Source organism: Paenibacillus agaridevorans, assembly GCF_018604145.1.
GTDB classification, from domain to species: domain Bacteria; phylum Bacillota; class Bacilli; order Paenibacillales; family Paenibacillaceae; genus Pristimantibacillus; species Pristimantibacillus agaridevorans.
On the sequence record NZ_CP075889.1, the window covers coordinates 5001445 to 5059115 of the forward strand.

42 protein-coding genes and 2 pseudogenes (2 of these 44 only partly in view) are annotated in these 57671 nt (G+C 52.0%); 14 read left to right on the top strand and 30 right to left on the bottom strand.

Translation table 11 applies throughout. From position 1 onward, the window contains the following. The 11 genes from KJW29_RS20355 to KJW29_RS20405 all read right to left on the bottom strand — a co-directional run. Positions 1 to 353, bottom strand: partial view of an S-layer homology domain-containing protein gene (locus KJW29_RS20355; RefSeq protein ID WP_214625938.1) — the 5' end (the start) only. It extends 4306 nt beyond the left edge of the window; 353 of the gene's 4659 nt are visible here — the first part of the coding sequence; the start codon lies at positions 351 to 353; the stop codon falls past the left edge of the window. Positions 354 to 379: 26 nt separating this feature from the next. Beyond that, positions 380 to 1387 (bottom strand): zinc-dependent alcohol dehydrogenase, encoded by a 1008-nt coding sequence (locus KJW29_RS20360; RefSeq protein WP_214625939.1) that lies wholly within the window; start codon positions 1385 to 1387, stop codon positions 380 to 382. Positions 1388 to 1430: 43 nt separating this feature from the next. Continuing rightward, positions 1431 to 3692 (bottom strand): helix-turn-helix domain-containing protein, encoded by a 2262-nt coding sequence (locus KJW29_RS20365; protein ID WP_214625940.1) that lies wholly within the window; start codon positions 3690 to 3692, stop codon positions 1431 to 1433. A gap of 43 nt (positions 3693 to 3735) precedes the next feature. Next, the gene (locus KJW29_RS20370; RefSeq protein ID WP_214625941.1) at positions 3736 to 4599 is read right to left on the bottom strand and encodes a carbohydrate ABC transporter permease; all 864 of its coding nucleotides are present in this window, start codon (positions 4597 to 4599) and stop codon (positions 3736 to 3738) included. Further along, positions 4593 to 5519, bottom strand: coding sequence for an ABC transporter permease (locus tag KJW29_RS20375; protein ID WP_246608871.1), 927 nt, complete (start codon positions 5517 to 5519; stop codon positions 4593 to 4595). Before KJW29_RS20375 ends, KJW29_RS20370 begins: the two co-directional genes overlap by 7 nt. A gap of 140 nt (positions 5520 to 5659) precedes the next feature. Continuing rightward, complete coding sequence (locus KJW29_RS20380) at positions 5660 to 7291, bottom strand: extracellular solute-binding protein (protein WP_214625943.1); 1632 nt, start codon at positions 7289 to 7291, stop codon at positions 5660 to 5662. A 284-nt stretch (positions 7292 to 7575) separates the two neighbouring features. Further along, entirely contained in the window at positions 7576 to 9378 is a 1803-nt protein-coding gene (locus KJW29_RS20385; RefSeq protein WP_246608304.1) for a family 10 glycosylhydrolase, read from the bottom strand. A 5-nt stretch (positions 9379 to 9383) separates the two neighbouring features. Further along, the gene (locus KJW29_RS20390; protein ID WP_214625944.1) at positions 9384 to 10436 is read right to left on the bottom strand and encodes an S-layer homology domain-containing protein; all 1053 of its coding nucleotides are present in this window, start codon (positions 10434 to 10436) and stop codon (positions 9384 to 9386) included. 268 nt (positions 10437 to 10704) lie between these two features. Beyond that, on the bottom strand, positions 10705 to 16245 hold the full coding sequence (locus tag KJW29_RS20395) for a phosphodiester glycosidase family protein (protein ID WP_214625945.1): 5541 nt from the start codon (positions 16243 to 16245) through the stop codon (positions 10705 to 10707). Positions 16246 to 16592: 347 nt separating this feature from the next. Further along, the gene (locus KJW29_RS20400; RefSeq protein ID WP_214625946.1) at positions 16593 to 17435 is read right to left on the bottom strand and encodes a helix-turn-helix transcriptional regulator; all 843 of its coding nucleotides are present in this window, start codon (positions 17433 to 17435) and stop codon (positions 16593 to 16595) included. Positions 17436 to 17486: 51 nt separating this feature from the next. After that, positions 17487 to 18539 carry an AraC family transcriptional regulator gene (locus tag KJW29_RS20405; RefSeq protein ID WP_214625947.1) on the bottom strand — a complete coding sequence of 351 codons (1053 nt, stop codon included), beginning with the start codon at positions 18537 to 18539 and terminating at the stop codon, positions 17487 to 17489. Between the two features lie 239 nt (positions 18540 to 18778). Between KJW29_RS20405 and KJW29_RS20410 the strand changes: the two genes are divergently transcribed. The 3 genes from KJW29_RS20410 to KJW29_RS20420 all read left to right on the top strand — a co-directional run bounded on the left by KJW29_RS20410 (position 18779) and on the right by KJW29_RS20420 (position 22051). Further along, on the top strand, positions 18779 to 20500 hold the full coding sequence (locus KJW29_RS20410; protein ID WP_214625948.1) for an ABC transporter ATP-binding protein: 1722 nt from the start codon (positions 18779 to 18781) through the stop codon (positions 20498 to 20500). A 361-nt stretch (positions 20501 to 20861) separates the two neighbouring features. Beyond that, positions 20862 to 21194: a transposase gene (locus KJW29_RS20415; protein WP_214625949.1), complete on the top strand. Its 333-nt coding sequence runs from the start codon at positions 20862 to 20864 to the stop codon at positions 21192 to 21194. Then, complete coding sequence (locus KJW29_RS20420; protein ID WP_246608780.1) at positions 21191 to 22051, top strand: IS3 family transposase; 861 nt, start codon at positions 21191 to 21193, stop codon at positions 22049 to 22051. The genes KJW29_RS20415 and KJW29_RS20420 overlap by 4 nt, the downstream gene beginning before the upstream one ends. Positions 22052 to 22563: 512 nt before the next feature. Here the strand turns inward: KJW29_RS20420 and KJW29_RS20425 are convergent. Then, positions 22564 to 24495 carry an FAD-dependent oxidoreductase gene (locus KJW29_RS20425; protein ID WP_214625950.1) on the bottom strand — a complete coding sequence of 644 codons (1932 nt, stop codon included), beginning with the start codon at positions 24493 to 24495 and terminating at the stop codon, positions 22564 to 22566. 107 nt (positions 24496 to 24602) lie between these two features. Here KJW29_RS20425 and KJW29_RS20430 point away from each other — a divergent pair, with 107 nt between their 5' ends. After that, complete coding sequence (locus KJW29_RS20430; protein ID WP_214625951.1) at positions 24603 to 25751, top strand: acyltransferase; 1149 nt, start codon at positions 24603 to 24605, stop codon at positions 25749 to 25751. A 49-nt stretch (positions 25752 to 25800) separates the two neighbouring features. Here KJW29_RS20430 and KJW29_RS20435 read toward each other — a convergent pair whose 3' ends face one another. Next, entirely contained in the window at positions 25801 to 26160 is a 360-nt protein-coding gene (locus KJW29_RS20435; RefSeq protein ID WP_214625952.1) for a Lin0512 family protein, read from the bottom strand. Between the two features lie 136 nt (positions 26161 to 26296). Between KJW29_RS20435 and KJW29_RS20440 the strand changes: the two genes are divergently transcribed. Further along, the gene (locus KJW29_RS20440) at positions 26297 to 27907 is read left to right on the top strand and encodes a copper amine oxidase N-terminal domain-containing protein (RefSeq protein ID WP_214625953.1); all 1611 of its coding nucleotides are present in this window, start codon (positions 26297 to 26299) and stop codon (positions 27905 to 27907) included. Between the two features lie 294 nt (positions 27908 to 28201). Next, a complete protein-coding gene (locus tag KJW29_RS20445) occupies positions 28202 to 28879 on the top strand; it encodes a DUF2306 domain-containing protein (protein ID WP_214625954.1) in 678 nt (225 codons plus the stop codon). A gap of 700 nt (positions 28880 to 29579) precedes the next feature. Here the strand turns inward: KJW29_RS20445 and KJW29_RS20450 are convergent. The 9 genes from KJW29_RS20450 to KJW29_RS20490 form a co-directional block, all read right to left on the bottom strand. After that, positions 29580 to 29933, bottom strand: coding sequence for a hypothetical protein (locus KJW29_RS20450; RefSeq protein WP_246608305.1), 354 nt, complete (start codon positions 29931 to 29933; stop codon positions 29580 to 29582). 126 nt (positions 29934 to 30059) lie between these two features. Beyond that, on the bottom strand, positions 30060 to 31352 hold the full coding sequence (locus tag KJW29_RS20455) for an MFS transporter (RefSeq protein ID WP_214625955.1): 1293 nt from the start codon (positions 31350 to 31352) through the stop codon (positions 30060 to 30062). A gap of 70 nt (positions 31353 to 31422) precedes the next feature. Next, on the bottom strand, positions 31423 to 31866 hold the full coding sequence (locus KJW29_RS20460; RefSeq protein WP_214625956.1) for an SRPBCC family protein: 444 nt from the start codon (positions 31864 to 31866) through the stop codon (positions 31423 to 31425). A 27-nt stretch (positions 31867 to 31893) separates the two neighbouring features. After that, positions 31894 to 32895: an acetylxylan esterase gene (locus KJW29_RS20465; RefSeq protein ID WP_246608306.1), complete on the bottom strand. Its 1002-nt coding sequence runs from the start codon at positions 32893 to 32895 to the stop codon at positions 31894 to 31896. 241 nt (positions 32896 to 33136) lie between these two features. Next, complete coding sequence (locus KJW29_RS20470) at positions 33137 to 34288, bottom strand: Ger(x)C family spore germination protein (RefSeq protein WP_214625957.1); 1152 nt, start codon at positions 34286 to 34288, stop codon at positions 33137 to 33139. Continuing rightward, positions 34288 to 35757: a spore germination protein gene (locus tag KJW29_RS20475; RefSeq protein WP_214625958.1), complete on the bottom strand. Its 1470-nt coding sequence runs from the start codon at positions 35755 to 35757 to the stop codon at positions 34288 to 34290. Before KJW29_RS20475 ends, KJW29_RS20470 begins: the two co-directional genes overlap by 1 nt. Further along, positions 35754 to 36851: a GerAB/ArcD/ProY family transporter gene (locus KJW29_RS20480; protein ID WP_214625959.1), complete on the bottom strand. Its 1098-nt coding sequence runs from the start codon at positions 36849 to 36851 to the stop codon at positions 35754 to 35756. Before KJW29_RS20480 ends, KJW29_RS20475 begins: the two co-directional genes overlap by 4 nt. A gap of 377 nt (positions 36852 to 37228) precedes the next feature. Beyond that, on the bottom strand, positions 37229 to 39115 hold the full coding sequence (locus tag KJW29_RS20485) for an ABC transporter ATP-binding protein (RefSeq protein WP_214625960.1): 1887 nt from the start codon (positions 39113 to 39115) through the stop codon (positions 37229 to 37231). After that, a complete protein-coding gene (locus tag KJW29_RS20490; protein ID WP_214625961.1) occupies positions 39112 to 40878 on the bottom strand; it encodes an ABC transporter ATP-binding protein in 1767 nt (588 codons plus the stop codon). Before KJW29_RS20490 ends, KJW29_RS20485 begins: the two co-directional genes overlap by 4 nt. Positions 40879 to 41192: 314 nt before the next feature. Between KJW29_RS20490 and KJW29_RS20495 the strand changes: the two are divergent. Next, positions 41193 to 41690, top strand: a pseudogene (locus KJW29_RS20495) (transcriptional regulator); the annotation flags it as partial. A 194-nt stretch (positions 41691 to 41884) separates the two neighbouring features. On the opposite strand, the gene KJW29_RS20500 reads toward KJW29_RS20495, so the two are convergent. The 4 genes from KJW29_RS20500 to KJW29_RS20515 all read right to left on the bottom strand — a co-directional run bounded on the left by KJW29_RS20500 (position 41885) and on the right by KJW29_RS20515 (position 44810). Continuing rightward, on the bottom strand, positions 41885 to 42076 hold the full coding sequence (locus KJW29_RS20500; protein WP_214625962.1) for a GNAT family N-acetyltransferase: 192 nt from the start codon (positions 42074 to 42076) through the stop codon (positions 41885 to 41887). Between the two features lie 233 nt (positions 42077 to 42309). Next, positions 42310 to 42507 (bottom strand): twin-arginine translocase TatA/TatE family subunit, encoded by a 198-nt coding sequence (locus KJW29_RS20505; RefSeq protein WP_108995430.1) that lies wholly within the window; start codon positions 42505 to 42507, stop codon positions 42310 to 42312. A gap of 53 nt (positions 42508 to 42560) precedes the next feature. Continuing rightward, positions 42561 to 43118 carry a RidA family protein gene (locus KJW29_RS20510; protein ID WP_087571882.1) on the bottom strand — a complete coding sequence of 186 codons (558 nt, stop codon included), beginning with the start codon at positions 43116 to 43118 and terminating at the stop codon, positions 42561 to 42563. Positions 43119 to 43205: 87 nt separating this feature from the next. Further along, positions 43206 to 44810 carry a flavin monoamine oxidase family protein gene (locus tag KJW29_RS20515; RefSeq protein WP_214625963.1) on the bottom strand — a complete coding sequence of 535 codons (1605 nt, stop codon included), beginning with the start codon at positions 44808 to 44810 and terminating at the stop codon, positions 43206 to 43208. Between the two features lie 345 nt (positions 44811 to 45155). On the opposite strand from KJW29_RS20515, the gene KJW29_RS20520 reads away from it, so the two are divergent. Further along, positions 45156 to 45401, top strand: coding sequence for a MerR family transcriptional regulator (locus KJW29_RS20520; RefSeq protein WP_087571884.1), 246 nt, complete (start codon positions 45156 to 45158; stop codon positions 45399 to 45401). 13 nt (positions 45402 to 45414) lie between these two features. Further along, positions 45415 to 46158, top strand: a complete 744-nt coding sequence (tatC, locus tag KJW29_RS20525) for a twin-arginine translocase subunit TatC (protein WP_214625964.1) — start codon at positions 45415 to 45417, stop codon at positions 46156 to 46158. Between the two features lie 100 nt (positions 46159 to 46258). Here tatC and wsfD read toward each other — a convergent pair whose 3' ends face one another. Both wsfD and KJW29_RS20535 read right to left on the bottom strand, forming a co-directional pair. Continuing rightward, positions 46259 to 47695 (bottom strand): glycan biosynthesis hexose transferase WsfD, encoded by a 1437-nt coding sequence (gene wsfD / locus KJW29_RS20530; RefSeq protein WP_214625965.1) that lies wholly within the window; start codon positions 47693 to 47695, stop codon positions 46259 to 46261. A gap of 151 nt (positions 47696 to 47846) precedes the next feature. Further along, positions 47847 to 49583, bottom strand: a complete 1737-nt coding sequence (locus KJW29_RS20535) for an ABC transporter ATP-binding protein (protein ID WP_214625966.1) — start codon at positions 49581 to 49583, stop codon at positions 47847 to 47849. Between the two features lie 220 nt (positions 49584 to 49803). On the opposite strand from KJW29_RS20535, the gene KJW29_RS20540 reads away from it, so the two are divergent. From KJW29_RS20540 to KJW29_RS20555, 4 genes are all read left to right on the top strand, one after another. Continuing rightward, the gene (locus tag KJW29_RS20540) at positions 49804 to 51249 is read left to right on the top strand and encodes an ABC transporter permease (protein ID WP_214625967.1); all 1446 of its coding nucleotides are present in this window, start codon (positions 49804 to 49806) and stop codon (positions 51247 to 51249) included. 197 nt (positions 51250 to 51446) lie between these two features. Beyond that, the gene (locus tag KJW29_RS20545) at positions 51447 to 52952 is read left to right on the top strand and encodes an ABC transporter permease (protein WP_214625968.1); all 1506 of its coding nucleotides are present in this window, start codon (positions 51447 to 51449) and stop codon (positions 52950 to 52952) included. Between the two features lie 132 nt (positions 52953 to 53084). Then, entirely contained in the window at positions 53085 to 54914 is a 1830-nt protein-coding gene (locus KJW29_RS20550) for an ABC transporter substrate-binding protein (RefSeq protein WP_214625969.1), read from the top strand. A gap of 103 nt (positions 54915 to 55017) precedes the next feature. Then, on the top strand, positions 55018 to 55476 hold the full coding sequence (locus tag KJW29_RS20555; RefSeq protein ID WP_214625970.1) for a hypothetical protein: 459 nt from the start codon (positions 55018 to 55020) through the stop codon (positions 55474 to 55476). 16 nt (positions 55477 to 55492) lie between these two features. Here the strand turns inward: KJW29_RS20555 and modB are convergent, their stop codons facing one another. Further along, entirely contained in the window at positions 55493 to 56152 is a 660-nt protein-coding gene (gene modB / locus KJW29_RS20560; protein ID WP_214625971.1) for a molybdate ABC transporter permease subunit, read from the bottom strand. Positions 56153 to 56163: 11 nt separating this feature from the next. After that, a pseudogene (gene modA / locus KJW29_RS20565) lies at positions 56164 to 56961 on the bottom strand (molybdate ABC transporter substrate-binding protein). Between the two features lie 181 nt (positions 56962 to 57142). On the opposite strand from modA, the gene KJW29_RS20570 reads away from it, so the two are divergent. Further along, positions 57143 to 57671, top strand: the 5' portion of a protein-coding gene (locus tag KJW29_RS20570) for a helix-turn-helix domain-containing protein (protein ID WP_214625972.1). Its footprint extends 1739 nt past the window's final position; the window shows 529 of its 2268 coding nt (coding positions 1–529); the start codon lies at positions 57143 to 57145; its stop codon lies beyond the right edge, outside the window.

The window sequence follows — 57671 nt, forward strand, 5'->3', positions numbered from 1 at the left end:
TCGACAGCCAAACGATAGGTTTGCCCCTGCACCACTGGAAACTTGTCACTTCTCAAATAAACGGCCGAAGTTGTACTTGCGTCGACAAGCTTCATGGCTTTGCCATTATGTCCTGCCGGCAAAGACTCTTCAATTGTAATGCCGCTTGTGCTCCAGATCTGGGACCAGCCAGGTATGACCCCGTTCACAACAGGCTCCTCAAATCCTGCGTTTGCAATGATATTGACTTCATTTGCTTGAGCTGTTGGCTCGTAGTTGGCCTCGACCTCACCAACCGGAAACAAACTTGCACTTATCATGCTAAAGCAAATAAGACCGCATAACCAACTTGTCATCTTGTTTTTAATAACCACGAGAATCACCTCTTTCCACATTATTTTTATAAATTCCCGTGCCTAAACAAAGTGCCGATCGCTCCTGCGTCGATGGAGTAATTCCCATATGCCCGTTCGCAATCGTTAAGCGAATACTCATGCGTAATCATGGCTTGGACCGATATGCGCCGCTCAGCCAGCAGACGAACATATTCCGACGTGTTCCGGCCTTCGGTCCAACGCACATATCCGACGGGATAATCGACATTGTCCCGCTCGTACCGTTCGTCGTAACGTCCCGGCCCTCCAGCCCGCGATATGAGCACCTGCGCTTCCTTTGCGAACATCAAACCCCGGTTGAACTCCGTGCACAAGTCTCCTACCACCACAATTTTGCCGCGATCGCGCAGCCAGCCTAGCGAGGCGTCAATCAACCCCGAGCCCGCTCCGCCGGCGCACAGCAATACGGCATCGGCGCCTACGCCGCCTCCCGTCGCTTCCCAAAGCTTGGCCTCCAGCTTTTCGCGGCTATCATATACCCGGGATAACCCGTATTTGCGCAGCATATCTGCCCGTCCGGCATCCACATCCAGAGCGATCGTCCGGCACGCTGCGGCATGAGCAATCTGAGCAATCAAATTGCCCAAGATGCCAAGCCCTACCACAACGACCGACTCGCCAAAGGCCAACCGGGCGGTTCGCAGCGCATGGATCGCTATCGCTCCCAATCCTGCATACGCGGCTTCCCGGGCATCCACATGCTCCGGCACCACCGCCGCCAGATTGGCCGGCACCGACAGCCATTGCGCATGGCAAGTATAGGGAGCGCCGTAACAGGCGACCCGCTGTCCTTCGCGAAAGCCGCGTACGCCTTCTCCCACTTGCTCTACAATTCCGACCGCGCTGTATCCCAATATGTGTGGATCGTCCAAGCTGCCGCGAATCATCCCAAGCTCGGTGCCCGGACTAATGGCGGAATATTCGGTCCGCACGCCCACATGTCCCGGCAGCAGCTTCGGCTTCTCGACATCGACGACGGCAACGCTGCCCCGTTGCGCGGCAATCGCTTTCAAATTCCGCACTCTCCTTTGTGTCGCCCGATATAAGGGGGTTCTGTTATTCGTTAGACAGTTTTCTGTATTCGCTCGGCGAGGTACCATAATATTTTTTAAAGGTTGTCGTAAAAGTCGACGAATTCATATAGCCGATTCTCTCTCCGATTTCGGCAATCGACAGCTGCGAATCCTTGAGCAGCTCCCTCGCATGGGTCAGTCTGATTTTGTTGAGATATTCGACATAATTGACGCCGAACGTTTTCTTGAAGTAGTTCGAAAAATATTTCGGAGTCGTCCCCGCCACCGCGGCAATTTCATCCAGATATAAATTCCGCATATAATGCAATTCAATATATTGGGCAATAAAGGACGGGTTCAGCTTGCGTCCGTTCTCCTCTTGCTTGGCATAACCCGCCAATTCTCTCGCGGCATCAAGCAGCGCGTTCTCCATTTCGGCATAGTCCGGCGCTTGCTCCAGCCGTTGCATAAATTGCCGCTCCAGTTCGTACAGCTCCTGACCGGTCTTTGCCGAACCTTCCGCGTGCCCGACCATGTAGAAGAACATGCTGTTCGCCAGATGGATCATCTGATGATAATGAATGCGCCGCTCGGCATTTTCCCTGATCGTCTCCCGAATCAATTGCGTCGCTTCCTGCAGCTTGCCGATCATCAAATAATGGGATAGCTTCTCCAGCTTCTCGATCGGATAATAGGCCAGCCGTTTGTAATGGATTTCCGCCACATCCATCACCGGACTGTCATCGTTGACGGCACGGTACAGACTTCCGCCTTGCACGGACAAATAGGCGCGGCGGCAGTTCGACACATTGGAGGTATAGAGAGCGCTAACGCAAGCCCACAATGAAAATCCGGAAAATTCCTCCTTCTGCAGCCGGGTCACGGATGTTCTCAGTTGTTTGATCAGACCGCTGCGCTCCTGCAGCCGTTCGACGCCAAGCATAACGATAAATTGCAGATGTCCGGCGTGAAACGCGTTGGCTGCCAAACCGTCCCGGCCAAGCCCCTGCTCGATCCGTCGCTCCATGTCCTCTATCGTCCAATTCTCCGCCGATTCGTTTGCAAGCCGGCCAACCTGCACAAGCGCCATGACGAAGTGCTTGTGGCGGTAGAAATCGGCATAGTAGGTCTGCATTCGAATATCTTGCTCGGTTTCGCGCGGCAGCCCGTCAAGCGTCTGAAGAAACGTTGATCTGCGCAGCTCCTCATCGGCATACGCCTTTTGCCTCCGATTGTCTTCATTCTCGGACTGCAGCTTGACAATGCCGCTTAATATTTTGCGGAAATCGTTGCCCTTGCTGTTGCCTCCGCCCAGTTGCTTTAAAATTCTTTTGACGGGATTGTTCAAATAGACGCTGAGCAGCAAAGACAGAATGATAGCGCATACACCTGCGGTCAACATAATCTTTAAATTGGCTCCGGCAACGGCATCCACATTGGCGAACTGGTAGGGCAGCCGCTCCATGTAGATAAAGTCGTTATATTCCGACTTCAGAATCCGGTATTCGTAATCCTGGCGCTTGACCGTCACTTCGCCGGCATTGCTGAAATAAGCGTCGCTCAGCGCATCCACCAAATTCCAGTTGTCGTCGGTGCTCATCAGCATGTCGCGATTCTGGTCCAGAATCATCATGGAGCCGCCGGAAAAAATCGGACCCTGGTTCACATGCTTGAGCAATGCTTCCAGATCGATCAACACCAGAACGTTTTTACCGGATGAACGGAGCTTGTTGCCTCCTGTAACAACCAGCAGCTGTTTATTTTTGTGCTGATTCGAGTTCTCGCCGGTATTGACCGTAAACGGCGATGCCGGAAAAACCTTGTACGTTTTTTTGCTCCGCATATAATTTCGCCAGTAATTGGCGTTGTAGGTCTCATGCAAATATTTTTTATCGAAGAAATAGTCGAAGCGATTTGTACCCTTGGTGGTAATGACAATATCAGAATCGTCATAGAACACCGCCACCTCTTCGATAAAGTCGTAAGGAGCCGACAAATTGGCGATATGCTCGATCATCGTGTAGGCAATGGACATATCCGTGCTGTCGTCGATCATCGAGCGCAGGCTGTCCGTTCCGGGCATAATGTGGATGGTATGGATCAAATTGTTGACCACCCTGAAGCTGTTGTCGAAGGCCTGCACCGTCGACTGCATCATCATTGAGTTTTTGTCGGATACTTCTTCATAGATGCCGGATATCGAATTGCGGTACACCATATAAGTCGAGACGAACATAAGGACGATAACCAACATCAAAGCCAAAAATATTTGCATAAGCCCAAGGCTGGTCATTCTACGTCTCATTGCGCACGCCCCTATCGATACGATGTCCCATTATTTTAACACATTAACCTTTCTCTGAGCCGAGCATCACTCCTTTGGCAAAATACTTTTGAGCGAACGGATACACGATCAATACCGGGATCATCGCGAGTACAATCGTCGCATTTTTCATCGCCTGGGGCGCCAGTGCCGCTTTGTCCACCAGACCGGCAGTCGAACCCTCGTTAAAAATAAGCATGCCTCGCAGCACAACCTGCAACGGGTACAACGCCTGATCGTTTAAATAAATCATGGGCAAGAAAAAGCTGTTCCAGTGCCCCATAAAGTAGAAAAGTCCGATTGACGCCATCGCCGGCTTGGACAACGGAATGACGATATTGAACAGAATGCGAAACTCCGAGGCTCCGTCGATCAACGCCGCCTCGCGGATCTGGGAAGACATATTCTCATAGAAGGTCTTTAGAATAATCAACTCGAAGGTCCAGATCGCATTCGGCAGCACGAGCGCCCAGACCGAATCGATCAATCCAAGCTGCTGCACGATCAGGTAATTCGGGATGATGCCCGGGCTCAAGAACATGGTGAGCACAATCATCAGCATCCAGAATTTCCGGAACACCAGATCCCGGTTCGCAAGCGGGTAAGCGGCTATCGCTGTCATGAGCAAATTGACGAATGTCCCGAAAACGGTATAAAATATCGTGTTTAAATAGGCTCGCGGAATTTTATCGTCCTTAAGCACTTCCGCATACGCCTCGAAATTAAGCCCTTTGGGCAGCAGCCATACTTGCCCTTGCGACACGCTGGCCGTATCGCTTAGCGATACTGCGGCAATGTACAAAACGGGGTACAGAGTCGCAATAGCTACGCCAACCAGCATAATCGCATTAATAACGCCAAAAAACGTAAACCTGGCCTGGCCTACCATAATCCGCTCCCTCCCAGCCGCTTGCTGATATAATTGGCTCCCAGCAGCATAACCATGGCAACCAGCGCTTCGAACAGACCTACCGCCGCCGCATAACTGTAATTGGACTCCAGCAATCCTTTACGATATACGAAAGTGGAAAATACATCCGCCACCTCGTAAGTCATCGGATTGTAGAGCAGCAACACCTTCTCGTAACCGATACGAATCATCGATCCCGTCTTCAGGATAAACATGATAATGATCGTCGGCAGAATGCCGGGAAGCGTTACATTCCATATGCTGCGGAACCTGCCGGCGCCGTCCACTCTCGCCGCCTCGTACAAGGTTGGATTAATGCCCGCTACGGCAGCCAGATAGATAATGGCGTCGTAACCGGTGTTGGTCCATATTTCCGATGTAATATACACAGGCCTGAACCAACTCGGATCGACCAGGAAATAATGGCTTTCCAGGCCAAGCGATACCAACAGCCGATTGACGATGCCGTTTGTCGGCGACAGAAAGTCAATGATCATGCTGCTGATAATAACAACCGAAAGAAAGGCCGGCAGATAACTGAATGTCTGTATCGATTTTTTGAACCGGGCGACTCGCACTTCGTTGAGCAGCAACGCAAGAAGGATCGGGAACGGGAATGACACAATCAGATTAAAAAAACCAAGCGTTAACGTATTTCTGAACAGCAGAAAAAAGTCGTCGCTGCCAAAAAGTTTAGAGAAATGCTTCAGTCCCACCCACGGACTGTCAAAAATGCCGGTAAACACGCTGTAGTCCATAAAGGCGATGGCCAATCCGGAAAGCGGTCCATAACGAAATATCAAATAGAAAACGAGACAGGGAATTAATAGAATCAGCAGTTGCCGGTCCCGCTTTATCCGCTTGCGGAGATCGGACCAATAGGACCGGAATACACGCATGCCGCCTTTCCGCAAAGCCGTCGTATTTGATCCCGCCATACATGATCACTCCTATCGATGTTGAGCGGCGATCGGACACCTAAGCATCCGATCACCGTACCGTGCTGTTCGCGGCCTTACATTCGCCGCTGCCCGACAAATCATTTGGAGCTATCGAACCGTTCTTGAGCTGCATTATAGATGCCGATATATTCCGTCACGCCAATCTTGGCCGCATTCTGCACCCAGGCTTCCCATTCGCTGTTGCCGTAGGCCTTGTTCAGAACATACTTGGAATTAAATTCGGCAGCCGCCTTTTCGAGCGAAGTCTGTATTTCCGCAAGTCTTGCGTTTTCTTGATCCGTAAAATTAAGAACGGGATCAAGCGGCTCGAATTTGTTGTCCGACAGCATCATATCCTGGGCTTCCTGCTCTTTTTCCGTGAAATTGTAATAGACGCTTCGTCTGTCGGGAGCCAGGTACATGCCTTCCATCCACATGCCGTAACGATCGTTCAACACATTGATATCCACCGTCGGCAAATCGGAGAGCTCTGGATACGTAGCTTTGCCGCTCTCATCCCATGTAAAGTTGACTCCCTCCGCGCCTATGGTGACCAATTCCGCGCCGGACGGGCTGCTCAAATAATCCAGAAGCTTGAGCGCCGCTTCCTTATTGGCGTTATTGGCCACCGTTATGCCCCACGAGGCGTCGATCTTCGGCAAGGTGCGAATGTTTCCGGTTGGCCCGATCGGGTTGGCATAACGCAGATCAAAGTCCGGATTGACGTCTTTGATCTGGTTATAGAACAAGTCAAGCCGTCCAATCCAATCCCAAGTGACGAACGATTTATCCGTTGTCATCTTCGCCGTCCACGAGTCGGGGGTATCCGTTAGAAACTCGGGATCGATCAATCCTTCATTGTACAGCTTTTTAATAAAATCAAGCAGTTCCTTGTGCTCCGGTTGGATCGAAGCAAACTTCCAAACCTTCGACGCTTCGTCATAGTAGGCTGGATAGCTGTCTCCCGCTATCCCCCATCCGTAAGCCAGATCCTTAAAGATCAGCTCCTTCGTTTTGGATGCGAACGGATAGGAATCCGGGTACGCGGCTTTCATCGCCTTCAATACCCCATAGAATCCGTCCGTATCCTTCCACATTTCAAGACCTAATTCTTTCAAAATATCCATTCGCGCCATCAGCCCGTGGTTGACGTCCCGATTCATATTGTAGATCGGCCAAGCATACATCTTGCCGTTCTCGTCTCCGTAGGATTTGATCACCCATGGGTTCTCCTCTACGTACATCCGGTTGAAGTTGGGGAGAATGTCGAGATAATCGTTAATGGCAACAACGGCTTTCTGCCCGCCAATCTGCTTTAACTCTGCAGGCTTCAATCCGTGGAAAATATCCGGCAGCTTGCCCGAAGCTACGGTTACTCTCAACTTGTCCTGATACGTAGAGTTGGAGAATGCCTGAAAATTAACTTTAATGCCTGTTCTTTTTTCGATTTCCTGAGCGACCAGCTTGCCGTTAGGATCCGACTCTCCACTGAGCATCCAGGTAATGGTTGTTGGTTTATCCACCAATGGAAGCGTCAATCCGCCGGTATCGCCATACGTATTCGGCTGCTCCGTGCCGGCGCCGGAATCGGATGGCGCTGCGGACGGCGATTGCGTAACGTTTGCGGTGCCGTTGTTTTTATTCCCCGCGCCGTTGTTGTTCCCTGCGCATGCAGCCAGCGCGGATATCAGGAATACGCAAGCGAGAATGGCACTTAACCTTCTTTTCATTTCTTGTCCTCCCCATTTTCATCTATTTGATATTGGACGACCGTTTAGCGACCGGTACCGGGTCCCTTCGGTCAACCACATTCTATATTGGGCTTTCTTCTACCGTAAACAAAGCGTTTTCATTCGTCGGCAGTTTAACGCCTCAGAGTTGTTAAATTCATGCTAAAACCCTGCAGTATCAAGGTTTTAAGGGCTGTAGAAAATGCTAAAGCGGTAGAAATTCATAATAAAGTCCGGACTATATTAGTGTAAGATACTCTTACAATAATACAATCCGGACTTCTTTAATTCTCAAGTATTAACCGAGCGACAAGACGAATGTCATCCAAATCAATAGTCCTGTTGCCATCCAGATCTAGATGGGCAATCTCCGCCCAATCGGGATCGGAGTCGTTCTTGTCTTGTAAGGAGGCCATCATGGACAAGTCGCCAATACTAATCGCGCCATCGCCGTTCGCGTCGCCGGCAACGACGTCCGGCGCCTCCATGATCATAGCCGGCGCGCTTGGCACGCTCTCATGATGAAGGCGATTCGCGGCGGTAACGACATAACCGGTTGTCTTCTCGGCATCGGCAGCCGTGTCCAGAAAGCTGTGGGTCGTTCCCCCGTCCGATTTTCGGACGAAAGCCGCAATGGAAGACGGGTCGGCCAGGTCGGGCATCCCCTGCCCATCCATCCGATAAACGACGTAGTATGCGTTCGCATTGCCGCTGTCTTCCCAAGTCACAAGAACGCCTTCCTGTTTCTGTTCCGCGCGGACATCCTCAGGGACTTCGGGCATCGGGCTCGCGCCGCTTGCTTTGGCTGGAATCATGGCTGGATATCGGAAGACCGTTTCCTTCAACTGATTCAGAATATTAAGCGGATTGGCTAACAAAGGTTTGCTTGAGTAGAAAATGCCGCCTTTCACCTCGTCAAACATGCGATTGTAGCGAATTTGCTTAATCAATTCATCCGGCTGCTGCCATTGATTATCGGAATTGTTGGCAATCTTGTAGGCGGCTTGTCCGATATAAAGGTCCACGCCACTATCCTTCACTTCATTGGCCCACCATTCTACCAGCACGTCGTAATCGGCAACAGCCATTTCGGTGCTCCAATAGATTTGAGGCGCGATATAATCAATCCACTTATTCTGAATCCAGGACCGGCTGTCCGCATAGACCGCATCGTACGATTGAAGACCATTCGTCGCCGAACCGGTCGGGTCTGTCGAAGCGTTGCGCCAAATGCCGAACGGGCTAATGCCGAACTGCACCGAAGGTTTCTCCGCTTTAATCTGCATATATAATTGCTCAACGAATGTATTGACGTTGCTTCTGCGCCAGTCGCCCTTATTGCCGAATCCGGTTCCATATGCCTGATAAGCCGCTTCGTCATCAAATTGCTCTTCTCCTACGGGATAAGGATAGAAATAGTCATCGATATGAACGCCGTCGATATCATATTTTTTTACAACCTCGATAATCGTTTCAGTGGCGAATTGACGCACGCCCTCGATACCCGGGTTCAAATACAACCCGCTTCCGTAAGGCACTACCCAACCTTCGGCCATTTCCCTAATCGGATGATCGGCCGTCATTCCATTCATATTGGGACGCGTATTGGCGCGGAACGGATTGAACCAAGCATGAAACTCCATATTTCTTTTATGAGCTTCCTCGATTACGAACTGCAGAGGATCATATCCCGGATCCGTGCCTTGCGTTCCCGTCAACCACTCCGACCAAGGAAGAATGTCGGAGGGATACAAAGCATCCGCGCTCGGCTTTACTTGAAAAACAACGGCATTTATGCCGATCTCCTGCAGCCTGTCGAGCACGCTGACCAGCTCTTGCTTCTGCGTCTCTTGGCTTGTATATCGATTCGACGGCCAATCGATATTGCTCACCGTTGCAATCCATGCCCCGCGGAATTCCGTCTTCGGCGCGGGATCTTGCGAGCCGTCCGCCATGGCCGGATTGGCATTCCCGAACGCCAACAATAACGAAAGAACACCTGCCGCCATTGTCAATATACCGGATCGTTTGAATAGACCGCTCAGCCTATTATGATTAATCGTCATTCCGCTTCTGTCCCCTTTCATGATGCTCACTCCGTCGGAGGATTCATATAGTCCATCATCGAGATAATGACTTGAACCGCTTCCGCCCTTGTCATAAGTCCGTTAGGTTTGAACATGTTGTTGCCTCTTCCTTGCAGCAATTTCTCCTTCGCGACGGCAGCAATAGAAGGCTCCGCCCAGAACTGCATGTCGGAAACGTCGCTAAATGTGGAACGATTAGAGGAATTGACATCCAGCTTTACGATGGATGCCATCATCACCGCCATCTCGCTGCGATTAATGGAGCGATCCGGACGGAACGTGCCGTCATCATAGCCGTTAATAATACCTTCGGCCGCTAATGCCGATATGGCTTCTCTCGCCCAAGACTCTATTAAAGCCTGATCCTTGAATGGCAGCGACGCCGGTGAATTCTCTTTATATTCGAAAGCTTGATAGATCATAACGGCAAATTCATCACGACTTACTTCTCTGTCCGGACGGAAGGTTTCGTCGCCATACCCCTTTATAAAGCCAAGCTCAACCGCGCGCTTAATTTTGTCTTCCGCCCAGTGTCCGGAAATATCCGTAAATGAAATCTCCGAATTTTCCTTGGGCTCTTCAATAAGTCGAATCTGGATCCGTTCATTCACTTCATGCCGGGTCGAAGAAGCTGAACTTGTCGCAAGCTTGACCTTGTTCAGCTTTATCTCAACCTCTTTTCCTTCGCCAATCACCTCGAATATGACCTTACCCAGCATAACCTCTCCACTTGCGCCGCTGACGTTGCCCATTTTCGTACTGACGAGCAGGAACGTCCCATCGTTTGATGTTTCTATCGGATAGATCAGGCTCGATATGCCGCTGCTTGCCTTCTTGAATTGAAGCATGCTTGTATCCATACTCAACTCCATTTCATATCCGTATAAATCTATTATATTTTGGCCTGTTATCGTAACCTCGACTTCATCTCCCTTTTCGGCTTCTTGCGTATTGATTTCTATATCGAATGAAACGGATGCCGCATGCGTGATTTGAACACTACTATGTAGAGTTATAAGAATAGTGATGATTGCCAAAGCGAAGGATTTAAGCTTCATCCGGTTTATCTCCTTTTTGAAAATGCTTATAGTTGAACGAAAGGAAGCACAGTGGCTCCCTTTCGTCCGCATTGATGCCATTAACTTTAAATCGAGTTCAAAAAGTTCGGTTTTCAGCACCGAGAAGTTTGAAAGAAGGTAGAAACTGAGGAGCGGAGCGTAGTGGAAGCTACGTGAGCACCGGAAGTTTCGCCTGAATTCAATATTCGATGTCGAGTAAGCTTCTTGGCATACTTCGTGATCAAAAGCGGACTTTTTGAACTACCGCTTATGCTTTGCCCAGAATGCGGCGTGCTACGTATACAAGGTCTTCCAACCCGATCTCGCCGTCATCGTTGTAATCGAATGCCGCGTACTTCGTTGCCCACTCCGGATGTTTGTCATTCAAGCCATACGCGCCAACGATTGACGACATATCTCCAACCGTGAACTGGCCATCCTCATTAACATCACCTGGCTTCGGAACGTTAACGGATGATCGGAACGCTGCCAATGCAGAGCTCAGTTCCTCTATAGCATCGCTAACTTCTGCTTCTGTCGCGTCACCGTTGATTGCCACCAACTGTGCCGCATCAATTGCCGCTTTCAGAACAGCCTTGGAACCGATAGGGTATTGACCCGCGGCCGCTCCTTCTGTTGCAGCCGTATAGATGCTATTAGCCCCTGCAACCAACTCTAGCAATTCCGTTTTGTCGACTTCGTCCAGCGCCGTAATCATGACGGAATGATCCGCCCCGGCTGCCGATGTTTCCATACCTTCCAAATTGCCGATCTTAACGCTGGCAATGCTGATTGTCGTGCTGGCGGACTCATCTACGCGCAAGGCCTCAAACTGAAGTCTCGCTAATTGCGTGTTCGATGCATCCGCATCATCCGAAATATCGAATGCAATGAATCTGACCGTTCCCGGAACATCCTGGTCATCCGCCAGCAGGATCCAGCCTTCCTTCTCCGATGGCTCGCCAAATCCAACGAAACGAACCTTCTCTTCGTCGAAGGTGACGACAACGTCTTGACCTGCTACCGGACCGTTAATTCCGTTCAATCCATATACAAGCTCGAAGGAAGCACCTTCTGCCACTTCCTCGGCGCCTGTCAACAATGCCGAGATTTCCGGATCTGGAGTCACATCCGGACGAGTAACCGTAATAATCGCTTCCGCGAACACGCCTGCTGCAATCGAGCTAGCCGCTCTTACTGTCGCGGTTCCTTCTTTCAACGCAGTGACCAGACCTGTTGCCGATACGGACACGACGCCTTCTTCCGATGAATCGCTAATGGTCCAATTGATTGCCTGATCTTCAACCTCATCTGGTTTAACGGTTGCAGCAAGCTGCACGGTTTCACCGATTTCAAGTTCAGCCGCTTCCAAGTTAAGCTCTACGCTTTCCGGCTGCGGCGCAGACGATTCGTCTTTCATCAATGTAAAGGTATCAACGGTTCTGCCTGCCACTGTCTTCGTAACTACATTCAGCTCATTGCCGCTCGCTTCGACAGTAGCGTACATTTGCGTTTGCTCTGTATCCGTTACCTTCTGCCATGGGTAAGGGTTCAAGCCATAGAACTTATCGCCCGTAGCGCTAGGAATCAAATAGGTTGTACCTTGCCCGTCGGCAACCGGCTCTCCGTTCTGCATCGCATGTGTCCGCAAGTAAATATGATCATGTCCGTTCAATACGAGATCTACGCCGAACTCGTCGAGCACCGGAACCCAGTGGTTACGGACATTCTCCGTCATATAGGTGCTTCCGTATGGAGATCTGTGGAACACGACGACCGTCCATTTTTTGTCATTCTGCGCGAGATCCGCTCTTAACCATTCCTTCTGCTGCTCAACCTCGTATTCCGTATTCAGCATGACGAAATGAATGTCATTGTAATCGAAGGAATATACGGTTCCCTGCATATCTTCGCTGTCATAGCTGCTGTTCGGATTGTTGAAGTGGGCGAGATAGTCCTGATTCTTTTTGGTTCCCGTCACCTCGTGATTTCCGACTACGGTAGCTATAGTCGTATTCATCAATCGTTCTTGGGCGGTCTCGAACCACCAGTTCCATTGCTGCTCATTATGTCCATGGTCGACAATGTCGCCAAGGTGAATGGCAAAGTCGGCATCGGGATGTTCGGTCGCAGCTACATCAAATGTGTGTCCCCACTTCTCGAAACCAGCCAAGCTTCCGGCTTGCGAGTCCCCGAACACGAAAAACTTCGTATCTGCATTTCCTCCGGCCGCTGTTGTAAATGTACCTTCATCGCCGAAGTTCGCCGCACCGTCGCCGACGCGATACACGTACTCTGTTCCGGCTTCAAGACCGGAAGCGGCCGCCTTATGCACCTGGATCGTTCCATGCGATGTCGTGTTGTAGCTATGATTCGTTCCCGTGAAAGTCGTCACATTAGCCGCGTCGAAGTTTGTAAACTCCGACTTCTTCGCAACCTGTACAACCGTTGTTTGAACCGAAGGATTCGTATTCCAGTTAAAGCGACGCTCGCTAGTCGTATCGGCGCCGAATGCAACGTTGACATTGTAAGGCGTTACCGAACCTGCAAAAGGAGACACAGTAAATTCAACCGGTTTACTATGCTGTTCGCCTTTGACTGCCTGCAGCATAAGCGTCTGTACCGTTGCCGTCAGCTCACTTGTCTGCAGTTGACCTTGTTCATTGGTTACGAGTGCTCCGCCGCCAACTGGAACGCCGCCGGATGTGATGTGGGCTCCGGCTACGGGTTGACCATTCTTATCCGTAACGGTGAAAGTCGTTTGTTGCCCATGAGCGTAGCCTTCATCCCATGCCAGCTCCAATTCATGATCGAATTGAAATTGCAAAGCCGGACCAACGAAACCTTTCGCCGTTTCCGTGCCCGCCTGAACGATGCCGCCCGATACAAACTCAATCTTGCTTCTGTTGCCGAATGCGTCTGCTTTCACTTGATAGCTGATTTGCGCCAGTACGTCCTCGTCCGTCAGTTCCAACGCATCGAGATCATCGAATGTGACACGAACAGCGCCTGTACCCGAATTGGCGGTTCCCGCAGCATGCGCTTCTGTCAGCTTCGCGCCGGGCGTTACGCTCCAGTTCGCGGTTGCGGTCGGATCGAATTTCAGCTCCAGATGTCCGCCCTTCATTTGTTCGATGGCCTGACCTTTGATGTCGACCGTATAAGTATGACCGACCAACAATTCTGCCGGCGTGGCGTACTTGAATTGGGATGATCCCGTGTCTACGATAAAGGACCACTCTCTGATCGTTTCATTGCCCTCGTAATCCCGGACAGCCAGCTTGACATGATGAATGCCGTCATCAAGGGATTCGCTTGGCAAGTAGCTGATTTGTCCGTTTGTAACATATAGATGATGTTCAACAAGTTCGCCATTCAGGTAGAAACGAATCTTTTCCTGATCGATCAATGTATTCGCGGGATTTTGTACCGGATCATATCCCGCGTCTTCGCCATACGCCAAAATGGTAGGCAAATTATTATTAATGATAGCGTCTGGTGCCGGACTCATGTTTTTGATGATTGGCGCCGTACGATCTTCGGTCACATTGCCGTAGATTAATCTGATATCGTCGACGTAGATCGTTCCGCTTCTCTTCTTTGTATTATTCGTTTGCATAATTCGGACAGGCTCATCGATTTTAAGATCCAATGGTCTTCCTGTCAGTATATTGGCTTCGACATACTTCCAGCCTGTCCAGTTAACGCCGGTAGTGGCTGGAGTTAAATCTATCCCCATTACAGCGCCGGTAGCCGAGCTTCCGTCGCGGAACTGCGCCCGCAGCCAATCGCCTGAATTATCGCCGTATACCCACATGCTTATCTTCGTCGGATAACCTGACACTGGAATGTTATTGCTAATGCCATTGGCTTTCAGATATGCTCCAGAAGTACCTGTCTTACCTGTAAAATCATATTCCAGCTTCAAGGAGTTGGTGCCGGAACGAACATAATCCGGATTTGTTTCCAGGCTCACTCTAGAGGTGTTGTACAAAGCTCCTGCCGTTTGAAGATATTTCTGGTAAAATGCCGTATTGTTGGCGTAGCTTTCGAAATCCTCGACGACTACAGGGGCCAACCCAACATTGACGCGCATTTCCGTCGAAATATCGCCATAGCTGACAATGATCTTGCCGCTCACATTGTCCGTGCTTGCGGCAACGAATACGCCCTGCTCATCGATTGTTCCAATCGGACCTTCTACGCTCCAGTTCAACTGATCCGCATCCGCTTTGATCACTTTGCCATCAAGCAGCGCCGTTGCGGGAATAGTAATCGTTTGCCCTGGATTTACCGAGCGTTCTTCGGTAGGAAACTTCAATTCGGTCAACGAGTCGACCACCTCGACCGTCGCGCTTCCAGTCAATGTATCGCCCTCAACGGCAACAGTAGATGATCCCGCTGTATTGGAAGCTTGGAATACATGTTCTGCGAATGAACCGATCTCCGAATTGGCAGCGCTCCATAGAACCTCTTCGTTCAGCGGCGCCGGATGTCCATTCGCGTCAATAGCCGTTACATGATAAGCAAGTTTGGAATTAACGAGCACGCGATCAAAGTTAGGAGTGACGGCAAGTTTAGCGGCTGTACCCGTTTCCGGCGCTTTGCTGACTAGCAGCAATCCATTCGCATTGTTGCGCTCGCCGCCGTCGGAGCCGCTGTTGACCATGCGCACAGCGCTCTCGCCAGGCATTCTGGCAGCTAAAGTAGCTGAACCGCCGCCATCGAGATTCATTGCATTGATGACGCCCATATCTTTTAATATTTGGCCTACTTCACCTGTCGTGACGCCTTCACTGAAGCCGGGCTGACGTCCGTCGATCTCGAACAATACGATGCTGCCATCGGCTTTCGTTCCAATAGCGGAACGCGGATGCACTGCGGTATCGCCGGTTTGAACAACTCCGTCTCTCAAAACCATCGTATTGCCGCCGATTGCTACTACGACATCATTCCAAGGGCTGTTAAATTGGAATTGAGCCGCAATCTCATCATTAACCTCCAAGCTTGCGAGCGCAGCTCTTGCAGTTCCGGAAGCGGACAGCACAATATGCCCATTCGGAATCGGCGTATTGCCTTTTCCATTATGTACGGCCGTCACTTTCAATTGCATCGTATCCCCGCTCTTCACTTCTCCGGACAACACTTCCAATACAACCTCATCGCCATTGCTGTCCGATTGAGTGCTTGTATTGAATTCAGGGGTAAACAATACCAACTGATTATTGTCCCTAAGGCGGTTAATATGCGTAATGCCGTGAGTCGCGCCTTCGATCGTAACCGTCTTCGTCAGTGTCGGCGGCTGGCCGTACACGCTGGTACCGTCCGACGTTAATCCGAAGGCATAATGAGTACTGCTAGAAGGGGTATTCAAGATCTTGCCATCCGTTATAAACAAGCCGAGCGGGATGCCGTTGGAGACCGTATAGAAATCGCCATTGACGCCGGCGATTACCCGATTGCCCGGCGCATCCACATCCTTGGCCATATTGGTCAAGCTTCTGAAGCCCATGACATGGCCATTGCTTGTTCCCGCCTGCAATTCCAAATGCTCGTTTTTCGGATCGAATTCAACGAAATGTATTTTCTCCAAACCACGATCTACCTTCATGTCATACCAGTTATATTCAACACCGGGCACCAGCTCGACAGATCTTGCATCCAACACATCGCCGAATTCCGTTTCCGGAATCGGTGCGGCAGCAGCCGAATTTTGCAAATATGGAGTAGCTACCGTCAGCAACATAACCAACAGACAAATCCATTTCGCACGGCTCAACCTTCTCGTTACTTTCGAGTGATCATTCATTCTTCATTTCCTCCCACATGTTTTATACTAGTTAAGAAATGACTAGCACCTAGGAAGAAACTATAGTATTAGATTATTAAAACAAACGCCTCATTTAGTTAAGAGATTGTCAAAACGCCCGATTTAACAATAACTATATTATGGTTTTATATGTAAGATAACGCTTCTATTTTATAATTGGGTAAAGACTCCCGGCGAATTGCAAAGCTACGGATCGCCTACACTAAAAAAATCCACAACCGCATGTGGTTGTGGATTTTGCTTGCATGGCCCAAACTTTTTTTGGATTCTCTACAATTCACTCTATGTCAGAAGGCACAGTATGGACGAAAATTGAAATAGACTAACTATGGTTGCCTCATTTCGGGCGACATGCCGGCGAACTTCTTGAACTTGCGGCTGAAATAAAACTCGTCGGCAAAGCCGACCTGATGAGCCACCTCCTTCATCCGCAGCCCGGAATGGAGCATCAGTTTTTTCGCACGGTTCATTCGAATGTTCGTCAAGGTGTCGATCGCGCTGACGCCGTACGTCTTTTTGAACGCATCCACATAATATTTCGGACTCAGCTTCGCAATGGAAGCCAGACACTCAATAGATAAGTCTTCATGGAACCGTTCCTCCATGAAAGCCTTCGACCTCTCCAGAGCGGACTCGGTCGACGCCTTGCTGCCAACCCTCTCCGCCGACAGCAGCGAATAGATCAGCTCGTTCATATCAAGCTCCGCCCGCCATCTCTTAAGACCGTCTTCGCTTCGCCAATTCTCATAGATGGAGCGGCATAAGTGGGCGAGTCTCCCTTTCACGGGAACGTTCAGCTCATCCTTGCCTTCGAACAACATTTCGATCAGATGCGCAGCCGGCAGAGCCGCGAGGGGCAGTTGCTCCTTACCGGATTCGATTGTCGCCTCGAAGTGCAAAATGGCCGCTGCCAGCTCGCCGCCCCGATCCGACAGCAGGCCGAATGTGCTGTCCGGACGCACCGGGTAAGCGCGGTCTCGTACCAATCTCAGCGATCCGGCATCCAGTTCCAGCTCGCCCTCGCCGCGAATCGGCACGATGAGCGCGGGAAGCAGCGTTAATTGCCGCTCCATCCTTTCTCCTTCCGCCCCGGCAAACAGTTCAACATCGATCAACCGCACCCGAAGCCGCTCCAGCGGCACGCCCCCGTTCCTTGCTGTTTTCAACATCGCTGCTCCCTCCCCTATGTCATATGGTCATGACTTGTTCTCCCAGTCCGATCATAGATCAAATGATTTGCGGTATTGGCTCGGCGTAATATGATGGATCTTGCGGAATACGGCGGAGAAGCGTCCGGCGCATTCGTACCCGCAGACTCTCGCGATATCCCGGATGCTCATCTCATCCTTGGCCAGCATCCGCATCGCTTGCTGCATCTTGCCCTCTCGGACATATGCGGCGATCGTTACGCCGTATACCAGCTTGAACGAACGGCGCAGCTTGCTCTCGCTCATCGCCGCGAGGGCGGCCAGCCGGGACAGGTCGGGCGGCTCCAACATGTTTCGGTCGATTGCATCTTTAACCTTGAAGATGCGCTGCTTATTGTCCCACGTCACATGGTCGGCGCGCCTCTTGTCGATCAGCTCTGGTTGTTCCTGATTGCGCTTGATCAGCATCAGAATTTCCCCGCATTTAAAATAGTAATAAGGCAGCGGCGTTACAGCCTTCCGTATCGACCATTTCAGCTCATCCATCGCGAGCAGCACATCCGGCGTATTAATCTGGGACTCGGTCCATGACCGGGCTTCGCCTGGTTTAAAGGCGGTGTCCGGGCCGCCGCCCGCAAGCAGTCTGCCATGGATATATTCTTCGAACACGATCATCGCGTCGAAGCATATAAGTTCCTCATCGGAATAATGAATCGTGACCGGCGTTCCCGAGCTCGCCACGACCTGATTCATTGGCTTCAGCTCCCGGTCGCTCCGGCCTTGTCCGGATATTGTTATTCGTCCTTTGCTGACGCTGAACAACCATAGACAGGGCTTGTCCGTGTCGAATGTATAAGACAGACTCGTTTTCGTTGAAAACCATGCACTGACACAAAACAAACCTGGCTCGGGGCTCGTCTGGATGATCCAGCCTTCTCCCCGGCTCTCCGGCATGTCGTAACACCATCCGCTTCCAAAACGGCGCCTTTGCATCCCGAAATGCCGGGCCATTGATTCTAGCCCGTCGACAAACATCTCGTTTTCGCCTTGAATTCGGCTTGTCCTTCTCGACTCCGAACTGCCCACGTCTATCCTCGCATTCGCTCTTCCGATTGACTTCCCCATACCTTCTGCCTCCACGCAATGTGCCAAAGTGATATAATTCTATGCTGATTTTAACTGATTTTGATTATCATTAACAGCTCTGAGTCCAATAAACTGCGGATGTTCCGGGCTTTCGCTTCTCTTTTCCACTTGTCCAGGAGCCTTTCGTCAGCGATTGACTTCCTCGATGACAACAACCTAATATAGCTTTGAATCATTTATTTTTTTGAACTACCTTTAGAAGGAAGGAAGATAAGCGCGTGCAGACTTTACGTCGTTTTTTCTCGTATTACAAGCCCTACAAGTGGCTTTTCACCCTTGCTTTCGGCAGCGCCATCATGGCCGCTCTGCTGGAGCTGACATTCCCGATGGCTATCAATATCATCATCGACGACTTGCTTCCCAAGGGCAACTGGATGTCGATACTGTGGGCCGGACTTATTTTGCTCGGGATCTATTTACTGAGCTCCGTTTTTCATTTTGTCGTCACCTATCATGGACACAAGCTCGGCATCAATATCGAGACGGACATGCGCCGCAATCTGTTCAAGCGGGTGCAGAAGCTGTCGTTCCGTTTCTTCGACAACAACAAAACCGGACATCTCGTCTCCCGCATGACCAACGATGTCATGGATATGGGCGAGGTCGCCCACCATGCTCCCGAGGATCTGTTCATCGCCGTCATGACGCTGCTCGGCGCTCTGGGCATCATGCTCGGCATCAACTGGCAGCTGGCTCTCCTAACGTTTGTCATCGTGCCGCTTATGATCTGGGTATCGCTGCATTTCTCCCGCAAGATGAACGCGGCCTTCAAAAAAATGTTCAGCGACATCGCCGACTATAACGCGCGCGTCGAAAATAACGTCAGCGGCATGCGGGTCGTGCAGGCTTTCGCCAACGAGCCGTTCGAGATCGAAAAGTTCAGCCAGAACAACAATCAGTTCCGCTTGACCAAATTGATTACTTACAAGGTTATGGCTTGGCATTCCTCTATCAGCTTCGTCATGCTGAAGTTCGTCTCCCTGTTCGTCATCGTCTGCGGGGCCTGGTTTGTCATTGAAGGCAGAATGAGCAATGGCGACTTCATGGCGTTTATCCTGCTCTCCAACGTCTTCCTGGGACCGATCCGCACGATCAATTCCCTGATCGAGACGATACCCAAGGGGCTCGCGGGCTTCCGCCGCTACGAGGAATTGATTCATACCGAGCCCGACGTAAAGGAGAAGCCCGACGCCCGCAGCTTCGGCCAACTCCGCGGCGATATCGTGTATCGGAACGTAAGCTTCGGTTATGAGTCGGACAAGTCGATCGTCAGCAATCTGAGCATGGACATTCGCGCCGGCGAAACCATCGCGCTGGTCGGGCCGTCGGGCGGCGGCAAATCCACGCTTTGCAGTCTGCTGCCCCGCTTTTACGACATTGCGGGAGGACAAATTATGATCGATGGCCTGGACATTCGCGATATGCCGCTGCGCAGCCTGCGCGAGCAGATTGGCATTGTGCAGCAGGATGTATTCCTGTTCGACGGAACGATCCGCGAAAATATCGAATATGGCCGGCTCGGCGCAAGCGAGCAGGAGATCCGGCAGGCTGCGAAGCGCGCCCAGCTCGCGGAGATGATTGACTCTATGCCGGACGGACTCGATACGCTGATCGGCGAACGCGGCGTCAAGCTGTCCGGCGGACAGAAGCAGCGGCTGTCCATTGCCCGCATCTTCCTGAAAAATCCGCCAATCCTGATCCTGGACGAAGCAACATCGGCGCTTGATACGGAGACGGAAGCTTCCATCCAGCAAGCTCTGGCCGAGCTGTCCAAGGGACGCACCACGCTGGTCATCGCCCACAGGCTGGGCACCGTCCGCAACGCTGACCGCATCTTCGTCGTGGCCGAGCAAGGCATCGCAGAGAGCGGCACGCATGAAGAGCTGATCGGCCGGGACGGCATCTACCGCCGGCTGCATCAGCAGGGGCTGACGGGCTGAAGGGCCGACAGGCGGCATCTACCGCAGGCCGCAACGGCAGGGACTGACGGACTGAGGGGCCGACAGGCGGCATCTACCGCCGGCTGCAACGGCAGGGGCTGACGGGCTGAAAAGCTGCATCTTCTGCATCTGCTGGGGCTGACGGGCTGAAAAGCTGCATCTTCTGCATCTGCTGGGGCTGACGGGCTGAAGAGCTGCATCTACTATCTTCTGCATCAGCAGGGGCTGACAGATTGACGGGCCGACAGTCTGCTGGGTTGATGGGCTGATGGGCGACATTAAAAGGATAATTGTAAGTAGAATAAATAGTGGACACCTCGTTAAGAGAATTCGATAATGAATGAAATAGGAGGTGTTCACAATGGGTGAACAACGGAATCGATACAATGAAGAGTTTAAGAAACAGACGGTAAAATATCTGCAAGAGCAGACAAAATCGGTGGAGGACATCGCCCTCGAACTAGATATTCCCGCGAAGACGTTGCATGCCTGGAAAGCGAAATATCGAGATTTTAAGAATGAACCCGTTGCCAGTTCGGGACGCCTCTATGAGCTCGAGCAACTCGTTAAAGAGCAAGAACGTGAGCTCCGCGCGAAAGACCAGAGGATTTCCGATGTAGAGGAGGAGCTCGCGATTGTAAAAAAGGCTGTGCACATCTTCAGCAAACCAAGGAACGACGGTTCCAGTTCATAGAAGATCATCGCTCCGAGTTTCGTTTGGAGAAGATGTGCGAAGTCATGGGTGTTTCACGTAGCGGCTACTACAAATGGAAAAATGCAGAGCTGAGCAACCAGGAACTGCGAAAACGGACTTTAATGGAGCGGGTTTCTTACCATTTTCATGATTCTGAGCAGCGCTACGGTGCCCCAAAGATCACGTATCTTCTTCAAGAAGAAGGCCACACAGTAGCAGAGCGGACCATTGGTTTATACATGCAGGAGCTTGGTCTGCGTGCCTGTGTCTCTCGAAAGTACAAGGTGCAGACGACAGACTCGAGCCATGATTTGCCGATCGCACCTAACGTACTCAACCAAAAGTTTAAAACGGAGAAGCCTAATAAGGTCTGGGTGGCAGACATCACCTATATTCCATGCAGAGAGGGTCGTTTATACTTAGCAAGTATTCTTGACCTGTGTACACGTGAGATCGTAGGCTGGCGCCTAGGGAGCCGGATGACGACCGACTTGGTACTTGGTGCGTTGCAAGACGCCTATAAAGCTAAAAAGCCAAAGAAGGGGCTGCTGCATCATTCAGATCGCGGTAGTCAATATGCATCTGATGATTACAGAAAACAACTCAAAGCCTACAAAATGAGAGCCAGCATGAGTCGGAAAGGCAACTGCTACGACAACGCTTGTATCGAGTCATTTCATAGCGTGCTCAAGAAGGAACTCGTTTACTGCAAGCGATTCAAAACGAAGCAACAGGCCTATGAAGAAATCTACAGATATATTGAGTTTTTTTATAACCGTAAACGGATCCACAGTGCACTGGGGTACTTGTCACCAGCCCGGTACGCTGCAAAATTTAATAAGAGAAAAGCGGCATAAATGGTGTCTACTTTCTTGACAGAGGTCCAAATTGCCCCTTATTTGATTTATGAGCTGACGTTTTACGATATTATAGGGAAAACTGCCCTCTAATTAACTGCGAATAAATGCATGTGACGCAAATCTCCAGAAATAAAGGGAGAATTTCCATCTATATACGCTAAAAAGCCATTTCCCTCGAAATTAGATGGACAATTTCCATCTATTCCGTAAATTAGCTGCTGCGGACGCTATGAAAAATGGAGAAGGAATGCCGAAATAATAGTCTTTCCAACAATTGAACATGGGGGCTGTCCTAAAGTCGTAAATGACTTTAGGACAGCCCTCTGCTTCGTAATTGATCGTTAATGCCCGCTAGATTTCATCGGCTCAACATCCGCAAATGCAACTTCACCGTTCAGATTAGCTATACCCACACGCATGTGCCTACCCAACGCCCATGCTCGGTACAACACCAAAAAGCGAATTGCACGAAAACGTACAATCCGCTCGAGATTTTCAATTAAATGAAACTAGCTGTAAACCTTCCCAACGTAAAACTCCATCAGATCCCGAACCAGCGAGAAAACCTCCCCCACCTTAAGCTCTTGGGAATCCTCGATATCCGACAGCGTTGTCTCCGCGAGCCATCCCTTGGAGACGACCTCGTCGAGTGCGGACTCCGGCGTAACGGACAAATCCGTCGTCAACGCGATGGTGTACGCCAGTTGCTCCAACGTAAGCGGCAGCTTGGCCGGTTCTTCGAGGTCGGCGATGGCCACGTACGGATTGCCCAGGAAGTGATCGGCATGAGCGATCTTTACCGTCTGCATGATATTGGCGAATTGACCTGCCGTTGCAATGCCGTCAAGGTTAAAAGTTTCGTTATGATCGCCGCCGAACGTCAGCGCCATGCTTACGGCGGCCAGCAGCCCTTGATAATGTTTATGTTTGGCATATTCCGGCGTCTCGAATTTGACCGGCGCAAGCTCCATGCCCTGTGCCATTAAACGTTTGCGCAGCTCCGCGATATCCGCTTCCGAACGCGACAACTCGCGGAACGACAAGCCAAGCTCCGCCGCCAGCTTCGTCGCGGCGCCTGCCGCCTCGCCGGTTGCCATGCCCAGCGGGATGACGCGGGCGCTTCCGTGCGGAATCGTATCGAAGCTGGCTGCGCGACCGACGACAAGAAGGTTGTCCACCGCAAGCGGCACGATAGCGCGGAACGGCACGCCGTATCGTTCCGGCGCCGCGACGATGGCCCCTTGATCCTGCGCGTTAAGCCGCTGGATATCGATTCTGTAAGAGCCGTAGGCGATGGCATCCTTAAAGTCGCGGTTGTCCACGACGTCGACAGCGGTCAGACGATATTCGCCCTCAAAATGACGAGTCTCCCGCACGTACAATTCCGGTGCCACGCCCGCGAACTCGACGTCCTTAAGCTCTTTGTACGTCTTCTTAAGATAATCCACGATCAGAGGCGCTTCTTTGGCTCCAATCTCAAGCGCTTCCTGCACGGATTCCGGATTCAGCGGATCAATGCCGAAAATATGCATCGCGTTGATCAGTATCGTGTCGTCGTTTTGCCTGCCTACGTTCAATGCCCGAATGCCGACCCGCTCCGGATTCGAAGAGACGTACTCCCTCGACTTTATGAACCCCCATGCGCTCATGCTGTCGATGCCCGTGCCGTCGCCGATGTTCGCGAAGGAATCCCACACCTGCTGGGTCACGCCGCTCATCTTAAAAACAAGCGTGACGGCCTGCTGGTCTTGCGGCCTGCCGATATCCTCGCGCCCCACCGAATACGGAATGCCCGCCGCCGCGGCGATATCTCCGTCCTGCGTCGCATCAATGACCGCTCCAGCACGAACGGCATATTCTACGCCGCCTTCTGTTTCCAGGCGAAGCCCCGTAATCATTTGGCCCGGGCCTTTGTTGCCCGTCTCCATGATAGGATCCAGGAACTTCGTCTTCATGAGGAGATCGATATTCGGCTCCGCCTTCACCAGCTCGTAGAACGCGTTAGCCGCCGTATTGACGTCGAACGAAGTCCCTTCGATCATGTCGTACCATTCCTGAAAGATCCCCTTATTGAGAAAATTATGTTTGCCGGACAGCTTGGACTGCTCCGGAGAATAGTTCAAATCCAGCGAATTCAACCAGCCCAGCGTCATGAGTCCGCCTAGAATTTCGCGATTCCGCCCATCGACCAGCAATACGCGCTGATCGTTTCGCGCCGCGGAAATGGCAGCTACGATGCCCTCGGGATCCGTGCCCGCCACGATGACATCATAGCTGTCTTCGGGCTGAGTGATGGATTCGACTTGCAACAGAGCCTGAGGCTCATGCCGATTCACCGTGTTATTCCGTTCCTTGTACCAGATCCAGCCAGCCGCTGCTGCCGCAATGACGACAATTAATAATATCGCCGTAAGTAGTGCCGTTCTTTTCTTGCGCATCATTGTATAGGTTCCTCCTGCAACTCCCCGCTTGACACGGGACTAATTGTCGATGACAATTGACTTGGCTTAAATGGAAAATATAAGAACTTCACCTGTCGGGGGTATTCATGAATTCCAACATTACAGTTCCGAAGCCGCAATCGCGGATTGCAGAGCTTGATCTGCTGCGAGCATTCGCCATTATTGCCGTCATTGCCATTCACTCCACATCCTTCGCCACCATCGAAATGACTGATTCTTCGCCAGTCGCCTACTTCCTGTACATCGCCGCGAATATCGGAATGAATTTCGCCGTTCCCGTCTTTCTGTTTCTGAGCAGTCTTGTTTTGTTCAAGCGCTATGGCAACATGCCGTTCGCAGGACATACATTTATTTCCTTTTATAGGAAACGGTCGACCCAAATCATTATACCATATACTGTATGTTCGGCAATCTACTATATCGCCGTCGAGGTTACGAGAGCCGGGAGGGATCTCCAAGCCTCCCTACTGCCCGATTTTCTCGAAAAGCTGGCAACGGGGACCGCTTACGCTCATCTTTATTATATTTTTATCATCATTCAGTTCTATGCGCTGTTCCCGTTCGTATTGCGACTGCTCCAGGCATTCCCTCGTCTTGTCTCTTGGGGAATTCCGTTCGGGATTGCCGTACAAGCTGCCTTCTATATCGCGGGCCAATTCGTGGATATTCCGAATGCCGCCAGCTGGTTTCTATCCTACTTCGGTTATTACATGTTGGGCGTATTCGTCGGCCTAAAGTATGACGAGATCCGTTCAGCAATTGTTTCGTTACGCGGAGGTCTCGTTCAACGATTCGGGCTAGCTCTGCTTTGGGGAGGCTGGCTTGCTTCCGGGCTTGCCTACATCGTCTTGTGGTACAAATTTAGAATAAATACGATTACGCCCCCAACGTGGACATTCTACTTCTCGGGGAGCATTTATGCCTATTTGTCTGCTCTGACGTTGACTTACGGAGCCTTAATCCTGGAGACCAGATGGACGCATACGCGCGTTGTACGTTTCCTGAAGAAGCTTAGTCCGTATGCCTTCGGCATCTATTTGCTGCATCCGCTGCTGCTGGCCGCATATCGCGAGCTTCGTCCCTTGCACGCCGAGCCTTACCTCTACCACGCCTGGTACGTAGGCGGCTTTCTGCTGGCTTTATTCGGCACTTGGGCAATCGTCGCATTCGCGCAGCGTTACATCCCGTGGGCATGGATTGTGTTAGGCAGCAGTGAAGTTAAACAAGCGCGCTGAATAATAGCGGCGAGCCGCCGAAGCGACTCGCCGCTCCCATCTTCAAAAGCTAATAGCCAACCTCCACTGATGCGATGACGACATATGCCAGATCATTGACATCATCCTTGTCCGTGAGCAAAATACCGCTGCTTGTCAGCATGCCACCGTCCACAACTTCGAATGTAACTTGTCCGTAAGGCAGCTCTACTCCGACCCTCTCCAGGTCAAGCTTCCCTCTATCCGCAGGCACCGCCAGCCTGACGTTTACCTTCATATTGGCCAGATCGCCGCCAGGAAGCACGGACCGTATACCCGGCATCGAATTATGATGGATGGCGTTCTGCACGGCGCGCACTGCCGCCTTGGTCACGTTTTGCCCATGCAAGTCGATTCCCATTCCGATTTCTACGAACATCATTTTGTCCATTGCCGCCACTTCCCTTCTCAGCTTCAAAAAACACTAACACTATCGTAACTTTGCAGATGGCAGATCGCAACCTTCCTGCAAAAATGACGTCTTAACAATTGGTAATATTTATTTATTGTGGCGGGGAGTGGAATCCTTGGAAACAAGCAAAAGAAATGCCCGGGTCTTGGCGGCGGCTGTATTCGTGACGCTCTTGCTCAGTTCGTACGCAGGCGCTAGCCATGAAGCCGGGGCTTTGGACGTAGACGGCAACACTGAGCAATCAGCCAAAGCTGCCTCGCTTGCAGCGATTGCCGAAGACAAGAGTCCCATCAAGAAGCTGGATACAGAGAGCGCCGCGATTAACCAAGCGATAGCTTTAAAGCTGATACCGCAGCAAGCCGACCATTACAGCGGTAGACTAGTCAACGATATTTGGACAATTCAATACACGATGTTAGATTGGGATCGTGAAGGAACGATCGGTTTAAACGCAGAGACGGGACTTCCGGTGAGTTTGGATGAACGTTTGGGCAGAGTGTCCGTCCACGACGACAACGTACCGATAGAGTTCCTGGGCGAGGAAAAGGTTACTTACGCGGAAGCCGTATCCATTGCGGAAGCATATACCAAAAGCCAGGGCTGGGATCTGGATACGGATTGGACGCTGTGGCGTTATCCGCACAGCTACTATTCCTTGAGGTTCGAAACAAGCGTCTACCATCGCGTAGAGTTTGTTCGTTCCTTTGAAGGCATTCGTTATGATAATAACCGGTTCATCATCTACGTGGATCGGGAATTAGGCAAGGCCGTTGCACATTCTCTGACTTGGTCAGATACTGAATTTATTACTCCAGATGACATGATTTCACTCGAGGAAGCGGCAACAACGTTTTACCGCAAGGTGGAGCCTGTACTTGAACCGGGATTTTGGCCAACGGACGCTGGCGACTATCCACCGCAGTATAAAGCGTATTCCAGCTATACTATACATGCCAACGGAGATTGGGCAGTGGACCATAACTCTAGCACCTCTGCACCGACTAAGGAGATCGTTGCCGCCTACCCCCGGGATATAGCAAAAAAGAGGTTGCTGTCCTTGTTTGATCTGGAGCAGCTTTATTTGGACGACTCGCCTGGTCAGGCCTCGCTTTACTATCAACTACGTGTCAAACCCGAGGTTCCGATCACCCCCTGGGGCGATCATCCTTTCATTTATGCACATACAGGCGAATGGCTGGTCCCTGTCCCAGATGGCTCAGCCGGAGATTTACCGCCAGCAAGCGATTGGCTGATTAATCTCACAGCCCCAGCTAGCGCCATCGATTACAATGCTGCCGTCGTATGGAACAACAAGTTCCTCCCGCTTCGCGATGAACCGGTTATTCGCAACGGTTCCACGCTTTTGCCGTTTCGCGAGCTGCTGGAGAAGCTTGGCGCTTCCGTTCTGTGGGACCCGGCGAAACGCAAAGTAACAGCCCGCAAAGGCGATGTCACAATAGAGCTGACTATCGGATCCGGCTCAGCGCTTGTGAACGGCAAATCGCAGACGCTAGGCGCGCCGGCAACAATCGTGAATGGCCGCACCTATATTCCGGCACGAATGGTCCTGGAAGCATTCGGTGCCCATGTTAGCTGGAACGAACAATCGCGATTAGTGCTGGTGAACACGGGAGAGACGTCAGAAGCTCCTGCCTTGAGCGAGCAGGAGATCGGCCAGCTTCGTTTCACGGCGCAGATTAATTGGGAGGAGAAACATAGTCGGTAGTCTTTTTGCCCTTTAACAGCCGGTGTCGGGTATATCGATACTGATTGATAAAGGGCTTCAGTTGGTTTTGTAACAGTGTCGCTTCCGCAAACGCCAACTTGTGATCGAGCTACTTATGCATGAGCTAATGGGGACATGGACGCACAAATTTCAAAAATTGTGCCTATTTTGTAACATTACGTGAAAATATTCACGTACACTTCATTTATACTAAAAATGTGACCATCTCTGTAAAAATATCGCAAGCGCCACCGATTGCGAATTACTCATTGTGCTTGAGAGGCAGGTCCTTAAATGAAAACTTCACGGCTTTTTGCCTTTTTGCTTGTAACGATATCTCTCTATCTCGTCTACGTTCTGGTGGACAATTACGTCCTGGACCCGCATGCGGAGCAATTCCTCGCGCTCAAAACGGGAATAGACCGCGTTCTCAACCTCCCCGTATGGCTAAACGTCATGTACGTGCATGTGGCGTTCGCGACGATTGCCACTGCAACGGGAGCGATGAATTTCTCCAAATACCTCCGAAATCGGTTCCGGGGGTTTCACCGGGTCAACGGATACGTGTATGTTGTGTCTGTCATGCTCGTTGTCCTTACTTCCGGTTACATGGCTCCCTACTCGACAGGCGGCAAACCCGTCAGCGTCGCTTATAATATGATGAACATCGTATGGCCGGCCTTTACTGTCATTGCTATTATGCGCATTAAAAAGAAGGACCTCGTCGGCCATCTCCGTTCGATGGTTCGCAGTTATGTCTTTTGTTTCACCAATGTGTTCGTCCACATGATGACGTTCCTCGCAGAGCAAGGGTTGCGGCTTCCGCATGAGACAAGCTACACGTTCGGCGTCTTCTCCGCCTTCGCGCTTAACTTGTTAATCGCCGAGCTTATCATCACGATTTTTTACGCGCCGAGCCGAGTTGCCAACACCTCGACTTATAGAAAGGGTGAAATACAGCCTCAAAAGTAGACTAAGGGCGGCGCGCAACCAGCAGGGCTTTGCTCTCCTGAGCCCTCACATCTAATGATATAGGGTACGTTGATTGCAACACTAACTGGGCGCTGTGGTTCCCATAAGTTGTTGCCGGCTGTGAGTGCTATGGCTTCCATTACGTTGTTGCCGACTGTGAGTGCCGTGGCTTCCATTAAGTTGTTGCCGACTGTGAGTGCCGTGGCTTCCATTAAGTTGTTGTCTACTGTGCCGATCCTCAGCCTTCCTCTACAATTGTGCAAATCTACTCAATTTCACAGACGGAATCCCATCTAAAGCAGTAAATTGTACGAATATACACAAATTTTTGCTTCACATCATCGTTTTAGAGCTCTCCGAGCCTAAATTTATGTATATTTGTACAAATTCACTGAAAACAAGCACGCACCTGGTACTATTTGTGTATTTTCGTACAATTGTTATCGCGCACATAGCTGAAGGCAAGTTGAACCCGTACATCCTTCCGTGCCTCCATCCTTAGGCGGCGCAGCGCGTTTCATTTCGAGAAGGATCGATCACGTATGGAGAATGCTAATGTTTTTCTATAATAGCAGCAAAAAGCGCATCCCGCAGGATACGCTTCTGGCGTACTATATCGCACCGGCCATGCGGCAAAACCGCTGCTCTCCGGAGAACCGCTCGTCAAAGTCGACGCCGCACTCTCTACATAAACGTTAGCCTAAATCGGAATCCGGTACTCCGAATTCAGCTCGATAATATGCTCGCCTTCGTTATATACCCAGCTGAAGTGGAACGTGTTTCCCTCGTACTTGGTGCGTTGCCGAATGTCGGGAACGATCGTCGTGTTCATGTGGTCGATGATGATCGACTCCATTTCTTGTAGCCGTCGCAGCGTCTCGCTTGCCAGCTCCTCCGCTCTATCATCGGGCAAAGAAAGGCGGAAGTAATGCTCCGCAACCTTGGAAGCCGGCAAACCTTCTTCCATCTCGTAGCCCGCTCCGCGCAGCACTTCCTTTACCGTCTTGATCCAGTCGGCGGTCAAATCCATCGTAATCTCGTACATTATCGTCATGACTCTCCATCCTCCGGTTCTCTTCTTACGTTACCCTATCATACAGACTTCGGAGGTTGCAAGTGCATGCATTCGAAAGGAGGGGGGCAAGTCGATCCCATTACCCTAAACAACCCTACTCCACCCTCATGCCTGCTCAATGTCTGGCAACGGCTTCAATCGGACGAAAGAAGAAAGCGCCAGCGAGATAACCAGCAAAATAAACGGCACCACGCTGATGAGGACGCGGAACGTCAACTCCGGATTGTCGCCGGGCTTATCGCCGCTCTCGTAGCCTAGCAGCACGCCAACAACGAGGACGGAAAGGACCGAGATCAAGCCGCTTGAGCGCGTAATGAATCCGCTGACCGCCGTATAGACTCCTTCCCTGCGCCTTCCCGTCTCTGCATAATCCAGATCGATAATATGGCTGTTCACGACAGGCGGCGTTACCAGGAATCCAGCGAGGCCGAAGCCGACCAACACGCCCGCCGCGATTCCGGTAAGGAGATTGCTTCCGAACCATAACGGGATGACCGACAGCGCGTAAGCGAGCAGCGACAATCGCCACGCTTTGACGCTATCCATCCGTTTAATGATCCAGAACCAGACGGCAACAAGCGGAATCACGGAAACGAAGATGGAAGCCAGCAGCAAGGAAACTTGCTCCGGAGGCACTTTCAGCACGTATTTGGCGTAGAAGGGAATCATGGAGCTCAGCAACCCGTTCACCGTCTGGGCGAACGAATTGGCAATATTGAAAATCCAGAACGGCTTATTGGTCACCGTGGCCGCGAACGACTCCTTGAGCCCCATGCGGGGCGTCTTGCGAGCTTCTTCGTCCTCCTGCGTAAACCGAAGGAACAGGATCATCAACACGGCAAACATGCCGCCGAATATAAGTGCCATGGGGCCGAAGCCGAGGCCGTCGTAAAGAATCGGTCCCGCGACCGAAGCGATGAGAATCGCGACGATCTGATACCCTTGCTGAATGGCCGAAGCCTTCTTGCGCAGCGTATTCCCTCTATATAACTCCGGGAACAAGGAGCCGTAATTGACCCATATAATCGTCGCCACTGCTTCGAACAACACAAGCGCGACCAGGAACCAGACGAACAAAGCCGTCTCGGACAACCCCTCCGGCACCGCGAACACCAGATAGAACATAAGGAAAAAGAGCGGGATGGAAACGTACAGCCAAGGTTTTCTTCGTCCGAATCTCGTATCCGTCCGATCGGATAAGTATCCCGCCAAAGGCTGGTTGACGGCATCCCAGATCATGAACACCGTTCTCGCGAACGTCACCAGACCGATGGCAAGCCCCAGTGTTTCCATATAATAAAACACATAAAAAGCGCTGAAAGCATGGCTCGGAATCATCATTGCCAGCATCCCGAATGCATACATCCATGGCGAATTGATCGCTCTGTTTCTTGCCATCCTTTTTCCGCCCCCCATGATTTGGCCAGATTATTTTTCCGTTTCCATCATGATGTCGGTTCTCCCGTACTTAATAAGGCAGCTCGCTTCCGCTCAAATACGCATACAGATTCGCAAGCGACATGGTGTAGCCTTCTTCCGTCTGCGCGGCCGCCGCTTCATCCACGTAACCCGTCTCGCGAATCGTTACCGTCGATCCGCCCTTCTCCTCCTTCACCAGGAACGAAGTAACCATGTCCGATAACTCGCCATCGAATTCCCAGCGAACGGAGAACTCCGACCGCTCTTCGATTTTCTCGATAACAGCCTTCAATGAGACGACCTCGGAGCCGTCATGATATTCGTTCGGCGTGTGGTGGAACCACAGCTCGGCCCCTGCCTCCAATTGCGGGATATCCCAAGGCGAGCCGGGAGAATACCACAACGACAATTCTTCATCCTTCGTTACCGCTCTCCAGGCCCGGTCGGGACCGGCTTCCACCCAAACGGAACATTCGACCGTTATGTTCGACATCCGATGCTCTCCTTCTCCACTCATGAATTAAACTTCGAACCAGTCCGGGAAGCGTCGGCGAAGATGCGCCAACTTCACTTCCGCCTGCTTGGAGCCCCCGCCCTCATGGCCATTGAACGGATAGAGAAAGATCTCCTTCTCGCCGACGATCCGATTGTATGTCGCATAATACATTTGGGGAGGACAAGTCTCGTCCTTAAGCGCTACGGATGCAAGCACGGGACACTGAATGCGTTCCGCCATATTCATCGTATCGAAGTAGCTGAGATTGTCCATCACCTGATCCGTCAGCTCGGGATGATGGCGCAGAAACTCCGTGACAGAACCGAACGCGCCGTGGTTTCCTTCGATGCGAGCGACGATATTGCTGTTGCTGGGCACGTCCACCATGGCCAGCTTCGCGCGGTTGTCCAGCGCGGCGATCGCCATGCCGAGTCCTCCTCCTTGGCTGCCTCCGTCGATAACGATGCGGTCCGCGTCGATCTCTTCCTGCGCGCAGGCGAAGTCGATCGCCTTGAGGCAATCCATGTACACATGGCGGAAATAATATTCGTATTTATTATGTACGCCCCGGCAGGCCACGTTCGACGAGTAGCCATGCGAATACTGTGCGCTGTTGCCCGTTTTGCCGCCCTGATCCCTGCAATCGACCGCAAGCACCGCCATACCCATCATAACAAAGTGCATGTAGCCCACAGGATTGCCTCTGCTGCCGTTGAAACCGTGATAATGGACGACACAAGGGTATTTCTCCTTGCTCAGAAAGGCTGGCAAGATCAACCATCCATGGATTCGCGTCTCGTCCATGCCGTTGTACGAAATATCGTATACGCGCACCGACGGAATCGGGTAGTCTAATTCCCTTCTTTCCGGCCGAAGCGGCACCTCTTGCGCCTCCGCAATGGTCTCTTCCCAGAACTCAAAGAAATCCGACCTTCTTGTTAACTCCGGCAAATACTTCTCCAACTCTTTTCGTTTTTGTTCCAAGTAACCCACTACCTTCGCTTCCCCCTCATAGAGGTTGTTCAAAAAGTCCGCTTCCCATTACGAAGTAATCCAAGGAGCTTAGTCGACGTCGAATATTGAATTCAGCCGAACCTTCCGGTGCTCACGTAGCTTCCACTACGCTCCGCTCCTCAGGTTCTAGCTTCATCCAATCTTCTCGGTACTGAGAACCGAACTTTTTGAACATACACTCAAATTAACCATTTCTTGTTATGCCATTTAATTCTCTCCTCTCTGCTCCCAATCCTGCTTGCTTAGAAAAACATTACGGCGGCTTGCCCTGATATTTGCCTGTGTTCGTTAGTCTTACCCTCACTACTACTTCGGCAAGTGATTTGTTCGACAACACAAACCTGTCGCCTGTTGTCTCCTTGCGGAAGCGGCTTGGATAGCTCCGGTACAGCTCCTCCATTAAACCGAAGGGATCCGATTTTTTCTTCACCCCTTCCCGGAAAGTCGTCTCTACCTCCCGGGCGATCGCTTCCTCCGCCAATTTCTCCATCTCCTTGACCGATGCCTGATCCATCATCTCCATAACGAACCCTTTCACTTTCACCTTTACCTTGAATTGGCTCCCATCGTCCTGCGGGATGACCCCAACGCTCGATCTTGGATGCGAGAACATGAGCAACGCAAGCGGTTTTCCTTCACGGCGTATAAGCAGCGGAGTACGCTCCAGATCCTCTTCGATCCACCTGAGACCATATAAGTCCTCCAAGGACATCCAGCTGGACATTCGATTGCTTCGAAAAAAATACATCCCCGTCAATCTAATCATCTTTTTAGGCTTGTCATCCTCCGTCCATTCCCCTCCATCCGTTCCGATTGAAGGTATGGCTGCCGGTTCGCCGGGCTCATTGAGATGGGCAATGACCCGATTGGCCTTAACGGGCAGTATAAACGCTTGTTTGGAGGCGGACTGCGTGCCGGTAAACATCATCGTGTATAACGGAGCCATGTTTATGATCGACTTTTGCATGAGCACGTCGCGTATATTCTGGTTCGTACCATAAACGTAGACGGTATACCGAACCTCGCGATAACGGTTAATCGCGCTGTATATATCCTGCACGCCTTTCTTGAGCGCCTCCTCCGAGATGACGACCACCTTCACATGTCCCCAGAACATGCGAAGCTGCGACGTCTCTCCCACTCTGATAAGCGCCGATGCCACGGTATCTCCTTTCCCCGAGCCAATCCAAACGGGCTTGCCGGGACCGAGATCTACTTGATCGGAGTGCGCGACCGTCGAGAAGTTGATCACCTGCGCGTAGGCGATCCATTCTCCGTTCTTGTAATCGATGCCGATTGCTGTCGCATAAGCTTGGCTTTGGATATCGGGCATAGCCGTACATGCGCCGGTGACCAGCAGCATTATCAGGACGGAGGCTGCCAGAGCTGATCTTTTCAATGTCATTAGCCGTCCCCCCTCTGATTATCCTTGTCAATCGTTTCCAGCACCACAGGCCGATTCTTCATCTTGCTCCAAGGAACGCGCAGGAAGGAAATGACGAGCTGCTTTAAGCTAAGCGGGGACAACGGAGACAGGTACGGCACGCCGAAAGGCTTCAAACTGGCCATATAGCCCAGCAGCAGCACCATGCCGAGAATAACGCCGAACAAGCCCAGGAGCGCGGACAGCAGGAAGAAGAAAAACCGCATTAAGCTTACCTGCGTGCTCAACGTCTGATTGACAAGCGTAACGCCGGATACGGCGGTAATCGCGCCAACAACGACGACGGACGGAGAGACGAGCCCCGCTCGGATCGCAGCATCTCCGATAATCAAGCCGCCGATGGACGTAAGCGTTTGTCCGATTGCGCTCGGAAGGCGGATGCCCGCTTCCCGGAATATTTCCAGGAGCATCAGCAAGAGGAACATCTCCATATGCGAAGACAGCGGGATACCGAGCCTTGTTACGGAGATCGTCGCCATAATGCGGTACGGAATCTGATCGGGATGGAACGACATCAGCCCCACCCAGATCGCAGGCAGGAAGATGGAGAGGAACAGGCTGATTCCCCTAATGATGCGCGCGAACGACACATACGTATAATTGAAGTGGGCGTCCTCCGGCGATTTTAGAATGAGGGATAATCCAGCCGGAGCGATCAGCACCATGGGCAAACCATCCACAACGATGACAATCCTTCCCGACAGAAGACTGCTCATGACGTAATCGGGACGACCTGTGAAATCCATCACCGGCAGCAGCTTAAACTTCGAATCCGACAGGTATTCCTCCAATTGGCTGATGCTGAAGATGGCATCCACGTCGATGCGTTTAAGCCGATCCTTCATCTCAGTCAGAATAGTAGGATTTAGAATGTCGCGAAAATATAGCAGCGCAATCCGGGTCTTCGAACGAGCACCCAAAAGCATATGCTCTACCTGGAATGATGGCGTTCTAAGCCGCTTGCGGATCAACGCGATGTTGACCGTAATATCCTCCACGAAGCCGTCTCGCGGACCTTTGACCGAAATTTCCGTACTGGATTCGAAAGGCGTTCGCGTCGGCTTGTCCGCAATCGCGATAAACCCGACTTCTCCCGTCGCGACGAATAACAGCAAAAGATCCCCTTGGAAGAGCACCTCCGCCAGTTCATCGGGACTCTGATCCGTTTGGACGAGCGGCAGGACGCCAGACAGCTTCTTAAAGGGATCCCCGTCCATCCCTTCCCTGTACATCCGATCCAGCTCCGGCAGGATATAGTCGCCGATATCGCTCGTACGTGCCAATCCTTCCGCATAAGCTAAGACTACCTCCACCTCCGGCTTGTCTCCGAAGCGGCAGGTTTGAAACAAAACATCGTCACTTCCACGGAACAGTTCCCTAAAGCTCTCTTCCGTCCAGCTCTTTTCCTTGCTCCCGATGTTGCTTGTCATGTCGCTTCCTCCTTGCTTTTCTTTCTTTTTGGGAACAAGGCTGCCGCCATCCACAGAAACGATAAGGGCAGCAGAACGGCCAATGAGATCGGCATGTAATACCAGGACATCCACTGGTAGAAGTCATATTCATTAATAGGGTATGTAGCGATCAACGCATAGCTGGCCATGACGGCGATAACGATGATATTTCTAACGTTCTTGCGCTTGAATCGGAACAGCTCGACAAGCAAGAAGGCCGAGAGACTGATGCGAATGCACGCGCCCGACAGCCATTGAAAAATCGACAGGAAGTCGAGGTGCTCTATATATTTGCCGATCTGGACTAGCCGCCATTGTTCGTAGGGAGAGGTCGTCTGATGCATCGCTTCCGCCGGACCGAATTCCGTAACCGCGGCCATGAGCGGTCCCATTGAGATCATCGTAGAAAACGCCACATAAAGCAGCATTTGCCAAAGCCGAGCCTTCTTCTCAAGACGGTGCTGCAGCAGCATAATGACGATAAATTCCACGAAGCCCGCGCCTGTATATACCATGCCGTTTACAACAGGCCGGAAGCCATGCTCCAGCACAGGCCGCAAGAGCGAGTAATCCTTCATCGGCGCGTTAAACGTGCTGACAAAGAAGCCCAGCGCGACGACGATGGGAAGCAGTATGCCGGATACGACCGCAATGACGGGCAGCCCCCAGAGACAGATAGCCGCGCAGAATAAAACCAGGCATCCAATGATCAGCAGCTTCGGCGTCATGGGCAAATAATTCGTAATCGTCCATGTCGAGGTATGGGCGACGGTCAATCCTCCGACCAAATACAAATGAATCGCGACCGGCGCCATAAGCGCAATAGCAGCGGGACGAGTAATTCGAGAGGACAACCAGTCCATCCAAGGCTGTTGACCCGATCGGCGCATCATCCATAAGATCAACGCAACCCACATCATAAACAATGCCCCGGATACGAGCGCCGTTATCCAGGAATCCCGTCCCGACACGTCCAGCACCATGGGGTTGACGATGACATGGCTGGCCAAGCCGTTCATAAGCGAAAACATCATAAACAATTGCACAAAGTTGATTTGTCCCGTACTTTTCATGGGTTCGCCTCCGTATCGCAGCCATCCAGATTTTAGCATCGATTAGTATAACCTCTGCCACTTTTTTCTATGCCGGTGGCCAAGATGAAACACAGAAAAAACAGCCCGCCCTCTAATGAAGGACGAGCTGCTTCGTTCACAATGTCTGTTATAGGGATTGAGCTGTCAAGCTTCCGGCCTCCACCTCTCCGCCCACCGCTCCATCTCGGCAAGAGCCGTCAGGAAGTCCGCGCAGGTGTTGCGGCGAAACAATAAAGTTTGTCCATCTCGTCCCGATAGCGCCGCTGCCTGCAGGGGCCTTCAAACCAATAGTACCCCTGCGCAAGCGCGCGAGGGGTACCTTGTGTTTTGCAGTCGTATGGTAATTAAAGCATTAGTTAACCGGCGGTCGGAATCGATGGGCCCGCCGAGAATTGACTGTTGTACAGATCCGCGTAGAAACCGCCTCGTGCCAACAGTTCCTCGTGAGTGCCTTGTTCGATAACCGTGCCTTCTTTCATGACAAGAATGAGGTCGGCGTCCCGGATTGTCGATAGTCGGTGAGCAATGACAAAGCTCGTTCGACCGGACATCAAGTGATTCATCGCCTGCTGGATTTGAATTTCGGTGCGCGTATCCACGCTGCTCGTCGCTTCGTCCAGAATGAGAATGGACGGATCCGCGAGAATCGCCCTGGCAATCGTCAGAAGCTGCTTCTGGCCTTGCGAGATGTTGGACGCCTCTTCATTAAGCACCGTATTGTAGCCTTCAGGCAGCGTGCGGATGAAATGGTCGGCATGCGCCGCTTGCGCCGCCTCGACAACTTCCTGCTCCGTCGCCCCTAACCGGCCATAAGCGATATTGTCCCTAATCGTGCCGCCGAACAGCCACGTGTCCTGCAATACCATGCCGAACAGGCTCCGAAGCTGCCCGCGCTCGAGCTCGCGGATATCGTGTCCGTCTATCGTTATCGCTCCATCGCCAACCTCGTAGAATCGCATTAACAGATTGACAAGCGTCGTCTTGCCCGCCCCGGTCGGTCCGACAATCGCGACGGTCTGACCGCTCTTGACCGAAATGTTCATGTCCTGGATGAGCGGCTTCTCCGGGTTGTAGCCGAAGCTTACACCCTGGAATTCCACCACTCCATGCGACCTGACCAATGCAGGCTGCTTGCCCTTGGTTTCCGGAGATTCCTCGGCTTCGTCCAGCAGCTCGAACACCCGCTCTGCCGAAGCCAGCGTCGATTGAATGATGTTGGCAATGTTGGCCGTCTGCGTGATCGGCATCGTGAATTGCCGGGCATATTGGATAAACGCCTGAATGTCGCCGACGGTAATCGTCCGCTGCGTCACAAGGACGCCGCCCACGACACAGATGCAGACATATCCGATGTTCCCGATAAGATTCATGACCGGCATGATGATGCCGGAGATAAATTGCGCCCGCCAGCTGGAATCATACAGCTTTTCGTTCATCGCTTCGAATTTGCTAATGGATTCCTTCTCGCGTCCGAAAGCCTTTACGATGGTATGTCCCGTGTACATTTCTTCGACGTGGCCGTTAAGATCGCCAAGCTGAGCCTGCTGGTTTTTGAAATGAACCTGGGACCGCTTCGCGATCATCGCGATCGCAATAAAGCTAAGCGGCAGCGTAAGAACAAGAATCAGCGTGAGCAGCGGACTGATCGTCAACATCATGACGATAACGCCAATCAGCGTCACGATGGATGTTATGAGCTGCGTCAGGCTTTGCTGCAAGGTGTTGCTGATGTTGTCCACGTCGTTGACGACGCGGCTTAAAATATCCCCGTTCGAGCGGGAGTCGTAAAATTTCAGCGGTAGCCTGCCCAGCTTGTCGTTCACTTCGTTTCGCAGCCGGTATACGACCTTCTGCGCGACGCCGGCCATCAGATATTGCTGCACGAAGGCGAACAACGAGCTGATCACGTAAAGTCCGGCGAGCAAGCCGAGAATTTCGACGATGCCCTGGAAGTCGATCTTCGTGCTGGTTACGATGCCCTCAAATAAAATGTCCGTCGCTCTGCCCAGAATCTTCGGGCTGAGAATCGAGAATACCGTGCTTAGAACCGCAGCCAGCAGCACGGCCAGCAAAATGAGACGGAACGGCTTCAAATAGCCGGACAACCGCTTTAGCGAGCCCTTGAAATCCCGGGCCTTCTGCCCGGGAACGCCCATTCCGGGTCCAGGGCCGAAGCCCATGGGTCTGCCGCCGGGAGGGCCCCCTCCGCGAGCGCCAGCTCCTGCATTGTTCTCTTTGCTCATGCGCTCTCCTCCTCTGACAGCTGCGAGGACACGATCTCGCGATACACGCCGCTAGTCTCCATCAGTTCCTTATGCGTGCCAATGCCCGCGATTCGGCCTTCGTCCAACACGATAATGCGATCCGCGTCCATAACGGTGCTGACTCTCTGCGCGACGATTAATACCGCCGCATCCGCCGTCTCCGCCCGCAAAGCGCTTCGTAGCTTCGCGTCCGTCTTGTAATCGAGCGCGGAGAAGCTGTCGTCGAACAGGTACACCTCCGGCTTTCGCACCAGCGCGCGTGCGATGGATAGCCGCTGCTTCTGCCCGCCGGATACGTTCGTCCCGCCCTGCGACAGTACGGAATCGAAGCCATCCGGCATCGCCGACACGAAGTCGAGCGCCTGCGCGATTTCCGCCGCCCTGCGTATCTCTTCGTCGGTCGCATCCTCCTTGCCGTAGCGGATATTCTCCGCGACCGTTCCCGAAAACAACACCGCCTTCTGCGGAACAAGCGCAATTCGTTCGCGGAGCTCTTCTTGCGTCCATTCCCTGACATCCTTGCCACCGACGCGGACGCAACCGCCCGCTACATCAAAAAACCTCGGAATTAAATGGATAAGGGTGGACTTCCCGGAGCCTGTTCCGCCGATGATCGCCGTTATTTCTCCACGGCCAGCTTGGAACGAAATGTCGGATAAAGCCGGCATCTCGGCGCCCGGATAACTGAAGCTGACCTTGATGAATTCCACAACGCCGCCAATCCCGGGCGATGCTTCCTTTGCGTCGCCCACAGAGACTGCCTGGGCTGTTGTCGACACATTGTCTATATCCGTCACCGACGGCTCAAGCTCCAGCACCTCGTTAATACGAGCCGCGGATGCAGCCGCTCTTGGAACCATAACGAACATCATGGAGAACATGAGCAGCGAGAACATGATCTGCATCGCGTATTGAATGAACGCCATAAGGTCGCCTACGCCCATCGCTCCGTTATCGATACGCAGACCGCCGAAGTAAACAATCGCGATCGTGGACAAGTTCATGATCAGCATCATGACCGGCATCATAACCGCCATAATCTGATTCACCTTGATCGATGTCTGCATAAGATCGGCGTTGGCCTCCGTAAATCGCTCGTTCTCGTGTGCCGTGCGGTTGAACGAACGAATGACGCGGATGCCCGTCAGCCCTTCGCGCAGCACAAGGTTCAGCCGGTCCAACTTCTTCTGGATCGCCTTGAAGTACGGCATCCCCTTCGACGTAATGAGCCAGATCGCTCCCGCAAGAACCGGCAACGCCACCAGAAGCACAAGCGTAAGCTCGGCATCCTTGTACAGCGCCATAATGATGCCCCCGATGCACATCATCGGCGCCATGACCATGAGGCGAAGCATCATCATAAGAACTTGCTGCACCTGGTTAATGTCGTTCGTCGTACGGGTGATAAGCGAAGCCGTGCCGATTCGATCGAATTCCTGCAGCGAGAAGTGCTCGGCATGCTGGAATACCTTGCCTCTCACGATCCGTCCGAAGCCGGACGAAATCTTAGAGGCATAAAGACTTGCTAGAATCGAGACTGTGGTCCCCAGCAGCGTAATGAGCAGCATGTAGCCGCCCATCCGCCAAATAAACGGCTTGTCTCCTTCAATGACACCCCTGTTGACGATATCCGCCATCAAGGTCGGCAAGTACAGCTCCGATAACGACTGAATCAGAATAAGCGTCATGACCAGTGCAATCGCGACCCGATACGGCCGTAAAAATCGGAACAATCGCAGCATCCTCCTACACCATCCCCTAAGCTCGGTATGTGCCCGTTCCATGAGAAACGAGGCGACTATCATGCCAATATTTTAGTAGTAAACAAATCTTCTCCTATTATATCGGTTCCGCTCCAAGAAATTCAATGTGTCTGCCGAAACCAACCGTTCGCCCCGTCCGGCCTTATCCCCACGCGCCACCATAACGCATACCTCGGCCGCTAACGGACATACACAACTCTATTTCTCGTAAAATGACTCCATTCGAAATCTTACGGACACAGGAAACACTATTCTAGTCATTCTCGCTATTTCTCCGACTCAAACCTGCCAATGATCATTTGCACGCGGAATGGGAGGTGCGCGATTTCCATAACGGTTACCGCTACATCGATCTGGCCTATATGCCGGGCGATGCCAAGGGGGCTATCGAGATTCAAGGCTACGGTCCGCATGCAAGGGATCTGGACGTGAGGCGGTTCAAGGATTTGTGCTGGCGTCACAGTTTAATGGCACTGGACGGCTGGCCCTTCCTGCCGATCGCTTATCCTTCAATAAAAGAAGAAACGAGCAGGTGTCAGCAGCTGATTCTCTCTTTTATCGGTTTGTTTGTTGCCGCCAACACGACGCCAAATATGGGTTACCTGGAGGCTGAGACCTTGCGTTATGCACGTCGGCTGCTACGACCTTTCACGCCAACCGATCTCGCTTCGCATCTATGCGTCTCCAATCGTCACGCCAATCGGATCCTCAACCACCTCGTGCAGCTAGATGCATTGGACGTTGCCAGCGGAAATCTCAGATACCGCGCGTTTCGCTTACGGACAGATTAAACCTTATTTTGCCGATAACCATCAGCTTGAAAAACTAATGGACACAAACGACGCTATTTCATAAATTCCAGCCCGAAAAAGGCTAAAAGCTATGAAATAGCGTTTCGCTTGTCCGTTACATTTGCCAAATCGCCGAATTGAACAAAATAGCGTCTCTCTTGTCTGTTACATCGCAAAAAAAAGTACTTCCCGGTTCAAATGAACGACAAGTAACATCGTTCCATAATCACATAATCCTTGCCGCTTTTGCTGAAGGCGGAGCCTGTGGCGCGCAATCCGAATTTCTCGTAAAACGCGACCTTGTTGACTCTCGCATTGCAGTAGATCCGCTTAACGCCCGCCCTCTCTGCTTCACCGATCACATAGCTCAAAAGTCGGCTTCCCAATTTCCTTACAACCCTTCGATAAGTTCCGAATCATTCCTTACATTTTTATCACATAGCCGCTCATCCGCTTAATACTCCCAAACCAGTCGAATTCGAGCCAAAAAAAGAGCCGCCCCCCTATGAAAGAGGCGACAGCTCTCCTATGACCTGACTCGGTAAACCACGCGGACGATAGCCCGCCCTCTACGCTCGGCTTTGACGCTTCGCAACGCATTGTCTCAGCGTATCACCGACTACCCTTTGGCAGCCTCCTTAGGCGTCTCGATCACATCGTCCTTCGTGTCGGAGACCAGCTCCTTGGCCGAAGACTTGAACTCATGCAACGTCCGGCCCACTGCGCGCCCCAACTCCGGGAGCTTGGACGGACCGAATATGATGAGCACCACGACCAAAATCATCAACAATCCCGGGAATCCGATATTTTGAAGCATAGGAACATTCCCCTTCCTGATTCTATTTTATTGTTTCCCGCAACCTCGTAGAGCTAGTCCCTATTATGAGGGATGGGATACGCCGCCACCGCTTCGATCTCGATCAGCCAGTCCGAATTGACGAGACCCGCCACGCCGACCGTCGAGCGGGCCGTCTTGATCGGATTCTCCTTTGTGTTGAAAAACTTCGCATACGCGTTGAACCACCCCGTATAGTCGAATTTGCCGTCCAGCGCCGCGTCCGGCGTCACGTACACGCGCAGATAGATGACGTCCTTCAGGGACAAACCTTGGTCGATTAACTGTTTCTCGATATTTTTGAGAATGCCCTCGGCCTGCTTCTCCGTATTGCCGTAGCGCTCATAGACGGTTTTGCCGTCCTTGTTGAGCAGAGGAGGCACCGTGCCGCTTGTAGAGAAAGTCGCCGACCCAGCCGGCAGAGCCACCGCGTTAGAGATGGAAGAGCTGGGGCTGCCGTAGAACTCCGGCTCGTTAATCGGCGTTAGCGGCAATTTGTTCGGCGTAACCGCCGCCGCGTACACGGAAGCCCCGATAAAACACGATAAAATCGCCGTTCCCGCCAATACTTTGACGTTTCGTTTGATCGCCATGTCCAATCATTCCCTCCATTAATAAATGACGAATAAGTTCAGCCCTTTTGCGCGATCGCAATCATTTATGCCGTCATAACGGTAACCTTATTCCTTCATCACGCGTTCCGCGATGTCGGTGACGACGGCCCGCGCAGACTCGATGCCGCCGGCCATCCAGGCCGTTATGTAGCTGATATGCTCGCCCGCCAGGTAAACTCTGCGATCCGGCTTGCACAGCGTCGGATACAACGTTGACCGTTGATCGCCCGAATAAGATACCCAGCCGCCTTCGTTATACTTGATTTTCTTCCAATCGACGGAGAAGGAAGCCTCGAACTCCTTATGGTACTGCGGATGAATCTTCGCGCCTTGAGCCAGCGCGTGCGCTTCCCGCTCCTGATAGGACATCGCGCCAAGCTTGTCCGCGCTGCCGCCGAAAGCATAGTAGCCAAGCAGCAACCCTTTTTTGTCCATATAGCCGGTTGGAGGGTAATAGATGGAGGAGATGTCCATGTTGGTCAACGTGTTGCCGCCGTAGATGCCCTCGTCTTCCTCCCAGAAGCGGCGTTTGAATTGCAGTCCGATTTTGCCCGCGGAGGCATAACCGACGCTGTTTATCGCTTTTTTCATATCCGGCGAGAAGTCCGCCTTAATGCCCTTGAGCACCGATAGCGGGATCGTGCAAATACAGAAGTCGCCCTCCAGCTTCTGAGTAGCGCCCGTGGCCAAGTTCTTATAGGAGACCGTAACGCCTTTGTCGCTTTGCTTGATCTCGGACACCTCGGAGTGAAAGCGGATCTTGCCCTTCAGCCGTTTCTCGAACGCCTGCGGAATGGCGTCCATGCCGCCAACGGGGTGGAACATCATCATCTGCTGGTCGTAACCGTATTCGCTGCTGAGATAGTTCCCGAAGCCTGAATTCAGAATCGCCTTCATGCTGAACGGATCGCGAATGACGCCAGCGTCGAGACGCGCGCCCGGCTCGTCCTTGTAACCGCCCCTCGAAGACCCCTTGTAAAATAAATCCGCATCCAGTCCGCCCTCCGACCGGAGGTACGCCACAAGTTTTTCCTTCTCCTCGGCCGTCAGGGGCATGTCCAGCGCGTTCTGCTTCACGGCTTTCGCCATCAACTCGCTCACGTACCCGCGTACGTCGGCTTTCGCTTCGCGCTTGCGAACCTTCTTGCCCGACAGCTCCCCAACATTCTCGTTGTAGTAGTAGGCGTGGTCGTTGACGTTGCCGAACGGCTCGATGGAAATGCCGAACTTCCGGATGTATTCCATCGTGACATGGAACTGCGGTATGCGCATGGGTCCCGCGTTCAGATACAGACCGTCCGCGAATCTGGCCACTTGCTTCGCCGCGCCGATCTCGGTCACCGTCGTCCCCCTGCGCACGGACCAGATTCGGCCTCCGGATCGAGCCCGCGCTTCCAGAATGGTACAGTCGAATCCGGCTTGGCCTAGCTCGTACGCTGCGGTCATGCCCGCGATACCGGCTCCGAGGATGACGACTTTTTTGCCGCTGCGTCCGCTCAGATTCAGCGCGTTCGCATCGGGCGGCTCGTAATCCGCCGCTTTCAACGTCTCCGGCGACAACAGTCCCAGCGTACCCATGACGCTAAATACCGCGGCCCCGCCACCGATCTTGCCTACCGCGCTAAGAAATTGCCGCCTGGACATTTCATTTGGCGCTTTGGTCGATTCCATTCCGCTCCACTCCCATTCTTCAGCATCGATGTGCTTGGTTTACCACACAACGTCAAGATAACATGCCGGGATTGAGAGACTCTATTTTTATGTCAGAAATACTTACATAAATGTTTTTTAAGATTCTCTTTTGTCTGATAAACTTCGTAAATATAGGCTGTTTCTCCCACGTCAATATCTCTCACTCTTGTATAACGGGTTGGAATAGTTCATCGAGACCATTGTCAAACAGGTTGCCGATTGTTAAAATCTCTCCCAAACGAAATAAATGTTAGTTTATCTAACCCAATTCTGCCACGAAATTCAGCATCCAACATTCTTTGCAATGAACCAGGAGGCGAGAGCATGAGCAAAAAGGTGATAGGGATTGGCATGGTCAGAGAATTGACGGGGCTTACGGAGAGGCAAATCCGGTATTACGAGGATCGACAGCTCATCTTTCCGGAACGAACACCGGGCGGTGCTCGAAAGTTCTCGTTCGAGGATGTGGAGCAATTGAAGGAGATCGACCGGAAGCTGCGAGACGGCTTCCATACGTTCGAGTTACGCAAAACTTTTTTGTCCGGCGCCCCACGCTCGCTGGAAACCTAGAGGAGGCTGTGTAATGTTATCGCCGACAATCATGACTTTCCTGGAGCACTTGGCTCAGCTGCGCAAACAAATTATCGCAATCGCCATTGTATTCGTATTATGCACCGTCGCCGGACTCGTCGTCGCGCCATACATTTTCGACGCTATCAAAAATGCGCCTCCGGCGTCATCGATGGACTGGAACACATTTTCCCCCTTTGACGGCGTTCGCATCTATATGGTTATCGCGATGTCCGTCGCGCTTGTGTTGACGCTGCCCGTTGCGCTATTACTGATTTGGAACTTCGTGAAAAAGGGAATGTATCCGCACGAACGGTCGGCGGCGCTTCGTTATATCCCTTACAGCGTGTTTTGCCTGCTGGTCGGCCTTGCTTTCGGTTATTTCGTCGTTTTGCCCATGAGCTTCTCGTTCGTCACAGGCATCTCGGAGAAGCTGCAGCTAACGGAGACGTATGGGGTCGCTCAATACTTTGGTTTCATGATGAATATCGTGCTGCCCGTTGGCGCGGCCTTCGAGCTCCCGATTGTCGTCATGTTCCTCACCCGTATCGGCCTGTTGTCGCCCGACCGGCTGCGCCGTTCCAGACGGTACGCCTATCTCGTTCTTGTCGTCGTCTCCAATCTGATGACGCCGCCCGACATCGTATCCGACTTTCTGCTCCTCATCCCGCTCATCCTGCTATTCGAGATCAGCGTTTGGCTATCCAAGTCCGTGTACCGAAAACGGGTTGCCGCAACGGAAGCCATGGCTTCTTGATTGGGACAAGCGCTTCTGCCGGCGGTACGCAAACAAGACCCTGCCAGAAACAACCGAACTCGTCCGGTCTGTTTCTGGCAAGGGTCTTGTTAAGGCTTGCTTATTGGCCTGTATGCCCAAATTCTCGTACTTGCTTGCGAATCCGATATATCGCCCAGACAACGGACGACACGACCATGGCATCAAAGCAGACGTTAAACAAAAAAAGATGTTTGCCCATGTCGGCCTGCCCATCGCCCAATATCGGGATAAGGAAAGCGAATATGCCGGTAAGCGCCAGCAGCAGGAACAGCTCTGCCTTGATTCGCGATCCAAGCGCCCGCGCCTTGAACCATTCCAGGCAGGCAACAGCCATATATGCCGCAAAAAAGGCAACGACAAACCATAACTCGTTCGGAACGTATCGATGCTTGAATTCGCTCCACCCGCTAAAGCGAAACGAAAGCGCCCCTCGCTCCTTCCCTTCCGACTTCTCGTAGTTGCCAAGATAATAAGGTCGGATGCTCATGCCGTTCTCTGCCGCATACGCCATCTTCTCTACCAATCGGCCGGGATGGCTCAAATAGAAGCCCAGCACATCGAAATGCGAAATCCGGTCGTAGAAGTCCTCTTTCAAGGAAGGATCGTTCTGCGGAATCGCCGTCCCTGCCTGAAAATAATTCGTGCCCGCCAGTACGGACAATCGCTGCGGCAGCCCCAGCTTGTCCAGATCGCCTTCGACGTCGGGCGAGTTATTCAATATGCCGAAAAACACGGTCTGATAAATATTAATGTCCTTAAAATCTTTGGGAGCCGCGACATACATCGTCACGGACGCCAACACGGTAAACGCGGACAACCCGACTATCCACGTCCGTATTCGTCTCCCTTTGTCGCCAAGTCCGATATATCTAAGCCCCAGCAGGGCAAATCCGATTCCGATCGGCGCATTCTGCGTCTTTGAGCAAGTCAAAAACAGCACCGACGCGTAGAAGAGCAGCAGCAGCGGGACTGTCGGTTGTTCCGATCTTGCCAACTTCAGCCCGAATCCGATCGAGAGTAGCAAGAAAACGAATGAAACAGGTTCCCCGAATAATGAATTGAAATAAGCCAAGTAGCCGACGTCGGCAAAAACAAATACCATCAGCAGAGCAAGCAGCGCCGAAACAATTCGAAACTCCGTACGTACGGCCGTTATCGCAACATACCCTGCAACCAGTAACAGCGCGGTGTAGATGCCTCCCAAAATGCGAATATCGAAGGCTTCGCCGTTCGCAATTCCCCCTATCAATCTCGCAAGGACAACCAATAGAATTTGCGTAGAAGGATAGAATCCCCGAAGAAACCCGTCATAGGCGAATAAGGCATGGGCATAACCAAAAAAACGATCCTCGTAAGACTCTCCCGCATCGTAATAATTTAACCCCGCCGTCCCCATAATTCGCAAAAAATCGCCGTTGTCCGCCACCCCGATAAATGGACCCGCAAACAACAGCACGATTGCAACAATTCCTGCGGCGGCAACGTACAGCCACTCCGCCTTTAACCATTTCCCCATGCGGCACATCCTAATCATTAAAATCATATACCTAAATTTCCCATTCAAGTCTAACACAAAAAAGTCGTTTCTCAAACCCAAAAACGCTATTTCCCCATTGCAGCCCGGATTGCGCTGCCAGTAGAAGAAATAGCGTCCAGCGTCCATCTGTTCAAGCCCTCGCTACCGCTACCCAATGCCCCCTCGACACTTCCACGAACTGCGAGGTGTCCAGTCCATACGGGTCCGCCTTGGATGCTTCCCGATTGACAACAAGCTTCTTCTGCGACTCCACCTTCGGATCCGGCACCGGGATGGCGGCCAGCAGCGTCTTCGTATAATCGTGAAGCGGATTGGTATACAGCTCCTCGCTCTCCGCCAGCTCCACGATCTTGCCCTTGTACATGACGGCGACCCGGTCGCTGATATGCTTCACCATGGACAAGTCATGGGCGATAAACAGATAGGTCAGACCCAGCCGCTGCTGAAGCTCTTCGAGCAGCTTCACGACCTGGGCCTGGATGGATACATCCAGCGCGGATAACGGCTCGTCGCAGACGATGAAGTCCGGCTCGACGGCAAGGGTGCGGGCGATGCCGATCCGCTGCCGCTGGCCGCCCGAGAATTCGTGCGGGTAACGCATGGCATGCGAGGCGTTTAATCCTACCATGTCGAGCAGTTCCTCGATCCGCTTTTGACGGACAGCCTTTCCTTCATGCATGCCGTGCACATCAAGCGCCTCGCCGATAATATCGGCGACGCGGAGCCTTGGGTTCAGCGAAGCATAAGGATCCTGGAAGATCATTCCCATATGACGGCGCATCCTCTTCATCTCTCCGCGATTTAACTGTTGGAGCGGAATGCCGCGATACAGCACCTCGCCGCCCGTCGCTTCGTTGAGCCGCAAAATCGTACGGCCCGTCGTCGATTTGCCGCTGCCCGATTCCCCTACGACGCCAAGCGTCTCCCCCGCGTGAACATCGAAGCTGATGTTGTTGACGGCCTTAAGAACCTGTCCCTTGCCGAGATCGAAGTGCTGGCGCAGCGACTTCACCTGCAGGAGCGGCACATCGTCTTTCTCGCGCTTCACAAGAGGAGCGAGCTTCGGCTTCTTCTTTTCGTCGAGACGCGGCAGCGCGTTGAGCAGTCGAATCGTATAGGGATGCTTCGGATTCGCAAAGAGCTCCTCTGTCGTTGCCGTCTCCACAATCTCGCCGTCCTTCATAACAACGACGCGGTCGCACATGCCGGCGACAACGCCCAGATCATGCGTGATTAATATAATGGACGTGCCGAGCTCCTGCTGCAATTGCTTCATCTGATTCAGAATCTGTGCCTGAATCGTAACATCGAGTGCCGTCGTAGGCTCGTCCGCGATAAGCAGCGAAGGCCGGCAGGCCAGCGCGATGGCGATCATGACACGCTGACGCATCCCGCCGGAGAATTCGTGCGGATATTGCGAATAACGAGTCTCGGCGTTCGGTATCCCTACCTTCCGAAGCATCTCGATCGCTTCATTCCGTGCTGCCGACTTGTTCATTCTGCGGTGCTTGATGAGACTTTCCTCGATCTGCTTGCCGATTCGCATCGTCGGATTGAGGGACGACATCGGATCCTGGAAAATCATGCCGATCTCCTTGCCTCGGATCGCTTCCATCTCCGAATCGCTTTTGTCCGCCAGATTCATCCCCTGGAACAGGACCTCTCCGCCCTTCACGATAGAAGGGGGCGACGGCAGCAAACGCATAATCGTGCGCGCCGTGACGCTCTTGCCGCTGCCGGATTCTCCGACGATTCCCAGCGTTTCGCCCTTGCGCAGCTCGAAGCTGACGCCGCGAACCGCCTCCACTTCTTTATCTCTTACATAGAAAGAAACCGATAAATCCTTGACTTGCAGCAACTCATCCATGATGTCACCTTTTTTTATTTATTTTTCGCGGGTCGCGCATCTTTTCTGTTTTGTTGCAAATAGCTATAATAAATAATATATGAAATTTTTATTTCAAGCTATTATTTCATTCCATTAGTATCTAATTGAAATTTTATTGACTTTTCGTAACCCTTAAAATAAAATCTACTATATCGATCGGAATTATGCAAATTAAAATAGATTAAAGGAGCGGAATAGTTTGACTGGCGATGCTGCTGCAACGGGATACGGCTTCATTGATCGTATTGCCTCCATCTATAATAAACTGTTCGTTAACCCTGCCTATCGCCCCTTGTTGCTGTTGCTCGGAGCGCCGATCACGTTGATCCTGTTCGGAGTTTACCAATACCGTAAAACAAGAGACGGCTCGACCAGGCGAAAGCAAGAAATTCGCTCCGAGCTGACGGCTGCCGGAATGAAAGAGCAATTGCTGGCGGAGGCGATTGACCGGCTCTCGCGCAAGCACCGTTTCTTCGGGCAGTCCGTTACGAAGGACCAGCTTAACGCCGAAGCGGAACGATTGGCGGAAGCCAAACTTAACGTTCTTGTCGAAGAGCGGATCCATGAAACCTCCGCCGCCGGGCATTCGCAGGGGCAATTAACTTTCTCGGAAACCTATCGCGAGCTTATGGGTTATCCTCTCTTCGCCGCCCTTACGTTCGTGCTGGGTCTTCCCATGTATGTCCTGATGGCCGTTTATGCTAACCCTTATGCGAAATACATCGCCGAACGGCTGTTTATGGCATTGTTCGTCATTCTGGGCGTCGCTTTCCTTGTCTTCACCATCCTGTACATCTCGCCCATGAGTCCCGCCGCCAATATCCTTGGCGAAACGGCCACTGATGAGCAGATTACCGCTTTTAATCGTCTATACGGGTTGGACCAGCCTTATCTTGTCCAATTATGGAACACGATTAGAGATATCTTTACCTTCGATCTCGGTCGTTCATTCGCCGGCAATGAAGACGTAACGGTATCCATCGCGAACAAGTTCCCGGTCACGTTGACGTTAACGCTGATCTCCACAGTGATCGCCGTTATTATCGCCTTGCCTATCGGCATTATATCGGCGACAAGGCCGAATTCTTTTTTTGACTATACGTTTATGTTCATTGCGTTGCTCGGACTGTCCATCCCGAATTTCTGGCAAGGATTGATTTTCATCTTGAACTTCTCAATCAATTGGTCCTGGCTGCCGGCAACCTATAATCCAAACAACTGGCTTTCTGCGATCATGCCAATCGTCGTGCTTGGTACCGGATTGACTGCAGCGGTTGCGCGAATGACGCGCTCCTCCACGCTGGAAGTCATTCACGAGGACTATATTATTACGGCTCGGGCCAAGGGTCTTGCTCGCCGCAACGTATTATGGAAGCATGCCGTCGGCAATGCGCTGATTCCCATCATCACTGTCATCGGCCTTCAATTCGGCGGTATGCTTGGCGGAGCGGCCGTTACGGAGAAGGTATTCAATATTAACGGAATCGGCAGCTACATCGTCGACAAGCAGTTCATTCCGGATATTCCGGCCATCATGGGCGGCGTCGTCTACACGGCTATTACGATCTCGATCGTCAACGTCATCGTTGACCTGATGTACGCGTTCTTCGATCCGCGAATCCGATCCAAGATGAAACAATATTAAACTGTGAGTTCAAAAAGTTCGGTTCTCAGTACCGAGAAGATTGAAGGCGGCTAGAAACTGAGTAGCGGAGCGTAGCAGAGCTACGTGAGCAACGGAAGGTTCGGCTGCATTCAATATTCGATGTCGAGTAGGCCTCAAGGAATACTTCGTAATGGGAAGCGGACTTTTTGAACAACCTCTTAAAGGGTGCTTATAGGATGAATATTACTTTGACTAAACAAGAGCTCAACTTCCGGCTGAAGTCGGCGCCCGAGTATGGACAAGCCAGCTTTGCGGGCATCATTACGCTCGCGCTGGGACTTGTTCTTCTACTGAACAGTTATGTGCCTGATGAAGGTGCTTTCCGTCCTGCCGTTCTGGCCGTTGGTGTCGCCTATCTCGTCTTCGCGGCCCTGCAATTTGTCGTTTGGCTGCTCATTCGCCGCAATCTGATTGCCATAGGCGAGATCACTGCCGGTACCCGAATAATGGGCTACTTGCTGATGCTTAGCTTGTTCACTGCTAACGTATTCGCAGCCACCGCAGCGTTCCAGCTTGTCAAGAAGCGCAAGACGGCGGCTTACACGCTAGCGGTGTATACACTGCTTACGACCTTGCTCGTATTCGCCGTATCGTCGCTGAACCTGTTCAAGCCCTATGTGTCGAACGGCTTCCTGCCCGGCATGTTCCTTCTGCTGGTATCGGCCGTCGTCCAGCTCGTTGCGCTGCTTCTCATCGCCAAATCCGCGAACGGGACCAAGCTTCCCCGCTGGATGTGGGGCGTAGCCTTGATCCTGATCGCCACCGCCGCTACGGGCAACCTGTTCGCCTTGTTCCTTGGCCTGCTCCTGATCTCGAAGCTTCGCGACAAGGGTTATACGTCCGGCTCCAAGGTTGGCGATATTATCGACCGTTTGTCCCGAAGCTCGACTTCGATGTTGGGCCTGCTCTTTATTTTGTTCCTGCTCGCTTTGTCCATCAGCAGCTACCTGACCTTCGATTACGGCATGGCTATCGATAATAATTATGCAGCGATCTTCCAGCCTCCGAGCTTGGAATACCCGCTGGGAACGGATAACTTCGGACGCGATCTATTCTCGCGCATCGTATTCGGCGCCCGGATCTCGCTTGTCGTAGGCTTGCTGTCCACGCTCATCCCCGTCATTATCGGCGGAGCGCTTGGCGCAATCTCCGGCTACTACGGCCGTCAAACGGACAATATAATTATGCGGGCTCTGGATATTCTGTATGCGATTCCCGGCATCCTGCTGGCTATTGCCATTATCGCTGCTTTCGGCGCCAGCACGACCAACCTCATACTGGCGCTTAGCATCGGCGCAATTCCGACCTACGCCAGGACGATGAGGGCAAACGTCATGCTGGTATCTACGCTGGAATATGTACAAGCCGCAAGAGCCTTCGGCTCCAGCGATCTAACGATTCTGTTCAAGCATATCGTCCCGAATTCGCTGGCGCCGATGATCGTAAAGTCCACGTTGACAATCGGTACGGCCGTTATCTCGACGAGCAGCCTAAGTTTCCTGGGTCTCGGCGTAGAGCCGCATATTCCGGAATGGGGCAACATACTGAAGCTGGGCAGCGCCTACCTGGAGACCCATTCCTATACGGCGATCTACCCTGGCCTGGCGATTATCGCCCTCGTGCTGTCGTTTAACTTCCTTGGCGACGGCCTGCGCGACGCGCTGGATCCGAAGCTGGATTAGAAAAACGCCAAAGTCTTATTCCTTGTCGTAACCTCATTCATATTCCATCGACTTCTATGTTTCGATACCATGACTGGACGATGAATGAATGTGAGTTAACATATACAAACATATCTTTAGGAGGGGAACACCATGAAGAACAAAGTCAAACTCGGAGCGATGCTGCTGCTCAGCTTATCCATCGTGTTAAGCGGCTGCAAGCTGACCACCAAAAACGACGTAGCAGAATCACCGTCGCCTACGACCGGCTCGGAAGTCGTCGACAACAGCAAGGTAGACATCGAGGTGCTCGGCATGAGCGCCAATGAAGCGGATCTTAACATCGTCCGCGATCAGCTGAACAAAAACGGCTTCAACGTCAAGCTTAACGTACAAGCCGACTACAGCAGTTTCAAAGCTCAACAAGACGCAGGCAACTACGACGTATCGTTGTCCGGCTGGACAACGGTAACAGGCAACCCGGACTACGCGGTTCGCTCGCTGTTCAAGACAGGCGGCGACTACAGCATAATGTCCGATGCCGACATCGATGCTTTGATCGAGCAAGCGGCAGCTCAAACGCCGGAACAATTTGTAGCGACGTACAAAGATTTCGAGCAAAAGCTCGTATTCGATAACGCTTATATCGCTCCGCTCTACAGCTCGCTGAAATCCCAGGCGCTGAACAAGGACGTGCTGAACCCGGATTCCGTTCGTCTGTCCAAGTCCCGCTCCCTGCCTTGGGAAGAGCTTGACTTCAACGATACAGCGAAACGCGACAAAGACGCGCTGGTCTTGCAATCGACTATGCCTACATTGACATCGCTTGACCCGATCAAGGGCAATGACGGTTCCATCAACATCATCAACACGAACCAATACGTTCGCCTCGTTAACCTTACGGACGACGATAAAGTGACATCCGCAGGCTCCCTGTCGCTTAATCATGCTATCGCCGACGGCAACTCCGACTACTACTTCATCCTTCGCGACGACATCAACTTCGCCGCCGTTAAGGACAAGCTGGCTGTCGACACCGGCGAGCGCGTAGGCGCGGACGATGTCATCTTCTCGCTTGACCGTGCGAAGAACAAGGATTCCGTTCCGGATCACCGCACATACACGCTGCACGAGCATATTAAAAGCGCTGAAGTCGTTACGGACGTAGCCTCTCTGGAAGGCATCAAAGTATCCGGCAGCGACCAGACGATTAAAGCCGCTCTTGAAGAAGGTCTGGATACGAAAATTGCCTCCCTTGTGTCCGACAAAACGCAAGCCGACAACGGCGCTGGCAAATACCAAGTCGTCAAAGTGACAACAACGGAGCCGTTCCCGCAAGTGCTGAACTACCTGGCTCACCAGTCCGCGGGCATCGTATCCAAGAAGCAAGTAGAAGCAATCAACACATACGACGTGGCGAAGTTCGACCCGAACAAGGATATCCCTTACGGCGACCAAAACACGGTTACGGAAGGCAACGCGTACAACAATACGCTGTACACTAGCGGTCCTTACATCCTGTCGTACAAAAACGATTACGAAGCGATCTTTTACAAAAACCCTGCTTACATGACCGGCACGGATCACGCTCCGAAAATCAACAGCATTAAAGTCCGTTTCATCAAAGATGCCGACAGCACCCTTGCGGCGCTTCGCAGCGGCGAGATTCATCTGTACTACGCCGTGTCCGAGACGAAATTCGACATCGTGAAGGGCGATAGCAAACTGCAACTGCAGACGCTGCCAAGCAACGCGGTATCGTATCTGCTGTTCAACACGAAAAACCGCGCGGTCGCGGAGAGCGCGGATCTGCGCAAAGCCGTATTGTACTCCATCAACCAAGAAGACTTTATCACCTACTACGGCGGCAACAAATTCAAGGCAATTTCTACGCTTAGCCCGATCGTGGATACAGGTCTGGAACTTAAAGCCGACGCAGCCAAAGCGAAGGAATTCCTGAACGCTTATAAAGCAAGCAAATAAGAAAACATTTGATAGCAGCTGCTCCCGGCCGGCCAACGCCTGGCCGGGAGCGTCTTTTTGTACAGGGACTTGTTGATCTTCATAAATGAAGGAGTGATTAAACATGGCTCAACCAAACGAAACCCGAACTAAACTTTCGCAGTGGGACGCGCTTCAGCTCGAATCGCTGAAGTCGCTTGGCTGGTCGAACGAGGAGTTGATCGCACGGGTCAAGAGCGGCGATCTGCCGAAGGACGACAGCAAGTTCCAGTTCGACTACGCCGGCTTGAAGACCCTCGCCGCCGAGGAGCCGGATACATTAAAGACAGCCGTTGAGAACGGCTACCAGATTAAATACAACACGATTCGCGGCATCCATAGCTGGATCTTCGTCGCTTTGAGGCAGGATGCGGAGCTCATCCTTGAGCCCGGCGCGGAAGCGGTCGCGGCTGCTCTGACGGCAGCCGAAGCGGCTTCGCTCGCAGACGCGCTCTCCTTCGGCTGGTCGCTGAGCGCCGTCGACGGCGCCGTCGCGGATGCGAATGGACGCTACGCCTACCGCATTTCGCCTGCGGAGCAATAATGTATCTCTGGTACTGCTAGGAAGTCTTGCGCCCTGTAGTCAGAAGCAGCAGAAAAGATATAGCTATAATAACGATGGTCCAGGCCCAGGCCATAGCCGTGTTGCCCGAATCACCCGCAACATAGATGGCCGTCGGGATCGTCTGCGTTCTCCCTGGAATATTCCCCGCAATCATAAGCGTGGCGCCGAACTCGCCGAGACTGCGAGCGAAGCCCAGAATATAGGCCGAGACGAGCTGGCGCATCGCGAGAGGAAGTGTCACGTACCGGAATACTTCCCACTCGCTTGCTCCGCTCGAACGGGCCGCATCTTCGTATTCGCGGTCAACAGAAGCAAATCCGACCTTCATGGTTTGATAGACAAGCGGAAAAGCGACGACGACAGAAGCAATGACAGCCGCCCACCAGGTAAAGATGATCGGCGCATCGAACAGCCATTCCATCCACTCCCCTATCCAGCTTCTTCTCCCCAACATCACCAACAATAAAAAACCTACAACCGTAGGCGGAAGCACCAGCGGCAACATAAATACGGTTTCAAGCACGATCTTCCCTTTAAAAGATCGACGCGCCATCCACCATGCGACCGCCACCCCAAGCACGACCACAACAACGCTTGACAACAAAGCAACTTGGAGAGAAAGGCGGATCGGCAGCCAGAAGTCATTCCAATTCATGAACGCCACAATCAGTTGGCAGGAGAGAAGCCGTATTTCACGAATACATCAAGCGCTTCTTGAGACTGTAAGAATGTATACAAATCCGCCGCTTCCGCCGCATGTTTGGTCACCTTTACGACGCCAATCGGATATTGAATCGTCTTGTAAGTCGCAGCGTCAACTGTAAACGCCACCTTGACTTTACCCGATATGAGCGCATCCGTTTTATATACGAATCCGGCATCCGCATTGCCCGTTTCTACATATTGCAGCACTTGCTTGACGTCCTTGGCCTGCACTGTCTTGGCTTGCAGAGCGTCCCACAGCTTGGCGTTCGTCAGCGCTTCCTTGGCTTAATTGCCGGCAGGCACGCTTTCCGGAATGCCAATCGCAACGGTCTTGACCTCCGCTTTTGTCAAATCCTCCGCAGCTTCAATCGACACCTTGCCGTCGACGGGAACAACAACAACAAGCTCGTTGTTCAACAAATTGGTGTGCCGGCTCTCGTCTATCAGACCCTTGTCAACCAATTCCGCCATATTCTTAACAGTCGCCGACAAGAACAAATCGACCGGAGCCCCGTTCTCGATCTGTTGCTGCAGCGCGCCGGACGCTCCGAAGTTAAAACTTAATTTAATATGGCCGTTTGTCGCTTCATAGGACTTCTGAATCTCCTTCAAAGCATTGGTTAAGCTCGCTGCCGCCGAGATCGTCAACTCAACCGTCTCTGCCGATTGCCGTTCCGGAGCGGCCGTATTTTGCGCTGGCGCGCTCGAAGCGTTGTTGGCGTTCCCTGCGCTGCCGCAAGCGGCAAGCGCCGTCGCCATCGCAACGATGACAAAACAACAATTCTTATTTTCTCATATATAACATATTGCAGTGAAAAAGGATAGCGCATACAATAACATGGACTATCAGTTCGGATAGGGGCTATGGAACAGACGACAGGACTAACCGGAGAGACTCGCAATGTTCTGGATAAAATAATAAGGAATGGAGGCTGAGAGCATGATGAGTCCTTGGTGGTTCAAAAAACAGATGCTGTCCTATTTACCCTTACTATTGTTAATCATCTTCGTCCTGCTTGCGGGTACATTTCTGACCCTGACCCAGCAGTCTAAAAAAGATATTGTCAGAGCCAATGGCGTCTTTGCCGAGCATGTCCAGCAGGTGGTGGATTTTAATCTAAAAAGCGTGGAGAATCAACTCCTGCATTCCGCTTTGCAAAATGACACGATCAAATCTTATTTTCATGAAAAAGAGCTTGGTGAAGGATATTTTCATAAGTATGAAACATTAAAAGAGCTGGATAAAATCAAGGTATCCAATCCGTTGATCGACTCCCTCTATTTGTACCGAACACAGGATGAGAGCGTGTTGTCGGATACGATGTATCTATCACTTGAGCAGCATGGAGAGAAAGCCTTTATCAGCAATTGGCTCAAGGAAAACGAATATGATTATAAATGGTCCGATACGCGAACGTATCGCGGCAAATATGCGGATCAGACCGGACAAGTCGTATCCTTGGTTAGCA

Coding starts and splice junctions, on each gene's coding strand:
- KJW29_RS20365 (WP_214625940.1), bottom strand. CDS start 3,692: ATGAGACGTAGAATGACCAGCCTTGGGCTTATGCAAATATTTTTGGCT.
- KJW29_RS20370 (WP_214625941.1), bottom strand. CDS start 4,599: ATGGTAGGCCAGGCCAGGTTTACGTTTTTTGGCGTTATTAATGCGATT.
- KJW29_RS20375 (WP_246608871.1), bottom strand. CDS start 5,519: ATGCGTGTATTCCGGTCCTATTGGTCCGATCTCCGCAAGCGGATAAAG.
- KJW29_RS20380 (WP_214625943.1), bottom strand. CDS start 7,291: ATGAAAAGAAGGTTAAGTGCCATTCTCGCTTGCGTATTCCTGATATCC.
- KJW29_RS20385 (WP_246608304.1), bottom strand. CDS start 9,378: ATGAAAGGGGACAGAAGCGGAATGACGATTAATCATAATAGGCTGAGC.
- KJW29_RS20390 (WP_214625944.1), bottom strand. CDS start 10,436: ATGAAGCTTAAATCCTTCGCTTTGGCAATCATCACTATTCTTATAACT.
- KJW29_RS20395 (WP_214625945.1), bottom strand. CDS start 16,245: ATGAATGATCACTCGAAAGTAACGAGAAGGTTGAGCCGTGCGAAATGG.
- KJW29_RS20400 (WP_214625946.1), bottom strand. CDS start 17,435: ATGTTGAAAACAGCAAGGAACGGGGGCGTGCCGCTGGAGCGGCTTCGG.
- KJW29_RS20405 (WP_214625947.1), bottom strand. CDS start 18,539: ATGGGGAAGTCAATCGGAAGAGCGAATGCGAGGATAGACGTGGGCAGT.
- KJW29_RS20415 (WP_214625949.1), top strand. CDS start 20,862: ATGGGTGAACAACGGAATCGATACAATGAAGAGTTTAAGAAACAGACG.
- KJW29_RS20425 (WP_214625950.1), bottom strand. CDS start 24,495: ATGATGCGCAAGAAAAGAACGGCACTACTTACGGCGATATTATTAATT.
- KJW29_RS20430 (WP_214625951.1), top strand. CDS start 24,603: ATGAATTCCAACATTACAGTTCCGAAGCCGCAATCGCGGATTGCAGAG.
- KJW29_RS20435 (WP_214625952.1), bottom strand. CDS start 26,160: ATGGACAAAATGATGTTCGTAGAAATCGGAATGGGAATCGACTTGCAT.
- KJW29_RS20445 (WP_214625954.1), top strand. CDS start 28,202: ATGAAAACTTCACGGCTTTTTGCCTTTTTGCTTGTAACGATATCTCTC.
- KJW29_RS20450 (WP_246608305.1), bottom strand. CDS start 29,933: ATGACGATAATGTACGAGATTACGATGGATTTGACCGCCGACTGGATC.
- KJW29_RS20455 (WP_214625955.1), bottom strand. CDS start 31,352: ATGGCAAGAAACAGAGCGATCAATTCGCCATGGATGTATGCATTCGGG.
- KJW29_RS20460 (WP_214625956.1), bottom strand. CDS start 31,866: ATGTCGAACATAACGGTCGAATGTTCCGTTTGGGTGGAAGCCGGTCCC.
- KJW29_RS20470 (WP_214625957.1), bottom strand. CDS start 34,288: ATGACATTGAAAAGATCAGCTCTGGCAGCCTCCGTCCTGATAATGCTG.
- KJW29_RS20475 (WP_214625958.1), bottom strand. CDS start 35,757: ATGACAAGCAACATCGGGAGCAAGGAAAAGAGCTGGACGGAAGAGAGC.
- KJW29_RS20480 (WP_214625959.1), bottom strand. CDS start 36,851: ATGAAAAGTACGGGACAAATCAACTTTGTGCAATTGTTTATGATGTTT.
- KJW29_RS20485 (WP_214625960.1), bottom strand. CDS start 39,115: ATGAGCAAAGAGAACAATGCAGGAGCTGGCGCTCGCGGAGGGGGCCCT.
- KJW29_RS20490 (WP_214625961.1), bottom strand. CDS start 40,878: ATGCTGCGATTGTTCCGATTTTTACGGCCGTATCGGGTCGCGATTGCA.
- KJW29_RS20505 (WP_108995430.1), bottom strand. CDS start 42,507: ATGCTTCAAAATATCGGATTCCCGGGATTGTTGATGATTTTGGTCGTG.
- KJW29_RS20510 (WP_087571882.1), bottom strand. CDS start 43,118: ATGGCGATCAAACGAAACGTCAAAGTATTGGCGGGAACGGCGATTTTA.
- KJW29_RS20515 (WP_214625963.1), bottom strand. CDS start 44,810: ATGGAATCGACCAAAGCGCCAAATGAAATGTCCAGGCGGCAATTTCTT.
- KJW29_RS20520 (WP_087571884.1), top strand. CDS start 45,156: ATGAGCAAAAAGGTGATAGGGATTGGCATGGTCAGAGAATTGACGGGG.
- tatC (WP_214625964.1), top strand. CDS start 45,415: ATGTTATCGCCGACAATCATGACTTTCCTGGAGCACTTGGCTCAGCTG.
- wsfD (WP_214625965.1), bottom strand. CDS start 47,695: ATGGGGAAATGGTTAAAGGCGGAGTGGCTGTACGTTGCCGCCGCAGGA.
- KJW29_RS20535 (WP_214625966.1), bottom strand. CDS start 49,583: ATGGATGAGTTGCTGCAAGTCAAGGATTTATCGGTTTCTTTCTATGTA.
- KJW29_RS20545 (WP_214625968.1), top strand. CDS start 51,447: ATGAATATTACTTTGACTAAACAAGAGCTCAACTTCCGGCTGAAGTCG.
- KJW29_RS20550 (WP_214625969.1), top strand. CDS start 53,085: ATGAAGAACAAAGTCAAACTCGGAGCGATGCTGCTGCTCAGCTTATCC.
- KJW29_RS20555 (WP_214625970.1), top strand. CDS start 55,018: ATGGCTCAACCAAACGAAACCCGAACTAAACTTTCGCAGTGGGACGCG.
- modB (WP_214625971.1), bottom strand. CDS start 56,152: ATGAATTGGAATGACTTCTGGCTGCCGATCCGCCTTTCTCTCCAAGTT.